Genomic DNA, 55926 nt, shown 5'->3' with positions numbered 1-55926 from the left:
CGAACCTCGTGAAGATCGACATCGACGGCAACGTGATCGGGCATTCCGACTGGCCGATCAACCCGGCCGGCTTCACGTTCCACAGCGCGATCCATGCGGCGCTGCCCGATGCGCACTGCGTGATGCACGTGCACACGACGCCCACGATGGCCGTGTGCTGTTCGCGCGACGGGCTGTCGTTTTCCAATTTCTATTCGGCGCAGTTGTACGGGAAGATCGCGTATCACGATTTCGAGGGCATCACCGTTCACCTGGAGGAGGGGCGGCGCATCGTCGGGAGCGCGGGTGGGCGGCCCGTGCTGCTGCTGCGCAACCACGGGCCGGTGACGATCGGCGCGACGCTCGCGCAGACGTTCTCGCTGATGTGGCTCCTCAACCGTGCCTGCGAGGTGCAGGTCGCGACCCATGCGATCGGCGACGCGCTGTCGATCGCGCCGCCGGTGCTCGAAGGGTGCGTGCGCGATTCGCTGAATTTCGATCCGAAGCATGGCGCGGGGCAGGACGCGTTCGACGCGCTGCAGCGCCTCGTCGATCGCATCGATCCCGGCTATCGCGCGTGACTTGGCGTGACCCGGCTGCCGGCGGCGCATTCAAAAAAAACGCGGCCGGGTGGCCGCGTGAATACTCGCAGACTCCTTCGGACGAAGGAAACAAGCAACTGTGAAACGAAGTGTAGCGAAAGGCCGCGCGCGGATTCAGCCGTCGGGTTGCAAAGGTCCGTTCCAGGTTGACGCAGACTGACACGGGGCGCTGTGCGTCGCGCTGCGGCGATTCGCTGCATGGCCGTTCGACGGACTCCCGCAACGGCGGCGATCGACTACCATCCTATCTGGCGCCCCCGTTCGGGCGGCGCACAACGTCGTGCAAGGAGAGTCCATGCTCAAGCTGCGTTTGCTCCAGGTCGCGTTACTCGCAGGCGTGCTGGCCGCCGGCAGCGCCGCCGCCGAAACGGTGCGTCTGTCCGCCAATCTGCAGCCGTCGAGCGAAGTGCCGCCGACGGCAACCAAGGGCTCGGGCGCCGTCGACGCCACCTACGACACGGTCACCCACACGCTGCAGTGGACCGCAACCTACGAACACCTCACGGGGCCGGCCACCGCCGCGCATTTCCACGGGCCCGCGCCGGTCGGCCAGAACGCCGGCGTGCAGGTGCCGATCCCGAAGGACGAGCTGGCGAGCCCGATCAAGGGTTCGAAGGAGCTCACCGACGCGCAGGTCACCGACCTGATGGGCGGCAAGTGGTACTTCAACGTCCATACGAAGGAACACCCGGCCGGCGAAATCCGCGGCCAGGTGATGCCGGCGAACTGAGCGCCGGCGTTTGATATAGAGGCACCTGTCGAGCGGCGCGGGAACGTTCGCACGTACCATCGTCACACTGCGATTACGGAGTGCGTCCGATGAGTTGGCAAAGCAAGTTCGCCTGCTGGCTGCTGCGCTGGCAGTTTCGTCCGGAGACCACGCGCGAGGTGCTCGACCCCGCGCGTGCGCGGCGCTTTACCGACTTGCGGATGGTCGTGCCGCGCCGCGCGCCGTCGGGTTACCGGCTGCGCCAATGCTACGGCGCGGGCGACGCACCGCTGCGCGGCGAGTGGCTCGAGCGCATCGATGCGAGCGCAGAGCGTGGTCCTGGCCGCACGCTGCTGTATTTCCACGGCGGCGGTTATTACTTCTGTTCGACGAAGACCCATCGGCCGCTCGTGTTCGGCCTGACGAAGCGCGCGGGCGTGCGCTCGTTCTCGCTCGACTACCGGCTCGCGCCCGAAAACCGTTTCCCGGCCGCGCTCGACGATGCGCTCGCCGCCTACCGGCAACTGCTGGCGCTCGGCACGCCGCCCGAGACGATCGTGCTCGGCGGCGATTCGGCGGGCGGCGGCCTCGCGCTCGCCACGCTCGTCGCGCTGCGCGATCGCGGCGAGCCGTTGCCGGCCGGTGCGATCCTGTTCTCGCCGTGGACCGACCTCGCGGCCACCGGTGCGACGCTGCGCACCAACGACGGTCGCGATCCGATGTTCGCCGGCGCGGCGCTGCCGAAGGCCGCGAAGCTGTATCTCGGCGACGAACCGGCGACGAATCCGTACGCATCGCCGCTCTACGCGGATTTCACGGGCCTGCCACCGCTGTATATCCAGGTCGGCAGCACCGAGGTCTTGCTCGACGATTCGCGCCGCGTCGCGGAGAAGGCGAAGGCGGCCGGCGTGCAGGTGGAAATCGAGGTGTGGCCGGACATGCCGCACGTGTGGCAACTGTACGCACCGATGGTGCCGGAAGCGCGCGACGCGCTCGACCGCGCGGCCGCATTCCTGCGCCGCGTCGCGGTCGAGCGCGCGGTTCAGCGCGTCGGCGAGGCGTCGATCGCCTGATAGGCGGCCTTGACGGCCACCGAGCCGTACTTGCGCTCGAGCCGGCGCACGGTGAAGTGGCCGTGCGCCATTTGCTGAAAGTGGTCGATGAACAGCGTGTTGACGGTCGCGCCGAGCACGGCGCCGATCGCCGGGATCGACTTCGCGGCCATCTGCTCGGTCACCTGCACCGAGAAGCGCGACGCCACCGTCTGCACGAGCTTGAACACGGCCGCCGAGCTGTGCGCGGCGATGCCTTTCGTCGTGATGTCCGACGACGCCTTCGAGATTGCCTGGGCAAGCGCGCCGCGCAGCACGAAATAGCCGAGATCGGCGTCCTCAAGCGCGCCGCGCAGCACGAAATAGCCGAGATCGGCGTCCTCTTCCTGCTTGTCCGGGTTGCCGCCCATGCCGAGCACGGCCAGGCATTGCAACTGCGTATCGACCGACGCCAGGTCCTCGCCCTCGCTGCGCGCGATGTCGCACACCGAGCGGAAGATCAGCGTGGTCGTTACCGGCAGTTCGACCGGCAGCGCGAGAAAGCCGAACGCGCCGCCTGCCGCGCCGGTCGTCGCGACCGCGAGCTTGTGCAGCAGGTTGCTCGGCTTGTCGGGTTCGGCGTCCGGCGCGGGCGGCTTGCCGAGCGTGCGCAGCGCGATGTTCAGGCACTTGCGCAGCGCGAGCTGCGTCGCATCGTTGATCTTGCCGGTCGCGAAATCCGGCAGCCGCGCGATCATTTTCTCGACCGGCGCGCCGAGCATGCCGGTCAGCTTCATCGTCAGCGATGGGCTTTCCAGCACCTGCTTCGCGCGCCACAGCGCGTCCCGATCCTCCTGCGAGAGCGTCGTCGCGGGGGTGATTGAAATCGGTTCCATCTTTCTCCTTGGCTTGAACGGGCCCTAAACCGTCGCCAGCCTAGATTACTCCGCCATGCTAGAATTTTGAAATTGTTTGACTCGTCAAAAGTTGCATCAACAAAAAATGGCCGTCCACACTGCCGCCCACCATTCGAGCGGGCAAGTTTTGCCGTTCCGCGAATCGCTGTTGGCGATGATCGGGATCTCGTTCGTCACCATGCTGGTCGCGCTCGACCAGACCGTCGTCGGCACGGCGTTGCCGACCATCGTCGCCGAGCTTCGCGGTTTCGACCTGTACGCGTGGGTCGCGACCTCGTACCTGCTCAGTTCCGTGATCACGGTGCCGATCTTCGGCCGCCTCGGCGACTATTACGGCCGCAAGCCGTTCGTCATCGTGTCGATCGTCGTGTTCACCGCCGCGTCCGTGCTGTGCGGGATGGCCAACGACATGCTGTTCCTCGTGCTCGCGCGCGGGCTGCAGGGGATCGGCGGCGGGATGCTGGTCGGCACCGCGTTCGCGTGCATTCCCGACCTGTTTCCCGATTCCGTCGTGCGGCTGCGCTGGCAGGTGCTGATGAGCTCCGCGTTCGGCATTGCGAACGCGGTCGGCCCGTCGCTCGGCGGCATACTGACCCAGTCGTTCGGCTGGCGCTCGGTGTTCTACGTGAACCTGCCGGTGGGCCTGCTGTCGCTGTTCTTCGTATGGCGCTACCTGCCGCACCTGCGCCATGTCGCGCACGATCGCAAGATGCGGCTCGACTGGCCGGGCGCGTTGCTGATCGCGTTGTCGCTCGGCGCGCTGCAGCTGTTCGTCGAATGGCTGCCGAAGTACGGCGTCGCGAGCTGGGCGTCGCTGCTGCTCGTCGTCGCGGTCGCGGCCGGCATTGGCCTGTGGCATTGGGAGAAGCGCTGCGAGCAGCCGATTCTGCCGTTCGACATGTTCGGCAACCGCGCGCTGTCGGCGCTGTTCGTGCTCGCGATCCTCGCCGGCTTCTCGATGTTCTCGCTGCTGTTCTACGCGCCGCTGCTGTTCCAGGGCGGCTTCGGGATGTCGCCGAAGGAAGCCGGACTCGTGATCACGCCGCTCGTCGTGTTCATCACGATCGGCAGCATCATGAACGGCCGCGTCGTCACGCGCATCCGCAATCCGAACGCGATGCTGCACGTCGGCTTCGTGCTGTTCGCGATCACGTGTGCGGGCATCGTCGTGTCGACCCACACGACGCCCGCGTGGATGCTGATGGCGCTGATGGTCGCGGGCGGCATCGGGCTCGGCTTCGTGCTGCCGAACCTTACCGTGTTCGCGCAGCAGACGGCCGGCCGCGAGCACCTCGGCATCGCGACGGCGCTGCTGCAGTCGCTGCGGATGGTCGGCGGGATGCTCGGCACGGCGCTGACGGGCACGCTCGTCAACCAGATGTACTCGGGCGGCGTGCGCAATGCGCTGACGGCCGATCACGCGATGCAGTGGCATGCGCAGCTCGCCGATCCGCAGATCCTGATCGACCGCGCGGCGCAGGGGGGGCTCGTCGCGGAGCTGACGCGTGCCGGGCATAATGGCGCGCTGCTGCTGGAAGCGGCCCGCGAATCGCTCGTCGGCGCGATTCACCTGGGCGTCGCGATGGCGGCCGTCATCGCCGTGGTGTCGGTATGGCAGTGCCGCCGCGTGCCGCCGATCGCGCTGCGGCGCAAGATCGAACCGCACGTCGCGGCCGATTGACGGATCAAGCGATTCAACGACTCAACGATTTACCGGAAACGAAATCAGCGCATGGAAGAACAGGACCGCGTCGCGATCTTGCAGCAATTCGGACGCACGTATCGCGCGTTCATGACCGCGTTCGAAGCGCACGTCGGGCAGCCGATGCCGCGCTGGCGCATCATGGTCGCGCTGCACACGATGGGCGGGCATTCGTCGCAGAAGAAGCTCGTCGAAGTGCTGCGCATCGATCCGGGCGCGCTCACGCGCCAGTTGAAGTCGCTCGACGCGCTCGGCTGGATCCAGCGCGAATCCGATGCACGCGACAACCGCGTGACCAACGTCACGCTGACCGACGAAGGCCGCGCGGCGTTCGACGCGTGCCTGCCGCGCCGCAAGGCGTTTCTCGAACAGACGATGGCGCAACTGCCGGACGACGTGCTGAATGCGCTGTCGGGTGCGCTCGCGATGCTGGAAACGCGAATCGCGGACGCCGGTTCGGCACCGGTCGCGCGCTGATGCGCGGGCAGGGCGGCGCGTTCGCGCCGCCGGCTGCCGCTTCATCTCATCCCGATTCGGTGCTGGCTTACAGCTCGATGCGCGTGCCCAGCAGCACGAGGAACTGCGCGAGCCAGGCCGGATGCGCGGGCCACGCGGGCGCGGTGACGAACGGCGCGTCGGTCACGGCCGCGTCGACCGGAATGTCGGCATATTCGCCGCCCGCGAGCTTCACTTCGGGCGCGCACGCCGGGTAGGCCGAAATGCGCTTGCCGCGGATCACGTCGGCGGCCGCGAGCAGCTGCGCCGCATGGCAGATCGCGGCGATCGGCTTGCCGGCTTCGGCGAACTCGCGCACGAGCGAGATCACCTTCGGATCGAGTCGCAGGTATTCGGGGGCACGGCCGCCCGCGATCGCGAGCGCGTCGTAGCGCGACGCATCGACATCGTCGAATGCCGCGTTCAGCGTGAACTGGTGGCCGGGCTTCTCGGTGTAGGTCTGGTCGCCTTCGAAATCGTGGATCGCGGTCTTGATCTTGTCGCCCGCGCGCTTGCCCGGGCAGACTGCATCGACGTGGTGGCCGACGGCCTGCAGCGCCTGGAACGGCACCATCGTTTCGTAGTCTTCGGCGAAATCGCCGGTCAGGAACAGGATCTTCTTCGCGGCCATGGCTTTCTCCAGGGGTGCAGCGTTGAAGGCCCGTTCGCGCCGTGCGCAACGGCCGCGAGGGGCCCCGAGGACGAAAGCGCAGTGTACTCCGGCAGATTGAAGCGCGCGTGACGGCCGCCCCGCGCGAGCGGCGGGGCGGTGCGCGCGGGGGGGCGTCAGAAGAACGTTTCGACGACTTCCGTCACGCGGAACTGCGGATCGAGCACGAGGACCTGGCGCCACTTGTCGAACGTCAGGCACGGGTGCGAGATGTCGAACGCGACCATGTCGCCGACCTTCACGTCCGCGCCCGGCGGGATCTGCAGGTACGCGTGCTGGTCCATCATCCCGGTCACGGCCCAGCCTTCGGTCGCGGCGACGTCGCGCGGCGCGGTGTCGCGGCCCGGGCGGAAGTGGCGCGCCGGCTCCGGCAGGCCCGCGTCGAACGCCGCGTCGCGCTTGCCGAGTGCGACGATCGCGCGGTCGGCTTCCGGCACCGACTGCACGTATGCCCACAGCTGCAGCGCCGGCAGCAGCCCTTCGCCCATCGAGCGGGCGATCGGGTTGCGCGCGAACACGTCGGTCTGCGCCTTCTTGTAGATACCGACGTCGTGCGTCAGGTAGCAGCCCGGGCGCAGCACGACTTCCGCGAAGCCCGCGTCGGACGCCTTCCTGAATTCCTCCGCGACCACGTCGTACCACGCCGAACCGGCGCCGGACAGGATCGCCGGCGTGCGCGCGAAGCGGCCCGCTTCGGCGAGTTCGCGCGTGAGCGTGACGGCTTCCTGCAGGAACGTGCGGATCTCGCCTTCCTCTTTCAGCACGCCTTCATAGAGTTCGATGCCGGCCAGCTTCAGCGTGTCCGGATAGCGCGCGAGCGCGGCCAGCACGGCTTCGCGCTGCGCGGCGTCGCGCACGCCCGCGCGGCCGCCCGGCACGCCGAGCTCGATCAGCACGTTCAGCGATTTCTTCGCGTCGCCGAAGAAGCGGCCGAGCTGGTCGACGCTCTCGGCGGAATCGACGAGACAGAAGAATTCGAAATCGGGATCGGACAGCAGCCCGGCGATGATCGTCATGTTCTGGCGGCCGATCAGCTGGTTCGCGAGCAGCACGCGGCGCACGCCGCCGTGGTACGCGGCCTGCGTCTGGTGCGCGGTCGCGAGCGTGATGCCCCACGCGCCGGCGTCGAGCTGGCGGCGGAACAGTTGCGGCGCCATCGTCGTCTTGCCGTGCGGCGCGAACTGGACGCCGTATTTCTGGACAAACGCTTGCATCCAGTTCAGGTTGTGTTCGACGCGGTCTTCGTAGAGCACGGCGGCCGGCAGGCTGACGTCTTCCGCGAGCAGGTTCCATTCGAGCCGGCCTGCGTCGCCGAGCGGCACGCTCGCGCTCGGCAGATTGCCCAGACCCTTGCCGAACGGGTCGATCGTCGCTTCCTGATAGTTTGTAACTTTCATGTCATCCCGCTCCATCATCACTATGCATTGCACCGAAGTTGACACGCAGATGGTACAGAAAGTAGCATCGGCGCGGTGATGTTATTTAGTAACATCAAGCCTCGCACCCTTATCAGCAGATGAATACGCCCGCTTCCCCGTCCGCTCCGCTCGCGGCCGAGCCTCATCCGGCGCCGGCCGCCCCGCCGCTCCTCGACATCGTCGCGCGGATCGCCGAATGCGCGCCCGAGCTGCGCGAAGCCGAGCGCAAGGTTGCCGCGTTCATCCTCGCCGATCTGGCGCGCGCCGCGCATGCGAGCATCGGCGCGCTCGCGCGCGACGCGGAAGTCAGCGTCGCGACGGTCACGCGTTTCGCGAAGGCCGTGGGCTGCCGCGACGTACGCGAACTGAAGGTGCTCGTCGCGCAGGCGGCGGCCGTCGGCCAGCGCTTCCTGGTGCCGTCCGACGACGCGCCGGCCGCCGACGCGAGCCCCGCGTCGATGGTTTATGACGAGATCCGCGTGGCGCTCGCGCACAACCACCAGCTGCTGCGCAACACGTCGTTCGAGGCCGCGGCCGACCTGCTCGCCGCCGCGAAGATGACCTACGTGTACGGGCAGGGCGGCGGGTCGACCGCGCTCGCCGACGAGCTGCGCTTCCGGCTCGTGCGCTTCGGCCGCCCGGTCGCGAGCTACCAGGACAGCGTGCTGCAGCGGATGGTGGCTGCCACGCTGTCGCGCGACACCGTCGTCGTCGCGCTGTCGGTGAGCGGGCGCGTGCCCGAGTTGCTCGAGAGCTGCCGGCTCGCGAAGCGCTACGGCGCGAAGCTGATCGCGATCACGGCGCCGGCGTCGCCGCTCGCGAAGCTCGCCGACCACCTGATCCCGGTCGTCGCATTCGAAACCGATTTCATTTACAAGCCTTCGACATCGCGTTACGCGATGATGATGGCGATCGACGTGCTCGTCACCGGAGTCGCCATGCGGCTCGGCGATGCGGGCCGAGAATCGCTGCGCCGCATCAAGCACGCGCTCGATGCGCACCGCGGCGGCGGAGACCGTCAACCGGTAGGAGACTGACCATGCATTCGCATCCCGAAGCCGCCGATACGCTGATCGTCGGCGCGCAGCTGTACGACGGCACCGGCGCACCGCCCGTCACGCGCGACGTCGCGATCCGCAACGGCGTGATCGCTGCGATCGGCAACCTGTCGAACTGGCTGGCCGAGCACGTCGTCGATGCGAACGGCCGCGCGCTCGCGCCGGGCTTCGTCGACGTGCACACGCACGACGACACGCACGTGATCCGCGCGCCGGAGATGATCCCGAAGATCTCGCAGGGCGTGACGACCGTGATCGTCGGCAATTGCGGGATCAGCGCGTCGCCGGTGACGCTCGCGGGCGATCCGCCCGACCCGATGAACCTGTTGGGCGAGCGCGGCGCGTTCCGGTACCCGACCTTCGCCGACTACGTCGCGGCCGTCAACGCCGCGCGCCCGGCCGTCAACGTCGCGGCGCTGGTCGGCCATACGGCGCTGCGCAACAACCAGATGGACCGCCTCGACCGCGCGGCGACCGACGGCGAAATCGCCGGGATGCGCGCGCAACTCGAGGAGGCGCTCGCGAACGGCGCGCTCGGCCTGTCGTCGGGCCTCGCGTACGGCTCCGCGTTCGCGGCGCCGGCCGAGGAAGTGATGGCGCTCGCCGAGCCGCTCGCGAAAGCCGGCGCGCTGTACACGACGCACATGCGCACCGAATTCGACGCGATCCTGGATGCGATGGACGAGGCGTATCGCGTCGGCCGCCATGCGCAAGTGCCGGTCGTGATTTCGCACCTGAAATGCGCGGGCCCGTCGAACTGGGGGCGCAGCACCGAAGTGCTCGCGTCGCTCGAAGGCGCGCGCCGCTACCAGCCGGTCGGCTGCGACTGCTATCCGTACAGCCGCAGCTCGTCGACGCTCGACCTGAAGCAGGTAACGGGCGACATCGACATCACGATCACGTGGTCGGAGCCGCATCCGGAAGTCGCGGGCAAGCTGCTCAAGGCGATCGCGGCCGACTGGGGCGTGACCGAGCAGGAAGCCGCGCAACGCATCCGTCCGGCCGGCGCGGTGTACCACAACATGTCCGAGGACGACGTGCGCCGGATCCTGTCGCACCCCGCGACGATGGTCGGCTCCGACGGGCTGCCGAACGATCCGCTGCCGCATCCGCGGCTGTGGGGCGCGTTCCCGCGCGTGCTCGGCCATTACGTGCGCGACACGAACCTGCTGCCGCTCGAGGAAGCGATCCGCAAGATGACGTCGCTGTCCGCGCGCCGCTACGGGATCGCGAAGCGCGGCGAGGTGCATGTCGGCTACCACGCCGATCTCGTGCTGTTCGATCCGGCGAGCGTGATCGACGCCGCGACGTTCGAGAAGCCGCAGCAGCCCGCGCACGGGATCGACGCGGTGTGGGTGAACGGCGTGCTGACCTACGAAAACGGCCAGCCGACCGGCGAGCGCGCCGGTGGCTTCGTCGCGCGCGGCGAGCGCGTGGCGGCGAGTGCCGACGCCGCGTTCTGAGCGCGGCAGGTGTTCCGATCTCCCGCGCGTGCCGCTGCCGGCGCGCGCATCCGTAACTGAAATATGAGGAGTGAAACGATGAAACGATATGGCGTGGGCGAAGCGAAGGGGACCGGCGGCCAGGTGATGCCGTTCGCACGTGCGGTCGAGGCTGACGGCTGGCTGTACGTGTCGGGCCAGACGCCGATGGTGAACGGCGAGGTCGTCGAAGGCGGGATCGTCACGCAGTCGAAGCAGACGATCGAGAACGTGATCGCGATCCTGAAGGAAGCCGGCTACGGCCTCGAGCACGTCGTGCGCTGCGGCGTGTGGCTCGATGACGCGCGCGATTTCGCGTCGTTCAACAAGGTGTTCGTGTCGTACTTCGGCGAGCATCCGCCGGCGCGCGCGTGCGTGCAATCGAGCATGGTCATCGACTGCAAGGTTGAGGTCGACTGCATCGCGTACAAGGCGCCGGCGAAGTAACACGCCGACGGCGAACCGAGATGTGACGGGCCCTGCGCATTCGTGTGCGCAGGGCCCGTTTTTTCATGTGCGGCACCTGGCTTGAAGGACCGGGTTCCGCTGCGTGACCGCAACCGCCGCAACGCATTCCACCCGTTCGTGTAACGTGCCGTACGACTTTACCGGGAGGAAGAATATGGAATGGGCTGCGCTGGTGCCGGAGCTGATCTGCTCGAACCTTGCAGGAAGCGTGCGCTTCTATCGTGACGTGCTGGGATTCCGGATTCGCTTCGAGCGTCCGGAAGACGGCTTCGCGTACCTCGAGATCGGGGGCGCTCAACTGATGCTCGAACAGCAGAGCCCCGAGAGTTGGTTGACGGGGCCGCTGACGCCGCCGTTCGGGCGGGGGATCAATCTGCAGATCGAGGTGGATTCGCTCGACCCCATCCTCGGCCGGATTCGCGCCGCTGGCGTGGCGCTGTTCGTCGAGCCGCGCACGTCCTGGTATCGGGAGGGCGACATCGAGCACGGCCAGGTCGAGGTGCTGGTGCAGGACCCTGATGGCTACCTGTTGCGGCTGGTGGAGATCCTCCCTGTGCGGCCGCTGCAGGGCTGATTTCGGGCCATCTGGCTCCCGCGATGACTGCAACCTGACGTCTCGGCGTCGGCTGGTTCCAGTTGATGCGGAACGGGTTAATGGCGAGCCCGCCGAGACGTGTAGCCGCGCATGCGCAGCGATCCTGGAGGAAGCCGGTTAAGGCTCGAGCACGTCGTGCGCCGCGACGTGTGGGTCGGCGACGCGCACGATTTCGCGTAGTTCAACACGGTGTTCGTGTCGCCCGTCGGCACACGCGTGCGTGCGGTCGAGCATGATCATCGACCACATCGCGGACAAGGCATCGGCGAAGCAACTCGGCAAGGGTAGGAGCTGTGCAACAAGGCCGGTGCATTTGCGTGCACCGGCCTTGTTTCGTCATGACGGAGGCAATGCATGGATGAGGGCGCTCGGCGAGCAGATGGGCTGGGAACGTTCAAATGCAATGCGGTTGAAGCGGGGTATGAGCGGCAACGAGAGTTTGCATTGTGTGACGAACTTTTTTCAACGGGCCTCAACGTGACACATCTATCCGGCGGGATGCGGCGGCTATCGGCGCGGGTGCGTGGCCCGATCACCGAGTACAACTGTCTTGTTGAACCAGAGTGCAAGGTGTTTTGATGGAAAACGTGCAGTGGGACGAGATCGAGGCCTTCGTCAGATCCGAAGCAGGGCTTGGCAAATCGATGCCGCTGTCCGTGGCCACGAGGCTTTGGGAGGATCTTGGCCAGACCGTCGATGAAGCCGACGATTTCATGGGCCACTTTTTTGAGCGATTTTGCATCGATACCGGCGACTTCGATTTTCACCGGTATTTCCTGATGGAAGGCGAGGGAAGTTATTCGTTGTTCCGGCGATGGGTGCTTCGTCAACCGCACGACCTCAAACGGGAGTCGATCACGCTGGCGATGCTGTATCGCGCAGCGGTTGAACGGAAATGGGACACCGGACGAATGGCCGAGCTATCGCGAAAGCCGAGTTAGCCGGTGTGCATGACGGGTGAAGGCATGAACGTAAGCGATCGGCGGAAAGATTGCGGCGATATGATGCGGGTATTGAATGCTCTCGATTGATTTCAATGGAATGGTTGTTAGAGAGTGTTTCAAAAAGAGCGTTAGCCCTCTGTTAACTCGAACACAAAGCTGTTAACCTCGACCGTTGTGACATGCGGAGCGAGGAGATGACCAGGCCGATCATCGACGACGAATTGTGGGCATTGATCGAACCACTTTTGCCACCAGCAAAGCCGAGACGCTTCCGGTACCCGGGGCGCAAACCCGTAGCCGATCGGGCTGCGCTGACCGGAATACTTTTCGTACTCAAGAGCGGCATTCGCTGGAACGAACTACCTGCCGAGATGGGTTGCGGATTGGGCATCAGTTGCTGGCGCCGCCTGCGCGACTGGCAACAGGTCGGCGTCTGGGATCGGCTCCACGAGATCCTGCTCGCGAAGCTGCGTGCCGCCGATCGGATCGACTTTTCTCGTGTCGTCATCGATTCCACTTCTGTTCGAGCAGTTGGGGCGGGCGAAAAACTGGACCGAACCCCACCGATCGTGCGCGACCCGGTTCCAAACATCACGTCGCCACCGACGCCAACGGCACGCCGCTCGCGATCATCCTGACGGGCGCGAACCGCAACGACATCACGCAACTGCTGCCACTGGTCGACGCCATCCCACCGGTTCGCGGTTTGCGTGGTCGCCCCTTGCGCAAGTCTGGCCGGATCTATGCCGATCGGGCTTACGACCACGACAAATATCGCCGGCCGTTGCACGCTGCCGGGATTCCCACATCGATTGCCCGACGCGGTGAACCTCACGGCAGCGGTCTTGGCAAAGTACGTTGGGTCGTCGAACGTACCAATGCCTGGCTGCACGGATTCCGCCGTCTTCGTACACGATTTGAGCGTCGTGCCGACATCCATGAAGGGCTCCTCAAACTCGCCTGTTGCCTGATCTGCTGGCGAACGCTTCAGCGCCCGGACGACTCTTTTTGAAACACTCTCTTAGTCCACGCGTAGTGCGGGCCAGAAAAGCTCAGATCGAGCGTGGTGAGATGCCGAGGATTAGCGGAGTAGTCGTCCATCAAACTGGCGGTTCAACGGCGGCTTCTGCTCTCAGTAGCTATCAGAATGCGTCTGCCAGCGGGGCGCATTTTCTGATTGAGAAAGATGGAACGATTTATCAGACGGCATCTTTGAAGAAGCAGACTTGGCATGTTGGTCGTCTCAAGGCGCGCTGTGTTGCCGAAATGCGTTGCACGCCGGTCGAACTGGAGCAACTTCGCCGTTTTGACCCGCGTGGCGAAAACCGGCGTGAGATGCGCAAGGCGGTCCCGGACCGTTACCCTTCTAATACAGACAGCATTGGCGTGGAATTGGTCGGTGAAGCACTCCCGCTCAATGAACCGAACCCTGACCGACGAACCTACGTCGCGGCGCCGGAAGCTCAGAATGACTCGCTTCGATGGCTCATCCATGAACTTTCGGTAACACTCAATGTGCCGTTGGCAGAGGTTTTTCGCCATCCGGCAGTATCGCGGAAGAACCGCACAGAGGCGGCGAAGGGGCAATGGTGATTCGACTCGCGGTTTTGATGTTGGCGCTCGTGCTCGACCACAGCGCGGTTGCGGGTACATTGCCCGATGGTACGTCGCCTGGAGGGGCTTTACCCACGGTTGTGCCAGAGTCAGTCGAAATCGTCACGAACGGCGCGTGGTCGGCTGACATCAGCGGGGACGAAACGGCAGATACGTGTCGTACGTTCGTTCTTCGGCAGGCGGATGTCCGCGCGTTTTTCAAGCGTGCGAGCCGCGTAACAGAACGGGCATACAGCCATGATCTGGACGCCGCGAATTGCTATGCCGAAGGCAAGGCACGTGTCGCGGGTGGTGGTTCGGCGAAATGGAGAATAGACCAGGCAAGGCGCGGCTTCATTTCGATGCCCGATGGTCGAACGATCTACCTGTATTGCCCGAAGTGCCAAGCCGATGTGTTCGCACCGAACTAGAAAGACATTCTTTTCGCAAGCAGGCGGTGCTGGCGGGCTTCCACATGCCCGCCAGTCCCCTTGCATTTACTGCCGCGCAGTCCGCGCGTTGTCAGGCATCGGCTGGTTGTAGTTCGTGCGGAACGGGTTGATGTCGAGCCCGCCACGGCGCGTATAGCGCGCATACACCGCCAGCTTCACCGGTTTGCACGCGTGCATGATGTCGAGGAAGATCCGCTCGACACATTGCTCGTGAAAGCCCGTGTGATTGCGGAACGAGATGATGTAGCGCAGCAGGCCCGCGTGGTCGATCTGCGGCCCGACGTAGTGGATCTGCACGCTGCCCCAGTCGGGCTGGCCCGTGACCGGGCAGTTCGAGCGCAGCAGGTCGGACACGAGCGTTTCCTCGACCGGCGCTTCGTCAACGGCTGCCGACAGCAGCGACGGATCGGGTTCGTAGATGTCGGTATCGAGATCGAGGCGGTCGAGCGACAGCCCGTCGAGTTCTTCCATCTCGAGCTTGCCGAAATCGTGCGCCGACACGAGCTGCACCGACACGGTCGCGCCGCACGCGGCCGACACGTCGCGCTTCAGCACGTCGCGCACCGCATCGATCGAGTCGAACTTCGACTGCGCGAACGAGCCGAGATACAGCTTGAACGACTTCGATTCGACGATGGCCGGCGATTCGGCCGGCACGTAGAACGTCGCGACCGCGACCTGCGGCTTGCCGCGCGCATTGAGCCACGACAGCTCGTACGCGTTCCAGATGTCGGTGCCGAAGAACGGCAGCGCCGACGTGATGCCGAGCTGCTCGCGCGCGCCGGCGCGCGGGATCGGGAACAGCAGCGACGCGTCGTACTGCGCCGCGTAGACGGTGGCCTTGCCGAGCGGGGAATGTTCGGGATTCATCGTGGGACGCCTTTACGACAGGAAGAGGCGGTAAGCCGGGTTGGCGCTCTCTTCGACATACGGGTAGCCGAGTGCCGCGAGGAAGCGTTCGAATTCGGCGCGATCGGCCTGCGGCACCTGCAGCCCGACGAGGATCGAGCTGTAGTCCGCGCCCTGGTTGCGGTAGTGGAACAGGCTGATGTTCCAGTCCGGCGCCATCGACGACAGGAACTTCATCAGCGCACCCGGCCGCTCAGGGAATTCGAAGCGGAACAGGCGTTCGTCGAGCGCGAGCGGCGAGCGGCCGCCGACCATGTAGCGGATGTGTTCCTTCGACAGCTCGTCGTGCGTCAGGTCGACGCTCTTGAACCCGTGCGACTCGAAGTTCGCGGCGATCTCCGCCGATTCGCCGCGGCGCTTGATCTGCACGCCGACGAAGATGTGCGCGGACTGCGCATCGGCGATCCGGTAGTTGAACTCGGTGACGTTGCGGTCGCCGACGAGCGAGCAGAAGCGCTTGAAGCTGCCGCGTTCCTCGGGGATCGTGACCGCGAACACGGCTTCGCGCGCCTCGCCGACTTCGGCGCGCTCGGCCACGAAGCGCATCCGGTCGAAGTTCATGTTCGCGCCGGACGTGACCGCGACGAGCGTCTGGTTCTCGATGCCCTCGCGTTCCGCGTACAGCTTCGCACCCGCGACCGCGAGCGCGCCCGACGGCTCGAGCACGCTGCGCGTGTCCTGGAATACGTCCTTGATCGCCGCGCACAGCGCGTCGGTGTTGACCGTCACGACGCCGTCGAGGAATTCGCGGCACAGCCGGAAAGTTTCCTCGCCGACGAGCTTCACCGCCGTGCCGTCCGCGAACAGGCCGACTTCGCTCAGCTCGATGCGCTCGCCGGCATCCAGCGACTGCGCCATCGCGCACGAATCCTCGGCCTGCACGCCAATGACCTTGATCTCCGGGCGTACGGCCTTCACGTATGCCGCGACGCCGGACGCGAGCCCGCCGCCGCCGATCGGCACGAAGATCGCGTGGATCGGGCCCTGGTGCTGGCGCAGGATCTCCATCGCGATCGTGCCCTGGCCGGCGATCACGTACGGATCGTCGAACGGGTGGACGAACGTGAGGTCGCGCTCCTGCTGCACCTTGACCGCGTGCGCATACGCATCGCTGTACGATTCGCCCGCCTGGATCACCTCGACGCTCGGGCCGCCGTGCGCGCGCACCGCATCGACCTTCACCTGCGGCGTCGTGACCGGCACGACGATCACGGCCTTCACGCCCATCCGGGCCGCCGAGAACGCGACGCCCTGCGCGTGGTTGCCGGCCGATGCCGTAATCACGCCGCGCGCGAGCGCGTCCGCCGGAATGTGCGCCATCTTGTTGTACGCGCCGCGCAGCTTGAACGAGAACACCGGCTGGTTGTCCTCGCGCTTCAGGTATACGGCATTGCGCAGCCGGACCGACAGGTTGCGGGCGGGTTCGAGTTCCGTCTCGATCGCGACGTCGTAGACGCGCGCGGTGAGGATTTTTTTCAGGTAATCGTGGGATGCCATGGGCGCTCGCGTGCAGTGCGGAAGCAGACGGTAAAGGGTCAATGATAGCGCCAAGGGTCCGCCCGCATGCAAGCGGCATGCCGGGCGAGCGGTCGCGGCGCCGCGCGGACGGGGCGTTCGCGACACGGAACGTCCCTTTTTTACCGGCTTAACCGAATGGTTACCGACCGGACGGGCGGCGAATGATCGCACGAAACCGCGCCGAACCCCGCCCGGCGCGGCTGGCGGCGATAGCCCCACGACCTGTCCGGCGTGTCACGGATGGTGCGATCATGGGTTAGAATTCCGTTTTGAATCAAGGATTCGGAAGATGCAGAGGCACCCTCGGATCGCACCGTTGAAGCCGACGCCGCGCGCAGCCAGCCCCGCGGCCGAACGGCATGCGCGCCGCGCGCGATCGTGCTGATCGTTCCGAGTGCCGCCAGGCCCTGTCGCCGGCCAGGAGGGGCAAGTCGCCCGCTCCGGCCCCATGAAGGACAGCCGCGCGTCTGGTAACAGAACAGATTTCCCCAAGATTGCGCCTACGCGCTTGCCGACGCCCGTGCACGGTGTATCGGCCCTCCGAGTCGTCCGAACATGAACGCACCACAAGTTTTCGATCCGCATGGCGCGGCCGCCGCCGTCGCCGCCGACCCCGCGCCCCGCTTGCGCGAGATTCCCTATAACTACACGTCCTTCTCGGATCGCGAGATCGTGATCCGCCTGCTCGGCGAAGAGGCGTGGTCGGTGCTCGACGAACTGCGCGCCGAGCGCCGCACGGGTCGCTCGGCACGGATGCTGTATGAAGTGCTCGGCGACATCTGGGTTGTGCGCCGCAACCCGTACCTGCAGGACGACCTGCTCGACAACCCGAAGCGCCGCGCGTTGCTGATCGAGGCGCTGAACCACCGCCTGACCGAGATCGGCAAGCGCCGCAACGCGGATCTCACCGCGCACCGCGACGACGCGGGCCGCGAGCGCGCATTGCGTGTCGAGATGCTCGAAACCGCCGCGCAGCGCGCGGTCAACGACTTCGCCGACGAATTCGAGAAGATGGCCGACCTGCGCCGTCGCGCGACCAAGGCGCTCGGCCGCTGCACGGAAAAGGACAACATCCGCTTCGACGGGCTGTCGCGCGTGTCGCACGTGACCGACGCGACCGACTGGCGCGTCGAATACCCGTTCGTCGTGCTGACGCCCGACACCGAAGCCGAGATCGCGGCGCTGATCAAGGCCTGCTTCGAGCTCGGCCTGACCGTGATCCCGCGCGGCGGCGGCACCGGCTACACGGGCGGCGCGGTGCCGCTCACGCCGTTCTCCGCGGTGATCAACACGGAAAAGCTCGAGCAGCTCGGCGCGGTCGAGCTGACCGAACTGCCGGGCGTCGCGCACAAGGTGCCGACGATCTTCTCCGGCGCGGGCGTCGTCACGCGCCGCGTGACGGAAGCGGCCGAGGCGGCCGGTTACGTGTTCGCGGTCGATCCGACGTCGCTCGACGCATCGTGCATCGGCGGCAACGTCGCGATGAACGCGGGCGGCAAGAAGGCCGTGCTGTGGGGCACCGCGCTCGACAACCTGGCCTGGTGGCGGATGGTCGACCCGGACGGCAACTGGCTCGAAGTCACGCGCCACGAGCACAACCAGGGCAAGATCCACGACATCGCGGTCGCGCGTTTCGAGCTGAAGTGGTTCGACGGTGCGTATGCGCCGGGCGAGAAGCTGCTGAAGAGCGAGATGCTCGAGATCGAAGGCCGCCGGTTCCGCAAGGAAGGGCTCGGCAAGGACGTGACCGACAAGTTCCTCGCCGGCCTGCCGGGCGTGCAGAAGGAAGGCTGCGACGGGCTCATCACGTCCGCCCGCTGGGTGCTGCACAAGATGCCCGCGCACACGCGCACCGTCTGCCTCGAGTTCTTCGGCCAGGCGCGCGAGGCGATCCCGAGCATCGTCGAGATCAAGGACTACCTGTTCGAGACGTCGAAGCAGGGCGGCGCGATCCTCGCGGGTCTCGAGCACCTCGACGAGCGCTACCTGCGCGCGGTCGGCTACGCGACGAAGAGCAAGCGCAACGCGTTCCCGAAGATGGTGCTGATCGGCGACATCGTCGGCGATGACGCCGACGCAGTGGCGCACGCGACGTCCGAAGTGATCCGGATGGCGAACGGCAAGAGCGGCGAAGGCTTCGTCGCGATCAGCGCGGAGGCGCGCAAGCGCTTCTGGCTCGACCGCAGCCGCACGGCCGCGATCGCGAAGCACACGAACGCGTTCAAGATCAACGAAGACGTCGTGATCCCGCTGAACCGGATGGGCGAGTACACCGACGGCATCGAGCGGATCAACATCGAGCTGTCGCTGAAGAACAAGCTGCAACTCGTCGACGCGCTGGAAGCGTTCTTCCGCGGCGGCAACCTGCCGCTCGGCAAGACCGACGATGCGAACGAAATCCCGAGCGCCGAACTGCTGGAAGACCGCGTGCAGCAGGCGCTGGAACTGCTCAAGCGCGTGCGCGCACGCTGGGAATTCGTGCGCGACCGGCTCGACCAGCCGTTGCGCGAGGCGCAGCACTACCTCGTGCAGCTCGGCTACGAGGCGCTCGCCGAGAGGTTCGCGGATCGCGCGGACGAACAGCCGGGCGCGACCGTGTTCCACATCTCGCAGGACCGCACGGTCCGCATCTCGTGGAAGCAGGAGATCCGCGCGGAGCTGCGCGCGATCTTCAACGGCGGCGCGTTCAAGCAGATCCTCGACGAAGCGCAGGCGATCCACAAGCGCGTGCTGCGCGGCCGCGTGTTCGTCGCGCTGCACATGCACGCGGGCGACGGCAACGTTCACACGAACATCCCGGTCAACTCCGACAACTACGAGATGCTGCAGGACGCGCACGCGTCGGTCGCACGCATCATGAAGCTCGCGCGCTCGCTCGACGGCGTGATTTCCGGCGAACACGGGATCGGCATCACGAAGCTCGAGTTCCTGACCGACGACGAGATCGCCGAGTTCCGCGCGTACAAGCAGCGCGTCGACCCGAACGGACGCTTCAACAAGGGCAAGCTGCTCGACGGCGCCGATCTGCGCAACGCCTATACGCCCAGCTTCGGGCTGATGGGCTACGAGTCGCTGATCATGCAGCAGTCCGACATCGGCGCGATCGCCGATTCGGTGAAGGACTGCCTGCGCTGCGGCAAGTGCAAGCCGGTGTGCGCGACGCACGTGCCGCGCGCGAACCTGCTGTACAGCCCGCGCAACAAGATCCTCGCGACCTCGCTGCTGGTCGAGGCGTTCCTGTACGAAGAGCAGACGCGCCGCGGCGTGTCGATCAAGCATTGGGACGAGTTCAACGACGTGGCCGACCACTGCACGGTGTGCCACAAGTGCGCGACGCCGTGCCCGGTGAAGATCGACTTCGGCGACGTCACGATGAACATGCGCAACCTGTTGCGCAAGATGGGCAAGAAGAAGTTCAACGCCGGCAATGCGGCCGGCATGTTCTTCCTGAACGCGACCAATCCGCAGACGATCAACGCCGCGCGCACGGTGATGATGGGCGTCGGCTACAAGGTGCAGCGCTTCGCGAACGACATGCTGAAGAAGGTCGTGACGAAGCAGACGCAGCACCCGCCCGCGACGACCGGCAAGCCGCCCGTCGTCGAGCAGGTGATCCACTTCGTCAACAAGAAGATGCCGGGCAACCTGCCGAAGAAGACGGCGCGCGCGCTGCTCGACATCGAGGACAACAAGATCGTGCCGATCATCCGCAACCCGAAGTCGACGACCGTCGATTCGGAAGCGGTGTTCTACTTCCCGGGCTGCGGCTCCGAGCGCCTGTTCTCGCAGGTCGGCCTCGCGACGCAGGCGATGCTGTGGGAAGCCGGCGTGCAGACGGTGCTGCCGCCGGGCTACCTGTGCTGCGGCTATCCGCAGCGCGGCTCGGGCCAGTACGACAAGGCCGAGAAGATCGTCACGGATAACCGCGTGCTGTTCCACCGTGTCGCGAACACGCTGAACTACCTCGATATCAAGACGGTGGTCGTGTCGTGCGGCACCTGCTACGACCAGCTCGCCGGCTACGAATTCGACAAGATCTTCCCGGGCTGCCGGATCATCGACATCCACGAGTTCCTGCTCGAGAAGGGGATGAAGCTCGACGGCGTGTCGGGCACGCGCTACATGTATCACGACCCGTGCCACACGCCGATCAAGACGATGGATCCGGTGAAGCTCGTCAACGAGCTGATGGGTTCGGAAAAGGACGGCTACAAGATCGAGAAGAACGAGCGCTGCTGCGGCGAATCGGGCACGCTCGCGGTCACGCGCCCGGACATTTCGACGCAGGTCCGCTTCCGCAAGGAAGAGGAGATCCGCAAGGGCGCCGCGAAGCTGCGCGCGATCCCGGTCGTGGCCGGCGATGCGGCGGCGCCGGCCGCCGCGGCCGCGAACGGCCCGGACGTGAAGATCCTGACGAGCTGCCCGTCGTGCCTGCAGGGCCTGTCGCGCTACAGCGAGGACGCGAACCTCGAAGCCGACTACATCGTGGTCGAAATTGCGCGTCAGGTGCTCGGCGAGAACTGGATGGCCGATTATGTCGCACGCGCGAACAATGGCGGGATCGAGCGCGTGCTGGTCTAATGCGGGCATGACGACCGCCCGACCGGGCCAGGAATGAGCGGGCGCCGGCGCAGCAATGCCGGCGCCCGTCCACATGGGAGCGACGATGGAATGCGTGTTTTGCCGTGAAGACGGCGGCGAGCTGCTCTGGCGCGACGATGCGGTGCGCGTCGTCCTCGCGACGGGCGAGCACGAGTATCCGGGCTTCTGCCGGGTAATCTGGGGCGCGCACGTGGCCGAATTCTCCGATCTCGGCGAACCCGAGCGGGCACACCTGATGCGCGTGGTCTACGCGGTCGAGCGGGCCGTGCGCCGTGTGATGCAGCCGAACAAGGTGAATCTCGCGAGCCTCGGCAACATGGTGCCGCACGTGCACTGGCACGTGATCCCGCGCTTTTCCAACGACGCCCACTTCCCGCAGCCCGTCTGGGCGCCGCGCCAGCGCAGCGTGTCCGAGGCGCTGCTGCGCTCGCGCGCTGCGCAGGCCTCGCTGCTGCACAATGCGGTGCGCGAGGAAATTCAACGCATGACCGATTCGAGGCAGCCATGAGCGGTTTGACTTCCACGACGCCGATTCCGTCCGGCGTCGTCGTGCACGCGGTGTCGCGCGTGCTCGAATTGCAGTACCCGAACGGCGACAGCTACCGGATTCCGTTCGAGCTGATGCGCGTCTATTCGCCGTCGGCCGAGGTGCGCGGCCACGGGCCCGGACAGGAGACGCTGCAGACCGGCAAGCGCGAAGTGACGATCACGGCGCTCGAGGGCGTCGGCAACTACGCGCTGCAGCCGACCTTCTCCGACGGCCATTCGACCGGCATCTACTCGTGGGATCTGCTGTACGAGCTGGCGACGCAGCAGGACGCGCTGTGGCGCGACTATTTCGACAAACTGAAGGCGGCGGGCGTCGAGCGCGACGCACCGATGCAGGCGGCCTCCGCGCCGCACGGCCACTGCCACTGAAATCGACGGCGCCCGCTCGGCGCCGTCTTGCCATTTACTGAGGATCAACGCGATGAGCAAAACCCACTTCGGCTTCGAAAGCGTCGAGGAAAACGAAAAAGCGAAGAAAGTGGCGGGAGTGTTCCATTCGGTCGCGAGCAACTACGATCTGATGAACGACCTGATGTCGGCGGGCATGCACCGCGCGTGGAAGGCGTTCACGATCGCGCAGGCGAACGTGCGCCCCGGTTTCAAGGTGCTCGATATCGCGGCCGGCACCGGCGACCTGACGAAATCGTTCAAGAAGGCGGCCGGGCCGACGGGCGAGGTGTGGCACACGGACATCAACGAATCGATGCTGCGCGTCGGCCGCGACCGGTTGCTCGACAAGGGGTTCGTGACGCCGTCGCTGCTGTGCGACGCCGAGAAAATTCCCTTTCCGGACAACTACTTCGATGTGGTCACGGTCGCGTTCGGGCTGCGCAACATGACCCACAAGGACGCCGCGCTGGCCGAGATGCGCCGCGTGACGAAGCCCGGCGGCCGCGTGATGGTGCTGGAATTCTCGAAAGTCTGGGATCCGCTGAAAAAAGCGTACGATCTGTATTCTTTCAAAGTATTACCGTGGCTTGGCGGCAAGTTCGCGAAAGATGCTGAAAGTTACCGGTATCTTGCTGAATCTATCCGGATGCACCCCGATCAGGACACGCTGAAGACGATGATGGAACAAGCGGGCCTCGATGCCGTCAAATATTACAATTTGTCAGGTGGCGTGGTAGCTTTACACATGGGAACCAAGTACTAAGGGGTTCTTTCCATACATTCGCCTTACATTTGGAGAAGCTGATGTCCGAAACGCGTTCGTTGTTCAACCGTAGCAAGCCGTCGAAGCCGTGGGCTCGACGAGTCGGCACACTGCTGATGGTCGGCCTGCTCACGGCCGGCACGTTCGCATCGCTCGACGCTGAAGCCAAGCGCATGGGCGGCGGGCGCAGCATCGGCCGGCAGAATTCCACCGTCACGCAGCGCCAGGCCACGCCGCCCGCACAGCAGCCGATGCAGCAGGCCGCGCCGTCGCAGGCGCAGCGTGCGAACCCGGCCACGCCCACGCCGGCCGCGCAGCCCAACCGCTCGCGCTGGCTCGGGCCGATCGCCGGTCTCGCGGCCGGTCTCGGCATCGCGGCGCTGCTGTCGCACTTCGGCCTCGGCGGCGCATTCGCGAGCATGATGGCGAACGTCATCGTGATCGCGCTGCTCGCGATGGTCGGTATCTGGCTGATCCGCAAGTTCATGAACCGCCGTCGCCCGCAGGAGCCGGCGTACTCGGTCGGCGGCTCGGCGTCGTCGTCGGGTGGCTACTCGCAAAGCCCGTCGTTCCAGCAAAGCAATACCGGCAGCAATTACGCGGGCAGCGGCAGCAGCTATGCGAACGAAGCGCAGGGCGTGTTCGGCGGCGGTGCAGCGGCCGCCGGCACGGCAGCGGCTGCGGCAGCACCGCTCCAGGTGCCGGCCGGCTTCGACACCGAAGCGTTCCTGCGCAGCGCGAAGGTCTACTTCGTGCGCCTGCAGGCGGCGTGGGACCAGGGCAACCTGGCCGACATTCGCGAGTTCACGACGCCCGAAATGTTCGCCGAGATCAAGATCGACCTCGATTCGCGCGGCAACGAGGCGAACCAGACCGACGTCGTGCAGCTCGACGCGGAGCTGGTTGCCATCGAGGATCGCGGCATCGAGCAGTCGGCGAGCGTGCGTTTCCACGGCCTGATCCGCGAATCGGCGAGCGCGTCGGCCGCACCGTTCGACGAGGTGTGGAACCTGGCGAAGTCGGGCAGCCAGGGCTGGCTGCTCGCGGGTATCCAGCAGATCAACACGCACTGAGCGTGTTCGGCGGCCCGCGCCGCCGGGCACCCGGGCGACGGCCGCCGCACTGCGACCGCTTGCCGCCCGGGTGTACGGTCAGGCACGGTCTGCCGACGATCCGACGTTACAATAGAAACCCGCGTGGGCGCCCGGCCTGCGCGGGTTTTTTCTTTCCCAGCCCGATGACCTTTGCCGCCAAGCCTTTTGCTGCTGCCGTCAATCACCTGCTCGCGCGCGAATCGTGGGCGCGCGACCGCCTGATTCCCTATGCGGGCAAGACTGCCCGGATCGACGTGCCCCCCGTCACGCTCACGCTGCTGGTGCAGCCCGACGGCTATCTGACCGCCGTCGACGCGCACGATGCGCAACGGGTCGACGTGTCGATCGCACTCGCGGGCGATACCGTCGCCGCGTTTCTGCAGGGCGGCCAGGCGGCCGTGATGAAGCACGTGAAGATCGAGGGCGACGCGGAATTCGCGACGCAGATCGCGAAGCTGGCCGAGCACCTGCGCTGGGAACCTGAAGAAGATCTCGCGAAGCTGGTCGGCGACGCGGCGGCATTCCGGATCGCGACGGTCGTGCGCGATGCCGGTGCACGCGCACGACGCACCGGCCGCAACGTGCTCGATTCCGTCGCCGAATACTGGCTCGACGAGAACCCGCAAGTCGTCCGGCGCACGTCGCTCGGCGGCTTCGACGCCGAACTGGCGCGCGCACGCGATGCGCTCGCGCGGGTCGAAAAGCGGGTCGAGCGACTCGAACAAAAAATCGGCGCGCGCACGGGCCCAGGCCCGCGCGGCGCGCACTGAGGGCCGCAGGGCATGCGCATTTTCCGTTTCATCAAGATTGTCTACACCGTCATCCGTTTTGGTCTCGACGAAGTGATGCTGTCCCGGATCGACGACCGGCGCGTGAAGCTGCTGCTGCGGATCACGACGATCGGCCGCCGCTATTCCGATCCGCCCGCCGTGCGGCTGCGTCACGCGCTCGAAAGCCTCGGCCCGATCTTCGTGAAGTTCGGCCAGGTGCTGTCGACGCGCCGCGACCTGCTGTCGGTCGATTTCGCGAACGAACTCGCGAAGCTGCAGGATCAGGTGCCGCCGTTCGATTCCGCTGTCGCGATCGCGATCATCGAGAAGTCGCTCGGGGCGCCGGTCGACGAGCTGTTCGACGAATTCGAGCGCGAGCCGATCGCGAGCGCATCGATCGCGCAGGTGCATTTCGCGAAGCTGAAGCAGGGCGTACACGCGGGCAAGGCCGTTGCGGTGAAGGTGCTGCGCCCGAACATGCTGTCCGTGATCGACTCGGATCTCGCGCTGATGCGCGACATCGCGATCTGGACCGAGCGCATGTGGGCCGACGGCCGCCGCCTGAAGCCGCGCGAAGTCGTCGCCGAATTCGACAAGTACCTGCACGACGAGCTCGACCTGATGCGCGAGGCCGCGAACGGCAGCCAGCTGCGCCGCAACTTCGCGGGCCTCGACCTGCTGCTCGTGCCCGAGATGTTCTGGGATTTCTCGACGTCGCAGGTGCTCGTGATGGAGCGCATGACGGGCGTGCCGATCAGCCAGGTCGAGACGCTGCGCTCGGCCGGCGTCGACATCAAGAAGCTCGCGCGCGAAGGCGTCGAGATCTTCTTCACGCAGGTGTTCCGCGACGGTTTCTTCCATGCGGACATGCACCCCGGCAACATCCAGGTGAGCCTCGACCCGAGCACGTTCGGGCGCTACATCGCGCTCGATTTCGGGATCGTCGGCGCGCTGTCCGATTTCGACAAGAACTACCTCGCGCAGAACTTCCTCGCGTTCTTCAAGCGTGACTATCACCGCGTCGCAACGCTGCACCTGGAATCGGGCTGGGTGCCGCCCGAGACGCGTGTCGAGGAACTCGAAAGCGCAATCCGCGCCGTATGCGAGCCGTACTTCGACCGCGCGCTGAAGGACATCTCGCTCGGCCAGGTGCTGATGCGCCTGTTCTCGACGTCGCGCCGCTTCAACGTCGAGATCCAGCCGCAGCTCGTGCTGCTGCAAAAGACGATGCTCAACGTCGAAGGGCTCGGCCGCTCGCTCGATCCCGAACTCGATCTGTGGAAGACCGCGAAGCCGTACCTCGAACGCTGGATGACCGAGCAGATCGGCCTGCGCGGCTGGTACGAGCGCTTCAAGGTCGAGGCGCCGCAGTGGAGCAAGACGCTGCCGCAACTGCCGCGCCTGATCCATCACGCGATGGCCGCGCGCCACGATGCGCCGCGCGCCGCGAGCGAGGAGCTGATGCGCCAGGTCCTCGTCGAGCAGAAACGGACGAACCGGTTGTTGCAGGCGCTGCTGATCTTCGGCCTGGCGGTCGGTGTCGGGGCGCTGGTCGCGCGCGTATTGCTCGCGCTCGCCTACGGCGCCTGACCGAAAGGAGTACGACGATGCCCGATCCTAAGCAACCGGCCGCACCGACGGCCGCCGATTTCGCGACGCGCGACCCGGCCAAGGCATCGTTCTGGGACGAGCGTTTCGCGCGCGGCGTGACGCCGTGGGAATTCGGCGGCGTGCCCGACGGCTTTCGCGTGTTCGCGCACCGGCTCGAGCCGTGCACGGTACTGATTCCCGGTTGCGGCAGTGCGCAGGAGGCCGGGTGGCTCGCGCAGGCCGGTTGGCCGGTGCGTGCGATCGATTTCGCCGCGCAGGCGGTAGCTGCCGCGAAGGCGCAGCTCGGCGCGCATGCGGACGTCGTCGAGCAGGCCGATTTCTTCACGTACCGGCCGCCGTTCGACGTGCAGTGGGTGTACGAGCGCGCGTTCCTGTGTGCGCTGCCGCCGGCCATGCGGGCCGGCTATGCGGCTCGGATGGCCGAGCTGTTGCCGGCGCACGGATTGCTGGCCGGCTATTTCTTCGTGATGGCGAAACCGAAGGGGCCGCCGTTCGGAATCGGGCGTGCGGAACTCGACGCGTTGCTCGCGCCGCACTTCGAGCTGATCGAGGATTTGCCCGTGACCGATTCGCTGGCCGTGTTCGAAGGGCACGAGCGCTGGCTCACGTGGCGCCGCCGCTGATGGGCGGGTGTCACGGCCATTGCCGGAGCGCGCCAGGGTTTCAGCTATAATTCAAGGTTTTGCAAGCCGTTTCCAGTTTCTGCGGGAAAAATATCATGCCGATCTACGCCTATCGATGCGAAGCGTGCGGTTTCGCGAAGGACGTGCTCCAGAAGATGAGCGACGCGCCGCTGTCGCAATGCCCTGAATGCGGGAAGGATGCTTTTCGCAAGCAGGTGACTGCCGCCGGTTTCCAGCTGAAGGGCTCGGGGTGGTATGTCACCGATTTCCGCGGCGGTTCGGGCGGCACCAGCGCACCGGCGACGGCGTCGGGTGACGCGGCGCCGGCCGCTTCGGCGGAAGCCGCGCCCGCAGCAGCCGCGCCGGCTGCCGCAAGCTCTTCCGACAGCACGACGACGAGCGCCGCGCCTGCACCGGCCGCAGCGCCCGCCGCCAGCAGTTGACCGTCGCGGCCCGGCCGGGTCGCGACCAACCCGCGCCGCCGGCGCGGTTCATTGACGGCAGATGATGAAAAAGACGACCCTGAAATCGGTGTTTCTGACCGGCCTGCTGGTTCTCGTCCCGCTCGCGATCACGCTGTGGGTGCTCGGCCTCATCATCGGCACGATGGACCAGACGCTGCTCCTGCTGCCCGAATCGTGGCAGCCCGAGCGGATGCTCGGCTTCCATCTGCCGGGGATCGGCGCGGTGCTGACGCTCGCGTTCATCTTCGTCGTCGGGCTGGCCACGCGCAACTTCATCGGCCAGAAGCTCGTCACGTGGTGGAACGCGGTCGTGCGTCACATCCCGGTCGTCGGGCCGATCTACACGAGCGTCAAGCAGGTGTCGGACACGCTGCTGTCGAGCAGCGGCAACGCGTTCCGCAAGGCGCTGCTGATCGAATACCCGCGCCGCGGCTCGTATACGATCGCGTTTCTGACCGGCGCGCCCGGCGGCGACGTGGTCAACCATCTGACGGAAGAGTACGTGAGCGTGTACGTGCCCACGACGCCGAACCCGACGTCGGGCTTCTTCCTGATGCTGCCGAAGAGCGAAGTCATCGAACTCGACATGTCGGTCGATGCCGCGCTCAAGTACATCGTCTCGATGGGCGTCGTGGCGCCTCCGGCGCCGGCTCCGGCGCCCGCCCGCCGCCCCGTCGAGCCGCCGCTGTAAGTAAAGAATCATCGCCCGGGCCGCGCGTTGCGGCGCCCGTTGATCAAACCGAACGAAAGCAAACATCATGTCGATGCGTACTGAATACTGCGGTCTCGTGACCGAACACCTGCTGGGCCAAACCGTGTCGCTGTGCGGCTGGGTGCAGCGCCGCCGCGATCACGGCGGTGTGATCTTCATCGACCTGCGCGATCGTGAAGGCCTCGTGCAGGTGGTGTGCGACCCGGATCGCGCCGAGATGTTCGCGACCGCCGAAGGCGTGCGCAACGAGTTCTGCGTGCAGATCAAGGGCCTCGTGCGCAACCGTCCGGAAGGCACGGTCAACGCCGGCCTGAAGAGCGGCAAGATCGAAGTGCTGTGCCACGAACTGATCGTGCTGAACGCGTCGGTCACGCCGCCGTTCCAGCTCGACGACGACAACCTGTCGGAAACGACGCGCCTCACGCACCGCGTGCTCGACCTGCGTCGCCCGCAGATGCAGCACAACCTGCGCCTGCGCTACCGCGTCGCGATCGAGGCACGCAAGTACCTCGACGAGCAGGGCTTCATCGACATCGAAACGCCGATGCTGACGAAGAGCACGCCGGAAGGCGCGCGCGACTACCTCGTGCCGTCGCGCGTGAACGCGGGCCAGTTCTTCGCGCTGCCGCAGTCGCCGCAGCTGTTCAAGCAGCTGCTGATGGTCGCGAACTTCGACCGTTACTACCAGATCACCAAGTGCTTCCGCGACGAAGACCTCCGCGCCGACCGTCAGCCGGAATTCACGCAGATCGACTGCGAAACGTCGTTCCTGGGCGAGCAGGAAATCCGTGACCTGTTCGAAGACATGATCCGTCACATCTTCAAGACGACGATCGACGTCGAGCTCGACGCGAAATTCCCGGTGATGCCGTACTCGGAAGCGATGGCGCGTTTCGGTTCGGACAAGCCGGACCTGCGCGTGCAGCTCGAATTCACCGAGCTGACCGACGCGATGAAGGACGTCGACTTCAAGGTGTTCAGCACGCCGGCCAACGCGAAGGACGGCCGTGTTGCGGCGCTGCGCGTACCGAAGGGCAGCGAACTGTCGCGCGGCGACATCGACGGCTACACGGAATTCGTGCGTATCTACGGCGCGAAGGGCCTCGCCTGGATCAAGGTCAACGAGAAGGCGAAGGGCCGCGACGGCCTGCAGAGCCCGATCGTCAAGAACCTGCACGACGCATCGATCGCGGCGATCCTCGAGCGCACCGGCGCGGAAGACGGCGACATCATCTTCTTCGCGGCCGACCGCGCGAAGGTCGTCAACGACAGCCTCGGCGCACTGCGCCTGAAGATCGGTCATTCGGAATTCGGCAAGGCGAACGGCCTCGTCCAGGCCGGCTGGAAGCCGCTGTGGGTCGTCGACTTCCCGATGTTCGAATACGACGACGAAGATGCGCGCTACGTGGCTGCGCACCACCCGTTCACGAGCCCGAAGGACGAGCACCTCGAGTACCTCGAGACCGACCCGGGCCGCTGCCTCGCGAAGGCGTACGACATGGTGCTGAACGGCTGGGAAATCGGCGGCGGTTCGGTGCGTATCCACCGCGAGGAAGTGCAGAGCAAGGTGTTCCGCGCGCTGAAGATCGGTGCGGAAGAGGCGCAACTGAAGTTCGGCTTCCTGCTGGACGCGCTGCAGTACGGCGCGCCGCCGCACGGCGGTATCGCATTCGGTCTCGACCGCATCGTCACGATGATGGCCGGCGCCGATTCGATCCGCGACGTGATCGCGTTCCCGAAGACGCAGCGTGCGCAGGATCTGCTCACGCAAGCGCCGAGCCCGGTCGACGAGCGCCAGCTGCGCGAACTGCACATCCGTCTGCGCCAGCCGGAACAGCCGAAGGCGTAACGCGTTTTCGCACCCGGTCGTGTGTGCGGTCACGCGCACACGACACCCATGAAAAAGGCGCCGCGATGCGCCTTTTTCATTTTTTGCGGTACAGTCGCAGCACTTGCCGTACGTTCGGAGCACATGGCCGGCGCATGGCCCTGTGCCGCATGAAACAAAGATGACGAAGCCGCCGAAAATCCCCGAATCCGTTCTCGTCGTGATCTACACGCCCGACCTCGATGTGCTCGTGATCAAGCGTGCCGACCAGCCCGATTTCTGGCAATCGGTCACCGGCTCGAAGGACGCGCTCGACGAGCCGCTCGCGGTGACCGCCGCGCGCGAAGTGGTCGAGGAAACCGGCATTGCCGTCGGCACGCCGGACGTGCCGGCCACCGCGCTCGTCGACTGGCGCCACCGGATCGAATACACGATCTATCCGCAGTACCTGCACCGCTATGCGCCGGGCGTCACGCGCAACGTCGAGCACTGGTTCGGCCTGTGCGTGCCGCGGCGCGTCGACGTGACGCTGTCGCCGCGCGAGCATGTCGACCATGCGTGGCTGCCGTTTCGCGAGGCGGCCGCGCGCTGCTTCTCGCCGTCGAATGCCGAGGCGATCCTGCAACTGCCCGCGCGTGTGGCCCTGTCGCGCGCGCCGCACGGCTCGTCCGCATGAATGCGGAGACCCGCAAGCGCTTCGCGCAATTGCGGCAGATGTTCCTGCAGGAACGCGGTTCTGCATCGCGGCTCGCGTTCACGTCGGGCAACACCGTGCGGCTGTGCGAGGGCGGCGGCGCATTCTTCAAGGCCCTGATCGAACGGATCGATGCGGCCCGCGAGCAGGTGATGCTCGAAACCTACATTTTCTGCGACGACGCGGCAGGGCGCCCGGTGTCGGACGCGCTGATCCGCGCGGCGCAGCGCGGTGTGCGCGTGCGCGTGATCACCGACGGCATCGGCACCGCGCGCCTGCCGCTGTTCGACACGTGGGCCGAGGCCGGCGTCGAGCGCTGCATCTACAACCGCTTCCTGTTCGGCCGCTTCGGCTTCTCGCGCACGCACCGCAAGCTCGCGGTGATCGATCACGCGGTCGCGTTCTGCGGCGGCATCAACATCGTCGACGACTACGCGCAGAACGGCGCGACGCTGCCGTTTCCGCGCTGGGATTTCGCGGTCGAGATGGCGGGGCCTGCCGTGTCCGACGTGCGCGCCGCATTCGAGTTGCAGTGGCACCGGATCCAGTTCGGCCACAAGCCGTATGCGCAGTACGCGGCCGGGCTGCACGGCGGTGAAGCGTTCCCCGACATGTTCCGGCGCTGGATGCGCAGCCACCGGTGGATCAAGGCCGGTGCGCTCAGGGTCGTGACCGAGCCGAGCGTCGCGTTCGTCGCGCGCGACAACGTCGTGAACCGCCGCGCGATCGAGAAGGCGTATCTCGCGGCGATCGGCCAGGCGCGCCAGCGGATCCTGCTCGCGAATCCGTACTTCATGCCGGGCCGCAAGCTGCGGCGTGCGCTGACGGGCGCCGCACGGCGCGGCGTCGACGTGCGGATCCTGATCGGCCGCAAGGAGTTCGCGGCGCTCGATACGGCCGTGCCGTTCCTCTATCACGCGCTGCTGCGCGCAGGGGTGCGTGTCGCCGAATACGACAAGACGATGCTGCACGGCAAGGTCGCCGTGATCGACGACAACTGGGCGACGGTCGGCTCGTCGAACCTGGACGCGCTGAGCCTGATGCTGAACAATGAAGCGAATGTCGTGCTGGTGCGCTACGATGCAGTCACGAACGAACTGCGCGACGCAATCGCGTCTGCGTTCGCCGATGGCCGGGAGATCGACCCCGCGCGTTTCGCCGCGCGCCCGCGCATCGAGCGGTTGCTGAACTGGCTCGCGTACACCGCGTACCGTCTCGTGATGAAGGCGCTGACGGTCGGCGGTTACGACTGACGCAGACTAAGCATTCGCTTCAAAATATCTGTCCGCACGTTCGTGCGGAAAAGCCGCTCCGGTCCCGCCGGAATCGCGCAAAATAGCGGCTCGGTTAGACACCGGTTTCTAATAATTTCCTTGTTTCGCGAGCGGCCGCACTCAATAATAGTACGGCCGTTCGATTTTATTCGAACCCCCGAACGGTTACAGAAATAGCTATGCGAAAAGGCGAACAGACGCGTGCCGCGATACTTGAAGCTGCTTTGGACCTCGCCAGCCGTGACGGGCTGGAGGGGCTGACGATCGGCCTGCTGGCCGAGCGCATGCAGATGAGCAAGAGCGGTGTGTTCGCGCACTTCGGATCGCGTGAAGACCTGCAGGTCGAGGTCGTCCGCGAGTATCACCATCGTTTCGAAAACGAGGTGTTCTTTCCGAGCCTGCGCGAGCCGCGGGGCTTGCCGCGCCTTCGGGCGATGCTGGCCCGCTGGACGGAGAAGCGCATCCAGGAGGTGACGACGGGATGCATCTACATCAGCGGTGCCGTCGAGTACGACGACCGGCCTGACAGCCCCGTGCGCGAGCAGTTGATCGCGAGCGTGACGGCCTGGCGTGCCGCGATGCTGCGTGCCATTTCGCAGGCGAAGGAAGAAGGCCATCTGCGTGCGGATACGGATCCGGACCTGATGCTCTTCGAGTTGTACAGCTTCACGCTCGGCCTGCATCACGACGCACGTTTCCTGCATTCGCCGGACGCCGTGCGCCTCACGTGGGCCGCGCTGGAAAAGACGATTGTTTCGTATCAGAGCGAGAGCCGTTAGCGGCGCGTGACCCGCCCGCCAGGAGCTCGAGCCGTTTTGCCCACCTTTGGAGAGAGTCATGGGACAGTACGCCGCGCCGCTGCGCGACATGCAATTCGTGTTGCACGAGCTTCTGAACGTCGAAGCCGAAGTCAAGCAAATGCCCAAGCATGCGGACCTCGACGCCGACACGATCAACCAGGTCCTCGAGGAAGCGGGCAAGTTCTGCTCCGAGGTACTGTTCCCGCTGAACCAGGTCGGCGACCGCGAAGGCTGCACGTATGAAGGCGACGGCGTCGTGAAGACCCCGACCGGCTTCAAGGAGGCCTACCAGCAATACGTCGAGGCCGGCTGGCCGGCGCTCGGCTGCGATCCGGACTACGGCGGCCAGGGCCTGCCCGCGTTCGTGAACAACGCGCTCTATGAAATGATGAATTCGGCGAACCAGGCCTGGACGATGTATCCGGGCCTGTCGCACGGCGCGTACGAATGCCTGCACGCGCACGGTGCACCGGAACTGCAGAAGGCCTATCTGCCGAAGCTCGTGACCGGCGAATGGACCGGCACGATGTGTCTGACGGAGCCGCATTGCGGCACCGACCTCGGCATCCTGCGCACCAAGGCCGAACCGAACGGCGACGGCTCGTACTCGATCAGCGGCACGAAGATCTTCATCTCGAGCGGCGAACACGACATGGCCGCGAACATCATCCACCTCGTGCTCGCGCGCCTGCCGGACGCACCGCAGGGTACGAAGGGGATCTCGCTGTTCATCGTGCCGAAGTTCATTCCCGATGCAGCGGGCGAGCCGGGCGAGCGCAACGGCATCAAGTGCGGCTCGATCGAACACAAGATGGGCATCCACGGCAACTCGACGTGCGTGATGAACCTCGACAACGCGAAGGGCTGGATGGTCGGCGAGCCGAACAAGGGCTTGAACGCGATGTTCGTGATGATGAACGCGGCCCGGCTCGGCGTGGGCGCGCAAGGTCTCGGCCTCACGGAAGTCGCGTACCAGAACTCGCTCGCGTATGCGAAGGATCGCCTGCAGATGCGCTCGCTGACGGGCCCGAAGGCACCGGACAAGCCGGCCGACCCGATCATCGTGCACCCGGACGTGCGCCGCATGCTGCTCACGCAAAAGGCCTACGCGGAAGGCGCGCGCGCGTTCACGTACTGGTCGGCGCTGCAGATCGACAAGGAACTGTCGCACGCCGACGAAGCCGTGCGCAAGGAAGCCGCCGACCTCGTCGCGCTGCTCACGCCGATCATCAAGGCGTTCCTGACCGACAACGCGTTCGAGTGCACGAACCACGCGATGCAGATCTACGGCGGCCACGGCTTCATCTCCGAGTGGGGCATGGAGCAATACGTGCGCGACGCGCGGATCAACATGATCTACGAAGGCACGAACTCGATCCAGTCGCTCGACCTGCTGGGCCGCAAGGTGCTCGGCGACATGGGCGCGAAGCTGAAGAAGTTCGGCAAGCTCGTGACGGAATTCGCGGAAGCCGAAGGCGTGAAGCCGGAAATGGCCGAGTTCATCAACCCGCTCGCCGACATCGGCGACAAGGTGCAGAAGCTGACGATGGAAATCGGCATGAAGGCGATGCAGAACCCCGACGAAGTCGGCGCTGCCGCCGTGCCGTACCTGCGTACCGTCGGCCACCTGGTGTTCTCGTACTTCTGGGCGCGCATGGCACGCCTCGCCCTCGACAACGAAGCGTCGGGCGACCCGTTCTACAAGTCGAAGCTCGCGACGGCGCGCTTCTACTTCGCGCGCCTGCTGCCCGAAACGGCATCGACGATCCGCGCCGCGCGCGCCGGTTCGAAGACGATGATGGAAGTCGACGAATCGCTGTTCTGATGCGAGTCCGGGCGGTGCGCGCCGCGCGCCGCCCGAACGCAACGGTTCCTGGTACTCACTTCTCCGTGCAGCCCCACATCCCGCGCTGCACGACACTATCCGGAGACATCCCGTGAGCAATTTCCTGATTCGCAAGGTCGCCGTGCTGGGCGCCGGCGTGATGGGCGCGCAGATCGCCGCGCACCTCATCAACGCACGCGTGCCGGTGCTGCTGTTCGACCTGCCGGCCAAGGAAGGCCCGAAAAACGCGATCGCGCTGAAGGCGATCGAGAACCTGAAGAAGCTGTCGCCCGCGCCGTTCGGCGTGAAGGACGATGCGAAGTACCTCGAGGCAGCGAACTACGAAGACGACATCGCGAAGCTGGCCGAATGCGACGTCGTGATCGAGGCGATCGCCGAGCGGATGGACTGGAAGCACGACCTGTACAAGAAGGTCGCGCCGCACATCGCGCCGAACGCGATCTTCGCGACCAACACGTCGGGCCTGTCGATCACGAAGCTGTCCGAAGGGTTCTCGGACGAGCTGAAGGCGCGCTTCTGCGGCGTGCACTTCTTCAACCCGCCGCGCTACATGCACCTCGTCGAACTGATCCCGACCGCGCATACGCGCCCGGAGATCCTCGACCAGCTCGAGACGTTCCTGACGAGCATCGTCGGCAAGGGCGTCGTGCGCGCGAAGGACACGCCGAACTTCATCGCGAACCGCGTCGGCATCTTCTCGATCCTCGCGGTGATCACCGAGGCCGCGAAGTTCGGCCTGCGCTTCGACGAAGTCGACGACCTGACCGGCAGCCGCCTCGGCCGCGCGAAATCGGCGACGTTCCGCACGGCGGACGTGGTCGGCCTCGACACGATGGCGCACGTGATCAAGACGATGCAGGACAACCTCGCCGACGATCCGTTCTTCCCGGTCTACCAGACGCCTGCCGTGCTCGCCGAGCTGGTGAAGCAGGGCGCGCTCGGCCAGAAGACGGGCGGCGGTTTCTACAAGAAGGAAGGCAAGGCGATCAAGGTGCTCGACGCGAAGACGGGCACCTACGTCGACTCGGGCGCGAAGGCTGACGAAACGGTCGCCCGCATCCTGAAGCGCCCGCCGGCGGAACGCCTGAAGCTGCTGCGCGAGACCGACCATCCGCATGCGCAGTTCCTGTGGTCGATCTTCCGTGACGTGTTCCACTACATCGGCGTGCATCTCGAGTCGATCGCCGACAACGCGCGCGACGTCGATCTCGCGATCCGCTGGGGCTTCGGCTGGAACGAAGGCCCGTTCGAAGGCTGGCAGGCTGCCGGCTGGAAGCAGGTCGCCGAGTGGGTGCAGGAAGACATCGCAGCCGGCAAGGCGCTGGCGAACGTGCCGCTGCCGTCGTGGGTGCTCGAAGGCCCGGTCGCCGAGAAGGGCGGCGTGCACACGGCCGAAGGCTCGTGGGCGCCGGCAGCGCAGCGCTTCGTGCCGCGTTCGGACCTCGCGGTCTACGACAAGCAGGTGTTCCGTGCGCCGCTGCTCGGCGAAGCCGGCGCCGATCCGAAGACGTACGGCAAGACGCTGTTCGAAACCGACGCCGTGCGTGCGTGGGTCGACGACCGTGCCGGTGAAGACGACGTCGTGATCGTGTCGTTCAAGTCGAAGATGAACACGATTGGACCGAGCGTGATCGACGGCCTCGTGCAGGCGATCGAGCTCGCGGAGAAGGACTACAAGGGCGTGGTGATCTGGCAGCCGACGTCGCTGAAGCTCGGCACGCCGGGCGGCCCGTTCTCGGCCGGCGCGAACCTCGAAGAGGCGATGCCCGCGTTCATGATGGGCGGCGCGAAGGGCATCGAGCCGTTCGTGAAGAAGTTCCAGGAAGGCATGCTGCGCGTGAAGTACGCGAACGTGCCGGTCGTCGCAGCCGTGTCGGGCATCGCGCTCGGCGGCGGGTGCGAGCTGATGCTGCACAGCGCGAAGCGTGTCGTGCACGTCGAGAGCTACGTCGGTCTGGTCGAAGTGGGCGTCGGCCTCGTGCCGGCGGGCGGCGGCCTGAAGGAGGCGGCGCTGCGCGCAGCGGATGCCGCGACGGCCGCGAACGCGACCACCGACATCCTGAAGTTCGTCACGAAGTCGTTCGAGAACGCCGCGATGGCGAAGGTCTCGGCGTCCGCGCACGATGCGCGTGCGATGGGCTACGTGAAGCCGTCCGACACGATCATCTTCAACGTGTTCGAACTGCTCGACACCGCGAAGAAGGAAGCGCGTGCACTGGCCGCCACCGGCTACCGCGCACCGCTGCGTGCGAAGGACGTGCCGGTTGCAGGCCGCTCGGCCATCGCGACGATCAAGGCATCGCTCGTCAACATGCGTGACGGCCGCTTCATCAGCGACCACGACTACCTGATCGCAAGCCGTATCGCCGAAGCCGTGTGCGGCGGCGACGTCGAAGCCGGCAGCCTCGTCGACGAGCAGTGGCTGCTCGCGCTGGAGCGCCGCGCGTTCGTCGAGCTGCTCGGCACGCAGAAGACGCAGGAACGGATCATGGGCATGTTGCAAACCGGCAAGCCGGTGCGTAACTGAGCGAGCGGATAAGGCAAGGAGTCTCAAATGAGCAAACAATTGCAAGACGCATACATCGTCGCCGCCAGCCGCACGCCGATCGGCAAGGCCCCGCGCGGTGTCTTCAAGAACACGCGCCCGGACGAGCTGCTGGTCCACGCGATCAAGTCGGCGGTTGCGCAGGTGCCGGGCTTCGACACGAAGCTGATCGAAGACGCGATCATCGGTTGCGCGATCCCGGAAGCCGAGCAGGGCCTGAACGTCGCGCGGATGGGCGCGCTGCTGGCGGGCCTGCCGCAGACGGTCGGCGGCGTGACGGTCAACCGCTTCTGCGCGTCGGGCATCACCGCGCTGGCGATGGCGGCCGACCGCATCCGCGTCGGCGAATCGGACGCGATCTTCGCGGGTGGCTGCGAATCGATGAGCATGGTGCCGATGATGGGCAACAAGCCGTCGATGTCGCCGCACATCTTCGATCGCAATGAAGACTTCGGCATCGCGTACGGGATGGGCCTGACGGCCGAGCGCGTCGCCGAGCAGTGGAAGGTGAGCCGCGAAGACCAGGACGCGTTCTCGGTCGAGTCGCACCGCAAGGCACTGGCCGCGCAGCAGGCCGGCGAGTTCAACGACGAGATCGCCGCGTACACGATCACCGAGCGTTTCCCGAACCTCGCGACGGGTGAAGTCGACGTGAAGACGCGCGAGATCGCGCTCGACGAAGGTCCGCGTGCGGATACGTCGATCGAAGGCCTGGCGAAACTGCGCACGGTGTTCGCGAACAAGGGCTCGGTCACGGCCGGCAACAGCTCGCAGACGTCGGACGGCGCGGGCGCGCTGCTCGTCGTGTCGGAAAAGGTGCTGAAGGAGTTCAACCTGACGCCGCTCGCGCGCTTCGTGAGCTTCGCGGTGCGCGGCGTGCCGCCGGAAATCATGGGCATCGGCCCGAAGGAAGCGATTCCGGCCGCGCTGAAGGCGGCCGGCCTGAAGCAGGACGATCTCGACTGGATCGAGCTGAACGAAGCGTTCGCCGCGCAATCGCTGGCGGTGATGCGCGACCTCGGCCTCGACCCGTCGAAGGTCAACCCGATGGGCGGCGCGATCGCACTCGGCCACCCGCTCGGCGCGACCGGCGCGATCCGCGCGGCGACCGTCGTGCACGGCCTGCGCCGCCGTAACCTGAAGTACGGGATGGTCACGATGTGCGTCGGCACCGGCATGGGCGCCGCGGGCATCATCGAACGCCTGTAAGCGGAGCGGGACAAGAGCGACGACGGTGCGCGGGCCACGAGCTCGCGCACCGTTTTTTCATTCCGGTAGAGGAAAGTCAAAGGAGACGGTTGTGTCCGAAATTCAAGTGGAACGCGCCGAAGGCGTGATGACGATCACGATCGCGCGCCCGGCGAAGAAGAACGCGCTGACGGCGGCGATGTACCAGACGATGGCCGATGCGCTCGCCGACGCGCAGGAAGACAAGGCGATCCGCGTGATCCTGCTGCGCGGCAGCGACGGCAATTTCACCGCGGGGAACGATCTCGAGGATTTCCTGAAAGCGCCGCCGAAGGACGACACCGCTCCGGTGTTCCAGTTCCTTGCGCGGATCAGCAGCGCGAGCAAGCCGATCGTGGCCGCAGTGCCGGGCCTCGCGATCGGCGTCGGCGTGACGATGCTGCTGCACTGCGATCTGGTCTACGCGGCCGACACCGCGACGTTCTCGCTGCCGTTCGCGCAGCTCGGGCTGTGCCCGGAAGCCGCGTCGAGCGTGCTGCTGCCGCGTCTGGCCGGCCATCAGGTCGCGGCCGAGAAGCTGCTGCTCGGCGAGGCATTCGATGCGCTGGAAGCGCACCGGATCGGCATCGTCAACCGCGTGCTGCCGGCTGCCGAGCTCGACGCGTTCGCGGCGAAGCAGGCGGCGAAGCTCGCGGCGCTGCCCGCGGCATCGCTGCGTGTGACGAAGGCGCTGCTGAAGGATACGGGCGGCGTGGCGACGTCCGCGCGGATGGCCGAGGAAGCGGGCCACTTCGCGGCGATGCTGCGCGCGCCGGAAGCGCGCGAGGCGATGACGGCGTTCTTCGAGAAGCGCAAGCCGGATTTCCGTCAGTTCGACTGACGGAGCAGGGCGCGCCGGCGCGCGCCTTGGTTCGCGATCAGGCCGTGCCGTAGTCGACGTGGCCGGTTTCGCGGCAGAAGCTGACAAGCCGCAAGCCGGCCGCCTTCGCGATTTCGATCGCGAGCGACGACGGCGCGGAGATCGTCGCGACCAGCGGAATGCCGACCCGTGCGGCCTTGCGTACGAGCTCGTAGCTCGCACGGCTCGACAGGAACACGAAGCCGTCGGTCGCGTCGGCACGCGACAGCACGAGCGAGCCGATCAGCTTGTCGAGCGCGTTGTGGCGGCCGACATCCTCGAATGCCATCCGGATCGCGCCTGTTGCGTCGCACCACGCGGCCGCGTGCAGGCCACCGGTCAGTTTCGTGAGCGCCTGGTGCGCGGGCAGCCCGTGCGCCGCACGCGCCAGCGCGTCGGGCGCGAGGCGCGCGAGAAAGCCCGTGTCGGGCACGCGCTCGGGGGCGAGGTCGAGCAGGTCGATGCTTTCGATCCCGCACACGCCGCAGCCCGTGCGCCCCGCGAGCGCACGGCGCCGGTCCTTCAGTGCGGCGAACGCCTGCTGGACGACCTCCAGGTGCACTTCCGCATGCGGCAGCGGCGCGTCGGCGTGCAGGATCACCTCGATGTCCTTGATGTCGCTGCCGCGCGCGACGATCCCTTCCGAGATCGCGAAGCCGACCGCGAACGCTTCGAGGTCGCGCGGCGTACACATCATCACCGCGTGCGAAATGCCATTGAAGACGAGCGCGACCGGCCATTCCTGGCCCACGTGGTCGTGCGCGGTTTCGACAGCGCCGCCGCGCGTGCGGCGCACGGACAGCTCGATCGCGCCGCGCGGTTCGTCGCGCAGTTCGTCGCGCAGTTCGTCGGATTGGGTCGGATTCACGAGCACTCCCGTTGATTCGAAGCACGGCCGGCGACAATCGTGCCGCCGCCCGCGCGCAGAGGTTCTAAAATACCTCAGGCAGGCCGGCCGCGCCGGCATCCGCCACATCAGGTAACGACCATGGGACTCAGCGACGCTCCGTTGCTCTTCAACTTCGAACACGATTCGTCGGAAAACTTCACGTACATCCCGATGATCGTGCGTTTCAATCTCGACCGTTTCGGTCTGCGGATTTCGCTCGAACAGTGGCAACTGCTGCCGCTCGAGGACCGCAAGCTGCTCGCGCGCTTTCCGGCCGACGACGACACCGCGATCGAGCCCAACTTCGATCATGCGCTGTTCGAAATGCTGCGCACGCACGCGGATCTGGAACCGTCATGGTTCCAGCCGGACGAGCAGCCGACCTGGCGTGCCGTCGACACGGTGCCGGAGACGCTCGTGCAGCAGAGCGCGCTGGCCGGGCTGACGGCGCCCGCGCTCGCGCAATGGCAGCGGCTCGCGCCGTTCCAGCGCTATGTGCTGGTCAAGCTGTCGCGCAAGCCGAAGCTGAATCACGATTTCCTGCCCGCGATGCGGGAGTTCGGGCTGACGGCCACGCATTGACGCGGCCGCGTGCCGTGCGCCGCGCGGTCGCGGCGCTCGCCGATCAGAGCGGCGGCAGTTGCCGCGGCTTGCGATCGGGGCCGGTCGCGACGTACGTGAGCGTCGCTTCGGTAACCTTCACGATTTCGCCCATCAGGCGCATGCGCTGCGCGTACACCTCGACGTCGACCGTGATCGACGTGTTGCCGGTGCGCGTGATGGTCGCGTAGAAGCTCAGCAGGTCGCCGACGAATACCGGCTGCTTGAACACGAACGAGTTGACCGCGACCGTCGCGACGCGGCCGTTCGCGCGCTGGCTCGCGGGGATCGAGCCGGCGATGTCGACCTGCGACATGATCCAGCCGCCGAACACGTCGCCGTGGACGTTCGCGTCGTGCGGTTGCGGGACGACGCGCAACGCGGGCTGCTTCTGCGGGAGTTCGAGGGTCGAATCGGTCATGGCGGGGGCTTTCATCCTGTAATAAATAGGCCGCCGCGCGCAGGCTGGCCGGCGAGGCCGCCGGCAGCGGCGCGAAGCGGCTTCTGCGACAATACAACGTTCGCAAATTGTACGAGAAAGCGCGCGAGCCGGCCGTCGATACACGCGTCGTGCACCGCCACAGAGACTACTCCCCATGCGCCGATTTCCCGCTTCCGGCGAGCCCGCGCCGGCTTCGACCGGGCCTCGCAACGACTGGCAGACGATCCGGTCGCTGCTGCCGTACCTGACCACCTACAAATGGCGCGTCGCGCTCGCGCTCGCCTGCCTGATCGGCGCGAAGGTCGCGAACCTCGGCGTGCCGGTCGTGATGAAGCGCATCGTCGACCACCTGTCCTACGTGCAGCAGATCACCGCGATCGGCCGCGCCGAACAGTCGGCCGGCATCGTGCTCGCGGGCGGCGTCGGGCTGCTGGTCGTCGCGTATGCGCTCGTGCGGCTGTCGACGTCGCTGTTCACCGAGCTGCGCGAGATCCTGTTCTCGAAGGTCACCGAGAGCGCGGTGCGCCAGCTCGCGCTGCAGGTGTTCAGGCACCTGCACGGGCTGTCGCTGCGATTCCATCTCGAACGCCAGACGGGCGGCATGTCGCGCGACATCGAGCGCGGCACGCGCGGCATCCAGCAACTGATCTCGTATTCGCTGTACAGCATCCTGCCGACGCTCGTCGAGGTCGGGCTCGTGCTCGGCTTTTTCGTGGTCAAGTACGAGGCTTATTACGCGTACGTCACGTTCGCGGCGCTGGTCACGTACATCGTGTTCACCGTGAAGGTCACCAACTGGCGCACGCATTTCCGCCGCACGATGAACGAACTCGACTCGCGCGCGAACTCGCGGGCGATCGATTCGCTGATCAACTACGAGACGGTGAAGTACTTCGGCAACGAGGAGTGGGAGGCGCAGCGCTACGACGAGAACCTGAAGCGCTACCGGAAGGCCGCGATCCGCTCGCAGAACTCGCTGTCGGTGCTGAACTTCGGCCAGCAGGCGATCATCGGCACGGGGCTCGTGTTCATCCTGTGGCGCGCGACGCAGGGCGTGCTCGCGGGCAAGCTGACGCTCGGCGATCTCGTGCTGATCAACACGTTCATGCTGCAGCTCTACATTCCGCTGAACTTCCTCGGCGTCGTGTACCGCGAGCTGAAGCAGAGCCTGACCGACATGGACCGCATGTTCGGGCTGCTGTCGGCCGCGAAGGAAGTGGCCGACCGGCCCGATGCGCAGCCGCTCGCGGTGGCCGGCGCGCAGGTGCGCTTCGAGCACGTGAACTTCGCGTACGAGCCGGCCCGGCAGATCCTGCATGACGTGACGTTCACGATCGATGCGGGCACGACGACCGCGGTGGTCGGCCACAGCGGTTCGGGGAAATCGACGCTGTCGCGCCTGCTGTTCCGTTTCTACGACCTCGACCGGCAGGCGGGCGGCGCGATCCGGATCGACGGCCAGGACATCCGCGACGTCACGCAGGATTCGCTGCGCGCGTCGATCGGGATCGTGCCGCAGGACACCGTGCTGTTCAACGACTCGATCTACTACAACATCGCATACGGCCGGCCGACCGCGACGCGCGACGAAGTGGTCGCGGCCGCGCGCGCCGCGCACATCCACGATTTCATCGAAAGCTTGCCGAAGGGCTATGACACGCCGGTCGGCGAACGCGGGCTGAAGCTGTCGGGCGGCGAAAAACAGCGCGTCGCGATCGCGCGCACGCTGCTGAAGGACCCGCCGGTGCTGCTGTTCGACGAAGCGACGTCGGCGCTCGACTCACGCTCGGAGCGTGCGATCCAGCACGAACTCGACCAGATCGCGCGGCATCGGACGACCCTCGTGATCGCGCACCGGCTGTCGACGGTCGTGCATGCGCAGCAGATCCTCGTGATGGATCACGGCAGGATCGTCGAACGCGGCACGCACGACGAACTCGTGCGCGCCGACGGGTTGTATGCGCAGATGTGGGCGCTGCAGCAGCAGCGCGCGGCGGCCGGCGGGGAAGAGGCCGAGACCGCTTAACGGGCCCGCGTAGCGGGCGGGGGCGGCGCAGCGCGCCGGGCAACACGACGGGGTGTCGTGCGCGGCGCCCGCCGTCCGGTCAGCCCGCGGCGCGCAGCCGCGCGTCGAGCTCGCCGAGCTGCGCGGGCGTGCCGACGTTCTCCCAGATACCTTCGTACAATTCGCCGCTCGCACGGCCGGCTTCGATCGCCGCGCGGTAGTACGGCGTCAGCGCGCGCCGCGTGCCGGGCGCGAGATCGCGGAACATCCGCGTGTCGTACAGGCCGATGTTGCCGAACGTGACGCGCGCGGCGCCGTCGAGCGCGAGGCGGCCAGCGTCGTCGAGCGCAAAATCGCCGGCCGGGTGGAACGGCGGGTTCGGCACCATCACGAGGTGCATCGCGGGCGTGTCGAGCGCGGCCATCCGTGCGGCGCGCGGCGCGAGCGTCCGGTAGTCGAACGCGCAGTACACGTCGCCGCTGACGGCCGCGAACACGGCCAGCTGCCCGTCGCGCTCGAGCAGCGGCAGCGCCTGCGCGATGCCGCCGGCGGTTTCCAGCGCCTCGCCCTCGGCCGAATACAGGAGCCGCACGCCCCAGCGCGAACCGTCGCCGAGCGCGGCCCCGATCTGCTCGCCGAGCCACGCGTGGTTGATCACGATCGTCTCGATGCCCGCGCGCGCGAGCGCCTCGATCTGCCACACGATCAGCGGCTTGCCGCCGGCTTCGAGCAGCGGTTTCGGGCGGGTGTCGGTCAGCGGGCGCATCCGTTCGCCGCGTCCGGCGGCGAAGATCATCGCCGTGGTCAGGGTGTTGCTCATGGTCGGCCGGGTATCAGGACTCTGGAGGACGATCAGAACGTATAGCCGACGTCGGCCGGTGCGTTGCCCTCGAGCTCGTCGAGCAGCTTCGCGAACGGCACGAGCGGGCGGTAGCGCAGTGCGACCTTGCGGGCATACGCGATGAAGCGCGGCAGGTCGTTCAGGTAATGCGGCTTGCCATCGCGGTAATTGATGCGCGCGAACAGGCCGAGGACCTTGATATGACGCTGCAGCCCCATCCATTCGAGCTGGCGGTAGAACTCGCCGAAATCGGGATCGACCGGCAGGCCGGCCTTTTTCGCCTTTTCCCAGTAGTACGCGAAGCAGTCGAGCTCGAACTCTTCGTCCCAGCTGACGAACGCGTCGCGCAGCAGCGACACGACGTCGTACGTCAGCGGCCCGTAGACGGCGTCCTGGAAGTCGAGCACGCCCGGGTTCGGCTCGCAGACCATCAGGTTGCGCGGCATGAAATCGCGCAGCATGAAACCCTGCGGCTGCGCATGGGCGCTCGCGACCAGCAGCGCGAACGTGCGGTCGAGCGTGCCGCGCATCGCGTCGGTGACGGGCTTGCCGAGGTGGCGGCCGACGAACCATTCCGGCAGCAGCTCCATTTCACGGCGCAGGAACGCTTCGTCGAACGGCGGCAGCACGTCGGGCTTCGACGTGAGCTGGAAGCGGATCAGCGCGTCGAGCGCATCGCGCATCAGCGGCCGTGCGGCGGCCGGGGCGGCCGGATCGAGCACCGAGATGTACGACGTGCGGCCGAGGTCCGTCACGAGCATGAAGCCCGCGTCGAAATCATGGGCCAGCACGTCCGGCACGTGGTCGCCGGCCGCGGCGAGCAGCTGCGCGACCTGGACGAACTCGCGGCACTTTTCGGGCGGCGGCGCGTCGACGGCGATCAGCGTGCCGCCGGGGCTCGTGGCCGACGCGACACGGAAATAGCGGCGGAAACTGGCGTCCGACGACGCGGGCGCGAGGGTCGACAGGTCGAGGGCGTAGCGCCCGGCGAGCGGGTGCAGCCACGCGGTGAGCGCTTCGAGGCGGGCGTCGGGCTGGGATGCGGCGGATGGGGGCGTCATGAAACTCGGAGGAGGGGGGAACGTCTTGCCATATAATACCCCACGACTTTTTTGACGCGCCCCGCGTCAGCTTCCGCCGTGCAGGCCCGCCGCCTGTCGCGCCGTCCGCCCGATCGCCTCCCCGGTTTGCGCTCAGCCGCAGTCGCGGTGCGACGGCGCGGCCCGCCGTGCGCGAATGTGCCGTGCAGGCGCGGTTGACAAGGGGCGATTCGCCAAACGATAGATGCCGCCCAAACCGCTATTCCCGAATGTTTTCCCCGGTGACGGGGTGCCGCGCAAACGGCGGCTCGCGCTCGCGCTCCTGGCCGTGCCCGGCCTCGTGCCGGCCGTGTCGTACGCGCAGCTGTCGGGCGCGGCCGCGCAGCCGCAACCGCTCGACTCGCCGTGGGATCTGCGTCTCGCACCCCAGCTCGAGGATCATCCGCTGAAGGACGGCGCGAAGCCGGCCGCCTTCGTGATCGCCGACCACACGAGCGGCACGGCCGAGCAGGACCTCGCCGCCAAGGGCGCCGCCGAGCTGCGGCGCGGCGACGTCGTCGTGAAGGCCGACGCGCTCCACTACGATCAGGATACCGACATGGCCGATGCGTACGGCCAGGTCAAGGTGGTCAATTCCGGCACGTCGTTCGCAGGCCCCGAGGCGCACCTGAAGATCGAGGCGAACCAGGGCTTCATGACGGCGCCGAAGTACCACTTCAACGTGACGGGCGGGTCAGGCAGCGCGGAGCGCGTCGACATGGTCGACAACGAGCGCTCGGTGTTCGTCAACGGCACCTATACCGCGTGCCAGTGCTCGACGAATCCCGCGTGGTACATCAAGGGCAGCCGCTTCGACTTCGATACGGGCGCCGACGAAGGCACCGCGCGCAACGGCGTGCTGTTCTTCCAGGGCGTGCCGATCTTCGCGAGCCCGTGGATGACGTTCCCGCTGTCGGGCGAGCGGCGCAGCGGCCTGCTGCCGCCGACGTTCTCGATGAATTCGAGCAACGGCTTCGAGCTGACGCTGCCGTACTACTTCAACATCGCGCCGAACCGCGACCTGACGCTCACGCCGCGCATCATCTCGCGGCGCGGCGTGTTGACCGAGGCGACGTTCCGCTACCTGTCGCCGTCGTATTCGGGCACGTTTACGGCCAATTACCTGCCGAACGACCGGCTCGAGCACCGCAACCGCTACGCGATCTTCTGGCAGCACCAGCAGAACTTCGGCGGCGGTTTCGGTGGCTACGTCTACTACAACAAGGTCTCCGACAATCTGTATCCCGAACAACTGGGCTCGATGAACCAGTTCATCAACGGGACGCAGACGTTGTACCAGCAGGAGGCCGGAGTCACGTACAACAATGGCCCGTGGTCGGTGCTCGCGCGCTACCAGCACTGGCAGACGCTGCCGCCGTCAATCGCGCCGTACAGCCGCGAGCCGCAGTTGAACGTGAAGTACACGAAGTACAACGTCGGCGGCTTCGACTTCGGCGCGGAAGCCGACTATTCGCGGTTCCGCATCACGACGGCCGACATGACCGAAGGCGACCGGGTCGTCTTCAACCCGTACATCTCGTACGGCGTGTACGGTCCCGGCTACTTCGTCGTGCCGAAGGTCCAGTACCACTTCGCGTCGTACGACCTGAACTACCTGTCGTCGAGCACGCCGAACAGCCCGAAGCGCTTCACCGAGTCGATCCCGACCGTGAGCTTCGATACCGGCCTGATCTTCGACCGCTCCGTGCGCCTGTTCGGCCAGGATTTCATCCAGACCCTCGAGCCTCGCCTGTACTACGTGTACACGCCGTATCGCGACCAGTCGAACGCGCCGCTGTTCGATACCGCGGAATCGGACTTCGGCCTCGCGGAGATCTACCAGCCGAACACGTTCGTCGGCAACGACCGGATCGCCGATGCGAACCGGATCACGGCCGGCCTGACGTCGCGCTTCATCGATCCGCGCACCGGCGACGAACGCGCGCGCTTCGTGATCGCGCAGCAGTACTACTTCGCCGATCAGCGCGTCACGCTGAATTCCGGCCAGAGCGCCGTGCTGGCGCGCCACTCGGACCTGATCGTTGGCGCCGCGCTGAAGCTCGGCTCGGGCTTCATGTCGGAGACGGCGTTCCAGTACAACCAGAACAACAACCAGCTCGTGAAGTCGAGCGTCGGTTTCGGTTACAGTCCGGGCGAGCGTCGCGTGATCAACGTCGGCTACCGCTACACACGATCGAACACCACGCTCGACAACCAGCCGATCAACCAGTTCCTGGTATCCGCGCAATGGCCGCTTACGCGCCGCCTGTACGCGATCGGCCGTTTCAACTACGACCTCGCCGGAGATCGCGTGGTCGACGGTCTGGTCGGCTTACAATACGACGCGGATTGCTGGGCGCTCGGGGTCGGGGTGCAGCGGGCTGCGAACGGCATCAATTCGTCGGGACAGCAGAACTCGTCGACGCGATTCATGATGCAGTTGACGCTCAAGGGCTTGTCGACCGTCGACAACGGCCTCGTGTCCGCATTCCGCGCAGGGGTGCCGGGCTACACGCCGCTGCCGCCGCCGCCGCCGCCGATGTCCCGCTTCAGCAACTACGAGTAACGCCGGCTTGTCTGCACCGGTCAGCACGATTTCAATGGAGTTTCAGTGGCAATGAAGAAAAACCTTCGTTTCGCGGCAGTCGTGTCCAGCCTCGCCGCGTCCGCCGTGCTGCTCGCCGCCGCGCCGGCCGCGGCGCAGGCGCTCGGTTCGCAAGGTGCGCAGCTCGCCGACGAAGTCGTCGCGGTCGTCAACAACGACGTGATCACGGGCCGCGAACTCGACCAGCGCGCCGGCCTGATCGCACGCCGGCTGCAGCAGCAGAACGCGCCCGTGCCGCCAACCGACCAGCTGCGCGCGCAGGTGCTGAACCAGATGGTGCTCGAGCGTATCCAGGTGCAGAAGGCCAAGGACGACGGGATCCGCATCGACGACGCGACCGTGCAGTCCACGCTGCAGCGCCTCGCGCAGGCGAACGGGATGACGCTCGACCAGTACCGCGGGCGTCTCGAGGCGCAAGGCGTGCCCTGGAGCATCTTCACGAGCGATGCACGGACCGAGCTGATGCTGTCGAAGCTGCGCGAGCGCGAGGTCGACGGCAAGATCACCGTGTCCGACGCCGAGGTCGCGAACTACATCGCGAGCCAGCGCGGGCCGAACGCGTCGCAGCAGCAGGACCTGCGCTTCCAGCACATCTTCATCAAGGCGCCGACCAACGCACCGCAGGCCGACATCGAAGCCGCGCAGAAGAAGGCCGACGCGCTGCTGCAGCAGGCGAAGTCGGGCGCCGATTTCGAGCGCCTCGCGAAGAACAACTCGGAAGCGAACGACGCGAAGAAGGGCGGCGACCTCGGCTTCAAGGCGCCGAGCGCGCTGCCGGCCGAAGTCGTCGACGCCGCCTCGAAGCTGCGCCCGGGCCAGGTCAACCCGACGCTGATCCGCGTGCCGGACGGCTTCGAGATCGTGCGTCTCGTCGACCGCCGCCAGAGCCAGGGTGCAACGGCCGCCGCACCGAAGATCGTCCAGACGCACGTGCGTCACATCCTGCTGCGCGTCGGTGAAGGCAAGTCGGAAGGCCAGGCGCGCCAGCAACTGGTCGACATCCGCAACCAGGTCGAGGCCGGCGGCGATTTCGCGAAGTTCGCGCGCACCTACTCGCAGGACGGATCGGCGTCGCAGGGCGGCGATCTCGGCTGGATCAGCCCGGGCGAGACCGTGCCGGAATTCGAGCGTGCAATGAACAACCTGCAGGACGGCCAGATCAGCCAGCCGATCCGTACCGAGTACGGTTATCACCTGATCCAGGTGCTGAACCGCCGCGAAGCGGAAGGGTCGGTGCAGCAGCAGATGGACATCGCCCGCCAGGCGATTGGCCAGCGCAAGGCCGAGCAGGCGTATGCCGACTGGCTGCGCGAGCTGCGCGATTCGTCGTACGTGCAGTACAAGATCGGCGGCGCCGGCCCGGCGAACTGAGCGAGCGTCAGATGACCACGCCTGCGCTGCAGATCGCGATCACGACCGGCGAACCCGCGGGGGTCGGCCCGGAGCTGACCGTGCAGGCGCTGCGTGACGCGGCGCAGCGCTGGCCCGACGCCCATTTCACCGTGCTCGGCGATGCGGCGCTGCTCGACGCGCGGGCGGCAGCCGTGGGCGCCGGCCCGGCCACGCTGGCCGGCGGCACGCAAGTGTCGGTCGCGCACCATGCGCTCGCCGTACCCGTACAGGCGGGCCGGCTCGACGCGGCGAACGGCCGTTACGTGCTCGGGCTGCTCGATGCGGCGATCGACGGCGCGCTGGATGGCCGGTACGACGCGATCGTGACCGCGCCGCTGCAGAAAAGCACGATCAACGATGCGGGCGTGCCGTTCACCGGCCACACCGAATACCTCGCGGAGCGCACGCACACGCCGCGCGTCGTGATGATGCTGGCGGGCACCGGCGACAGGCCGCTGCGCGTTGCGCTCGCGACGACGCACCTGCCGCTGAAGGACGTATCGGCCGCGCTGACGATCGACGGGCTCGTCGAGACGCTCGCGATCATCGATCGCGACCTGCGGCGCGATTTCGGCCTCGCCGCACCGCGCATCCTCGTGACGGGCCTGAATCCGCATGCGGGCGAGAACGGTTATCTCGGCCGCGAGGAGATCGACGTGATCTCGCCCGCGCTCGCCCGCGCCAATGCGCAGGGCATCGACGCGCGCGGTCCGTATCCGGCCGACACGCTGTTCCAGCCGCGCCATCTGGCCGATGCCGATTGCGTGCTCGCGATGTTCCATGACCAGGGCCTGCCCGTGCTGAAGTTTGCGACGTTCGGCGAGGGCATCAACGTGACGCTCGGGCTGCCGATCATCCGCACGTCGGTCGATCACGGCACGGCGCTCGATCTGGCCGGCACGGGCCGGGCGGATCCGGGCAGCATGATTGCCGCGCTCGACACGGCCGTCACGATGGCGCGCCACCGCCGCGCGGCCTGACGCGGCCCGGTTTCACCTCATTCGTCGTATTTTTCGTTTTACTCAGTCGATGTCGAACAGCAGACAGCACCAAGGCCACTTCGCGCGCAAGCGCTTCGGGCAGAACTTCCTCGTCGATCATGGCGTGATCGATTCGATCGTGTCGACGATCGGCCCCGCGCGCGGCCAGCGCATGGTCGAGATCGGTCCCGGCCTCGGCGCGCTGACCGGGCCGCTGATCGAGCGCCTCGCGACGCCCGAGTCGCCGCTGCACGCGGTCGAGCTCGACCGCGACCTGATTGGCCGCCTGCAGCAGCGCTTCGGCGCGCTGCTCGAACTGCACGCGGGCGACGCGCTCGCGTTCGACTTCCGTTCGCTCGCGGCGCCCGGCGACAAGCCGTCGCTGCGGATCGTCGGCAACCTGCCGTACAACATTTCCAGCCCGCTGCTGTTTCACCTGATGACATTCGCCGATGCGGTCATCGACCAGCATTTCATGCTGCAGAACGAAGTCGTCGAGCGGATGGTCGCGGAGCCCGGCACGAAGGCGTTCTCGCGGCTGTCGGTGATGCTGCAGTACCGCTACGTGATGGAAAAGATGCTCGACGTGCCGCCGGAGTCGTTCCAGCCGCCGCCGAAGGTCGATTCGGCGATTGTCCGGATGATCCCGTACGAGCCGCACGAACTGCCGGACGTCGATTCCGTGCTGCTCGGCGAAATCGTCACCGCCGCGTTTTCGCAGCGCCGCAAGATGCTGCGCAACACGCTCGGCGACTATCGCGAGACGATCGATTTCGATGCGCTCGGGTTCGATCTCGCGCGTCGTGCCGAGGACGTGAGCGTGGCTGAATACGTTGGCGTCGCGCAGGCGCTCGCGGCGGTGCGCAAGGCCGGCTGACGCGCGCGGCGCGAGCCGGACCGGATGTGTCGAAGAGGCTGCCCGACAGGGCGGCCTTTTTTATTGCGCGCGCGTTTCGCGCCGGGCGCTTACACCCGCCGGCGCGGCGGCGCGTTGACGAGCGCGATGCCGGTCAGTACCAGCGCGGCCGCGGACATGAAGCGCCAGCCGACCGATTCGCCGAGCAGCAGCACGCCGAACGCGACGCCGAACAGCGGCGACAGGAACGTGAAGACCGACAGCCGCGACGCACTGTAGCGCGTCAGCAGCCAGAACCACGACAGGTAGCTGACGAACGCGACGATCACCGACTGGTACGCGAGGCTTGCCACTGCGACCGGCGTCACGTGCGCGAATGACACCTGGCCGAACAGCGCGGCGAGCGCGACCAGCACGACCGCCGATACCGCGAGCTGGTAGAACAGCGTCTTGCTCGCACTGGCCCGCGCGAGCGCCGTCGAGCGCACGACAACCGTTGTCGCGGCCCACATCGCGCCGCCGAGAATGCCGAGCGCATCGCCGGCCAGCCCGGCCAGTACCGATGCGCCGGGCGCGCGCGGCTTCAGGAAGCCGTCCGCGAACGCGAGCGCGATGCCGGCGAATGCGAGACCGACGCCGGCCCACTGCGTGCGCTGCAGCCGTTCGCCCGGTGCGAACAGGTGCAGGCCGAGCGCGGTGAAGCACGGCGCCGTGTACAGGAAGATCGCCATGTGCGACGCGCTCGTCAGCGTCAGCCCGAAGAACACGCAGATGAATTCGCCGGCGAACAGCGCACCGGCCGCGAGGCCCGCGCCGAACGTGCCGTCGGCCTGGAACAGTGGCGTGCCGCGCGTGCGGGCCCAGCCCCACAGCAGACCCGCGGCGATCACCGAGCGCAGCCCGGCCTGGAACATCGGCGCGATCGCGGCGTTCGTGCTCTTGATCGCGACCTGCTGGAAGCCCCAGATCGCGCACAGCAGCAGCATCAGGCCGACGGCGCGCATGTCGAGCGCGCGGCGCACGGGGGCGGCGGCGAGTGTGGTCATCGACGTGCGTCGCCGGGTTGGCGACGCGCAAGCGAGGTCGGGCGGGCGGCGCGTCCGGTGCGCTCGAATCGGCGGTTTCGCACGGCAGTGTGGCGATCGGGAAGGGTGGGTGGTCGCGTTCGGGCGGTGACGCGCATGCCCGTATTTGGTGCGAGATGGAAAGATGTTACCCGATCGGCGGCGTGGCCGGGCGCGCCGGTTCGTGCCGTTTTCCGTCAACGGGATCGGCGCGCCGGTCGACCCGATGGGCCGCGTCAGCCGCCCGCGCGGGGTGTCCGCGGCCGGCCCGTCGGCCAGGGCGCCCCCGGCTAGGCGCCCCCGGCGGGTTTCACCCGACTCTGGTAGAGTTCCCGGTTCTGGAAAGTCCCCACAGGAGTACACAACATGCGTTTGCTGCATACGATGCTGCGAGTCGGCGATCTCGACCGCTCGATCAAGTTCTACACCGAATTGCTCGGCATGAAGCTGCTGCGTCGCGAGGATTATCCGGAAGGCAAGTTCACGCTCGCGTTCGTCGGCTACGAAGAAGAGAGCACGGGTACCGTGATCGAGCTGACCCACAACTGGGATACGCCGTCCTACGATCTCGGCAACGGTTTCGGCCATCTGGCCGTGGCGGTCGAGGATGCGTACGCCGCGTGCGAGAAGATCAAGGCGCAAGGCGGCAAGGTCACGCGCGAGGCGGGCCCGATGAAGCACGGCACGACCGTGATCGCCTTCGTCGAGGATCCGGACGGCTACAAGATCGAGTTCATCCAGAAGAAGTAAGCGCCGGATGAGCGGGCCGTGGCGTGCGAGATGCGCCGCGGCTGCAAAAAAGGGCGATGCGGGGTGACCCGCATCGCCCTTTTTCCCGGGCGGCGCACGCTGCGTGCGTCGTGTCAAAGCGACGGCAGCAATTCGGGCGGGTGATGCTTGAGTGTGTGCCGCGCTTCGCGGAACTCCGGGAAGATCGATTCGACGGTCTGCCAGAAGGCCGGGCTGTGGTTCATCTCGCGCAGGTGCGACAGTTCGTGCGCGACGACGTAATCGATGATCGACATCGGGAAATGGATCAGCCGCCAGTTCAGGCGGATTTTGCCGTCGCTCGAGCAGCTGCCCCAGCGCGTCGCGGCCGACGACAGCGCATACATCGAATACGTGACGCCGAGTTTTTCCGCATAGACCGGCAGGCGTTCGCCGAAGATGCGTTTCGCTTCGCCCTGCAGCCAGCCCTGCACGCGATCCTTGATCTGCTGCATGTCGGCCTGCACGGGCAGCGGCAGCGACAGCCGCAGCGCGTCGGCATCGAATGCAACGGCGCCAGCGCCGAGCGCGATCGTCACCGTCTTGCCGAGATACGGAAGCTGCGCGCCGTCGCGCCAGTCGATCTGCGGCAGCGCGCGTTGCTCGGTGCGCGTTTTCCACTCCGCGAGCTTCGCGAAGATCCAGCGTTGCTTCTCGGAGATCGCTGCTTCGATGTCGGCGAGCGTGACCCAGCGCGGCGCGGTGATCGACAGCCCGCTGCCGTCGATCGTGAAGCCGATCGTACGGCGTGCCGAACGTTTCAGCCGGTATTCGAGCATGCGGCTGTCGAGCGCGAACGTGCGCACGCGCGAGCGGTCGGGTGCCGGGCCCGGTTTGGGCGGCGAGGCAGGTGAGGTTTCAGGCGGCGCTGTCGGCGCGGCGGGCGCCGACGGGGCAGCGGCCGGCCCGTCGAAGAGCGGCAGATCCATCTGGCGATGATCGAGAGCCACGACGGCAGGCCGTGGCCGCGGACGCTGTTTCATCAGTTCGCTTCTTTTTGTCGTACGCAACGGCTGCAATCCGGGCCTTCAGGCGCGCGCGGCATCGCGCGTGCCGGCATTGCCCGCCTGGCGATAGGAATCGGGATCGATGCGGCGCATTTCCGCTTCGATCCATGCTTCGACCTGCGAGTTCAATACATCGGGCGTCAGCCCGTCGCTGGGGATCGGCTTGCCGATCGACACGGTGACGACGCCCGGGAATTTCGTGAACGAGTTGCGCGGCCACACCCGACCTGCATTGTGCGCGATCGGCACGACCGGCGTGCCGGTTTCGATCGCGAAGCGTGCGCCGCCCGTCTTGTACTTGCCCTGCTTGCCGACCGGCGTGCGCGTGCCTTCGGGGAACATGATCATCCATGCGCCTTCGGACAGGCGCTTCCTGCCCTGGCGGATCACCGAGGTGAACGCGTTCTTGCCTTCCTTGCGGTTGATGTTGACCATGTGCAGCAACCCGAGCGCCCAGCCGAAGAACGGCACGTACAGCAGCTCGCGCTTGAATACATAGCAGAGCGGCTTCGGCATCAGCGCCGGAAACGCGAGTGTTTCCCATGCGGACTGGTGCTTCGACAGCAGCACGGCCGGACCGTCGGGCAGGTTCTCCATCCCTTCGATCCGGTAGCGGATGCCGTTCAGCCAGCGCACGACGAACAGCGTCGACTTGCACCAGCCGGCCGCCATCCAGTAGCGCGCGTCGGGGCGCATGAACGGGAACGCAATGAAGCACGCGGTGGCGTACGGCACCGTGTACAGGATGAAGTAGATCAGCAGCAGCAGGGAGCGGACGAAGCGCATCGGCGTGAGTCTGGCGTTAGGGAGCATGCGCGCGGCAGCCGCATCACTCGTGTTCGTGAGAAAGGAAATCGAGCGCGAACGCGCGCAGGTCGTCGTGCACCTTCGTGCCGGGCGGCAGATTGCCCGCAGCGAGCGTCTTCTTGCCCTTGCCGGTCAGCACGAGGTGCGGCTGGAAGCCGACCGCGACGCCGGCCTGCAGGTCGCGCAGCGAATCGCCGACGACCGGCGTGTGATCGGGATCGATCTCGAAGCGCTCGGTGATCATCTGCATCATGCCGGGTTTCGGCTTGCGGCAGTCGCAATGATCCTCGGCCGTGTGCGGGCAGAAGAACACCGCGTCGATGCGCGCGCCGACCGCGGCCGCCGCGCGATGCATCTTCAGGTGCATCTCGTTGAGGGTGGCCATGTCGAACAGCCCGCGACCGATGCCGGACTGGTTGGTCGCGACGACCACGCGATAGCCCGCGTGGTTGAGCCGGGCGATCGCCTCGAGGCTGCCGGGCAGCGCGATCCATTCGTCGGGCGTCTTGATGAACGCATCCGAATCGACGTTGATCACGCCGTCCCGGTCGAGGACGACGAGCTTTCGGTTGGGGCTGGTCGGCATCGTGCGGCCCTTATGCGGCGAGCTTCGAGATGTCGGCGACGCAGTTCATCTGCTGGTGCAGCGCGAACAGCAGCGCGAGACGGTTCGCGCGCAGTGCCGGATCTTCCGCGTTGACCATCACGTCGTTGAAGAACGTGTCGACCGGTGCGCGCAGCGCGGCGAGCGCCGACAGCGCGCCCGTGTACGCCCGCGCCTCGAGCTGCGACTGAACGTGCGGCGTGACGGCCGCGAGCTGTTCGTGCAGCGCCTTCTCGGCGGCCTCGACGAGCAGCGCCGGCTGCACCGAACCGCTCGCGCCGCCTTCCGACTTCTTCAGGATGTTCGAGATCCGCTTGTTCGCGGCCGCGAGCGCTTCGGCTTCCGCGAGGCGCGTGAATTCGCGCACCGCGTCGAGGCGCGCGACGAGATCGTCGATGCGCGTCGGGTTCAGGCTCAGCACGGCATCGATTTCGCCGGCCGAATAGCCGCGCTCGCGCAGCAGGCCGCGCAGGCGATCCATGAAGAACGCGAAGATGGCATCGGTCGACTCGGCGACGCCCGGCACGCCTTCGAAGCGCGCGTGGGCCGTGCGCAACAGCGACACGAGATCGAGCGGTAGCTGCTTCTCGAGCAGCAGGCGCAGCACGCCGAGCGCGTGGCGGCGCAGTGCGAACGGATCCTTCTCGCCGGTCGGCGCAAGGCCGATGCCCCAGATGCCGACGATCGTCTCGAGCTTGTCGGCAAGCGCGACGGCGGTCGACACGGGCGTGGTCGGCAGCGCGTCGCCGGAGAAGCGCGGCTGATAGTGCTCGGCGCAGGCGAGCGCGACGTCGT

53 protein-coding genes (2 of these 53 only partly in view) are annotated in these 55926 nt (G+C 66.6%); 39 read left to right on the top strand and 14 right to left on the bottom strand.

What is annotated here, in order from left to right; translation table 11 throughout:
• The 3 genes from BLA15945_RS19780 to BLA15945_RS19770 all read left to right on the top strand — a co-directional run.
• Positions 1–560, top strand: partial view of a class II aldolase/adducin family protein gene (locus BLA15945_RS19780; RefSeq protein WP_174993192.1) — the 3' portion only. Its footprint begins 214 nt before the window's first position; 560 of the gene's 774 nt are visible here — the last part of the coding sequence; the start codon falls outside the window, past its left edge; its stop codon occupies positions 558–560.
• 316 nt (positions 561–876) lie between these two features.
• Positions 877–1311, top strand: coding sequence for a CHRD domain-containing protein (locus BLA15945_RS19775; RefSeq protein WP_059233209.1), 435 nt, complete (start codon positions 877–879; stop codon positions 1309–1311).
• 89 nt (positions 1312–1400) lie between these two features.
• Positions 1401–2363 carry an alpha/beta hydrolase gene (locus BLA15945_RS19770; RefSeq protein WP_174993191.1) on the top strand — a complete coding sequence of 321 codons (963 nt, stop codon included), beginning with the start codon at positions 1401–1403 and terminating at the stop codon, positions 2361–2363.
• Here the strand turns inward: BLA15945_RS19770 and BLA15945_RS19765 are convergent.
• Positions 2333–3217 (bottom strand): EcsC family protein, encoded by an 885-nt coding sequence (locus BLA15945_RS19765; protein WP_174993190.1) that lies wholly within the window; start codon positions 3215–3217, stop codon positions 2333–2335. The genes BLA15945_RS19770 and BLA15945_RS19765 overlap by 31 nt on opposite strands.
• 106 nt (positions 3218–3323) lie before the next feature.
• Here BLA15945_RS19765 and BLA15945_RS19760 point away from each other — a divergent pair, with 106 nt between their 5' ends.
• Complete coding sequence (locus tag BLA15945_RS19760; RefSeq protein WP_174993189.1) at positions 3324–4919, top strand: MDR family MFS transporter; 1596 nt, start codon at positions 3324–3326, stop codon at positions 4917–4919.
• Positions 4920–4970: 51 nt separating this feature from the next.
• Positions 4971–5417: a MarR family winged helix-turn-helix transcriptional regulator gene (locus tag BLA15945_RS19755; protein WP_059233213.1), complete on the top strand. Its 447-nt coding sequence runs from the start codon at positions 4971–4973 to the stop codon at positions 5415–5417.
• Positions 5418–5484: 67 nt separating this feature from the next.
• Here the strand turns inward: BLA15945_RS19755 and BLA15945_RS19750 are convergent, their stop codons facing one another.
• Both BLA15945_RS19750 and BLA15945_RS19745 read right to left on the bottom strand, forming a co-directional pair.
• Positions 5485–6066, bottom strand: coding sequence for a DJ-1/PfpI family protein (locus BLA15945_RS19750; RefSeq protein ID WP_039360134.1), 582 nt, complete (start codon positions 6064–6066; stop codon positions 5485–5487).
• A 155-nt stretch (positions 6067–6221) separates the two neighbouring features.
• On the bottom strand, positions 6222–7502 hold the full coding sequence (locus BLA15945_RS19745; RefSeq protein WP_059233214.1) for an amino acid deaminase: 1281 nt from the start codon (positions 7500–7502) through the stop codon (positions 6222–6224).
• Positions 7503–7621: 119 nt separating this feature from the next.
• On the opposite strand from BLA15945_RS19745, the gene BLA15945_RS19740 reads away from it, so the two are divergent.
• From BLA15945_RS19740 to BLA15945_RS19700, 9 genes are all read left to right on the top strand, one after another.
• Positions 7622–8560 carry a MurR/RpiR family transcriptional regulator gene (locus BLA15945_RS19740; RefSeq protein ID WP_059233215.1) on the top strand — a complete coding sequence of 313 codons (939 nt, stop codon included), beginning with the start codon at positions 7622–7624 and terminating at the stop codon, positions 8558–8560.
• Between the two features lie 2 nt (positions 8561–8562).
• The gene (locus BLA15945_RS19735) at positions 8563–10044 is read left to right on the top strand and encodes an N-acyl-D-amino-acid deacylase family protein (RefSeq protein WP_174993188.1); all 1482 of its coding nucleotides are present in this window, start codon (positions 8563–8565) and stop codon (positions 10042–10044) included.
• A gap of 78 nt (positions 10045–10122) precedes the next feature.
• Positions 10123–10509, top strand: coding sequence for a RidA family protein (locus tag BLA15945_RS19730; RefSeq protein ID WP_006751946.1), 387 nt, complete (start codon positions 10123–10125; stop codon positions 10507–10509).
• 175 nt (positions 10510–10684) lie between these two features.
• Complete coding sequence (locus BLA15945_RS19725) at positions 10685–11104, top strand: bleomycin resistance protein (protein WP_059236620.1); 420 nt, start codon at positions 10685–10687, stop codon at positions 11102–11104.
• 253 nt (positions 11105–11357) lie between these two features.
• The gene (locus BLA15945_RS19720) at positions 11358–11606 is read left to right on the top strand and encodes a hypothetical protein (RefSeq protein WP_155627113.1); all 249 of its coding nucleotides are present in this window, start codon (positions 11358–11360) and stop codon (positions 11604–11606) included.
• 97 nt (positions 11607–11703) lie between these two features.
• Positions 11704–12066 carry a DUF1493 family protein gene (locus BLA15945_RS19715; protein WP_059233217.1) on the top strand — a complete coding sequence of 121 codons (363 nt, stop codon included), beginning with the start codon at positions 11704–11706 and terminating at the stop codon, positions 12064–12066.
• 197 nt (positions 12067–12263) lie between these two features.
• A protein-coding gene (locus BLA15945_RS19710; RefSeq protein WP_233464258.1) for an IS5 family transposase occupies positions 12264–13081 on the top strand; the annotation gives its coding sequence in 2 pieces (ribosomal slippage) (positions 12264–12612 and positions 12612–13081; 819 coding nt in all).
• Positions 13033–13662 carry a peptidoglycan recognition protein family protein gene (locus BLA15945_RS19705; protein ID WP_230950377.1) on the top strand — a complete coding sequence of 210 codons (630 nt, stop codon included), beginning with the start codon at positions 13033–13035 and terminating at the stop codon, positions 13660–13662. Before BLA15945_RS19710 ends, BLA15945_RS19705 begins: the two co-directional genes overlap by 49 nt.
• Complete coding sequence (locus BLA15945_RS19700; protein ID WP_155627114.1) at positions 13656–14093, top strand: hypothetical protein; 438 nt, start codon at positions 13656–13658, stop codon at positions 14091–14093. Before BLA15945_RS19705 ends, BLA15945_RS19700 begins: the two co-directional genes overlap by 7 nt.
• 66 nt (positions 14094–14159) lie before the next feature.
• Here BLA15945_RS19700 and queF read toward each other — a convergent pair whose 3' ends face one another.
• The gene (gene queF / locus BLA15945_RS19695) at positions 14160–14984 is read right to left on the bottom strand and encodes an NADPH-dependent 7-cyano-7-deazaguanine reductase QueF (RefSeq protein ID WP_059233218.1); all 825 of its coding nucleotides are present in this window, start codon (positions 14982–14984) and stop codon (positions 14160–14162) included.
• A gap of 12 nt (positions 14985–14996) precedes the next feature.
• Positions 14997–16520 (bottom strand): threonine ammonia-lyase, biosynthetic, encoded by a 1524-nt coding sequence (gene ilvA / locus BLA15945_RS19690; RefSeq protein ID WP_059233219.1) that lies wholly within the window; start codon positions 16518–16520, stop codon positions 14997–14999.
• Positions 16521–17096: 576 nt separating this feature from the next.
• Here ilvA and BLA15945_RS19685 point away from each other — a divergent pair.
• The 18 genes from BLA15945_RS19685 to BLA15945_RS19600 all read left to right on the top strand — a co-directional run bounded on the left by BLA15945_RS19685 (position 17097) and on the right by BLA15945_RS19600 (position 39174).
• Complete coding sequence (locus BLA15945_RS19685) at positions 17097–21122, top strand: DUF3683 domain-containing protein (RefSeq protein WP_174993187.1); 4026 nt, start codon at positions 17097–17099, stop codon at positions 21120–21122.
• 85 nt (positions 21123–21207) lie between these two features.
• Complete coding sequence (locus BLA15945_RS19680) at positions 21208–21651, top strand: HIT family protein (protein WP_059233221.1); 444 nt, start codon at positions 21208–21210, stop codon at positions 21649–21651.
• Positions 21648–22061 carry a gamma-butyrobetaine hydroxylase-like domain-containing protein gene (locus BLA15945_RS19675; RefSeq protein WP_069747065.1) on the top strand — a complete coding sequence of 138 codons (414 nt, stop codon included), beginning with the start codon at positions 21648–21650 and terminating at the stop codon, positions 22059–22061. The genes BLA15945_RS19680 and BLA15945_RS19675 overlap by 4 nt, the downstream gene beginning before the upstream one ends.
• Before the next feature lie 52 nt (positions 22062–22113).
• Positions 22114–22845 carry a bifunctional demethylmenaquinone methyltransferase/2-methoxy-6-polyprenyl-1,4-benzoquinol methylase UbiE gene (gene ubiE, locus BLA15945_RS19670; RefSeq protein WP_174993186.1) on the top strand — a complete coding sequence of 244 codons (732 nt, stop codon included), beginning with the start codon at positions 22114–22116 and terminating at the stop codon, positions 22843–22845.
• A gap of 41 nt (positions 22846–22886) precedes the next feature.
• Positions 22887–23918, top strand: a complete 1032-nt coding sequence (locus tag BLA15945_RS19665) for a Tim44 domain-containing protein (RefSeq protein WP_059236622.1) — start codon at positions 22887–22889, stop codon at positions 23916–23918.
• 164 nt (positions 23919–24082) lie between these two features.
• On the top strand, positions 24083–24709 hold the full coding sequence (locus BLA15945_RS19660) for a ubiquinone biosynthesis accessory factor UbiJ (RefSeq protein ID WP_174993185.1): 627 nt from the start codon (positions 24083–24085) through the stop codon (positions 24707–24709).
• A gap of 12 nt (positions 24710–24721) precedes the next feature.
• Positions 24722–26299, top strand: a complete 1578-nt coding sequence (gene ubiB, locus BLA15945_RS19655) for a ubiquinone biosynthesis regulatory protein kinase UbiB (protein WP_059233225.1) — start codon at positions 24722–24724, stop codon at positions 26297–26299.
• A 17-nt stretch (positions 26300–26316) separates the two neighbouring features.
• Complete coding sequence (locus BLA15945_RS19650; RefSeq protein ID WP_059233226.1) at positions 26317–26943, top strand: class I SAM-dependent methyltransferase; 627 nt, start codon at positions 26317–26319, stop codon at positions 26941–26943.
• Between the two features lie 95 nt (positions 26944–27038).
• On the top strand, positions 27039–27386 hold the full coding sequence (locus BLA15945_RS19645; protein WP_059233227.1) for an FmdB family zinc ribbon protein: 348 nt from the start codon (positions 27039–27041) through the stop codon (positions 27384–27386).
• A gap of 61 nt (positions 27387–27447) precedes the next feature.
• Positions 27448–28098 carry a DUF502 domain-containing protein gene (locus BLA15945_RS19640; RefSeq protein WP_014896080.1) on the top strand — a complete coding sequence of 217 codons (651 nt, stop codon included), beginning with the start codon at positions 27448–27450 and terminating at the stop codon, positions 28096–28098.
• A 67-nt stretch (positions 28099–28165) separates the two neighbouring features.
• Entirely contained in the window at positions 28166–29968 is a 1803-nt protein-coding gene (aspS, locus tag BLA15945_RS19635) for an aspartate--tRNA ligase (RefSeq protein ID WP_059233228.1), read from the top strand.
• 160 nt (positions 29969–30128) lie between these two features.
• Complete coding sequence (gene nudB / locus BLA15945_RS19630) at positions 30129–30623, top strand: dihydroneopterin triphosphate diphosphatase (protein ID WP_059233229.1); 495 nt, start codon at positions 30129–30131, stop codon at positions 30621–30623.
• A complete protein-coding gene (gene clsB, locus BLA15945_RS19625; RefSeq protein WP_059233230.1) occupies positions 30620–31894 on the top strand; it encodes a cardiolipin synthase ClsB in 1275 nt (424 codons plus the stop codon). The genes nudB and clsB overlap by 4 nt, the downstream gene beginning before the upstream one ends.
• 200 nt (positions 31895–32094) lie before the next feature.
• Positions 32095–32694 (top strand): TetR/AcrR family transcriptional regulator, encoded by a 600-nt coding sequence (locus BLA15945_RS19620; RefSeq protein ID WP_006751498.1) that lies wholly within the window; start codon positions 32095–32097, stop codon positions 32692–32694.
• A gap of 58 nt (positions 32695–32752) precedes the next feature.
• Positions 32753–34540, top strand: coding sequence for an acyl-CoA dehydrogenase C-terminal domain-containing protein (locus BLA15945_RS19615; protein ID WP_059233231.1), 1788 nt, complete (start codon positions 32753–32755; stop codon positions 34538–34540).
• A 112-nt stretch (positions 34541–34652) separates the two neighbouring features.
• Complete coding sequence (locus BLA15945_RS19610) at positions 34653–37088, top strand: 3-hydroxyacyl-CoA dehydrogenase/enoyl-CoA hydratase family protein (protein ID WP_174993184.1); 2436 nt, start codon at positions 34653–34655, stop codon at positions 37086–37088.
• 27 nt (positions 37089–37115) lie between these two features.
• Positions 37116–38315 (top strand): acetyl-CoA C-acyltransferase, encoded by a 1200-nt coding sequence (locus BLA15945_RS19605; RefSeq protein WP_043190603.1) that lies wholly within the window; start codon positions 37116–37118, stop codon positions 38313–38315.
• Between the two features lie 91 nt (positions 38316–38406).
• A complete protein-coding gene (locus BLA15945_RS19600; RefSeq protein WP_059233233.1) occupies positions 38407–39174 on the top strand; it encodes an enoyl-CoA hydratase in 768 nt (255 codons plus the stop codon).
• A gap of 37 nt (positions 39175–39211) precedes the next feature.
• On the opposite strand, the gene fdhD is transcribed toward BLA15945_RS19600, so the two are convergent.
• Positions 39212–40066 (bottom strand): formate dehydrogenase accessory sulfurtransferase FdhD, encoded by an 855-nt coding sequence (gene fdhD / locus BLA15945_RS19595; protein WP_155627115.1) that lies wholly within the window; start codon positions 40064–40066, stop codon positions 39212–39214.
• Positions 40067–40180: 114 nt separating this feature from the next.
• On the opposite strand from fdhD, the gene BLA15945_RS19590 reads away from it, so the two are divergent.
• Positions 40181–40663, top strand: a complete 483-nt coding sequence (locus BLA15945_RS19590) for a nitrate reductase associated protein (protein WP_059233234.1) — start codon at positions 40181–40183, stop codon at positions 40661–40663.
• Between the two features lie 43 nt (positions 40664–40706).
• Here BLA15945_RS19590 and BLA15945_RS19585 read toward each other — a convergent pair whose 3' ends face one another.
• The gene (locus BLA15945_RS19585; protein WP_034208354.1) at positions 40707–41102 is read right to left on the bottom strand and encodes an acyl-CoA thioesterase; all 396 of its coding nucleotides are present in this window, start codon (positions 41100–41102) and stop codon (positions 40707–40709) included.
• 175 nt (positions 41103–41277) lie between these two features.
• Between BLA15945_RS19585 and BLA15945_RS19580 the strand changes: the two genes are divergently transcribed.
• Positions 41278–43149 (top strand): ABCB family ABC transporter ATP-binding protein/permease, encoded by a 1872-nt coding sequence (locus tag BLA15945_RS19580; RefSeq protein ID WP_059233235.1) that lies wholly within the window; start codon positions 41278–41280, stop codon positions 43147–43149.
• Between the two features lie 79 nt (positions 43150–43228).
• On the opposite strand, the gene murU is transcribed toward BLA15945_RS19580, so the two are convergent.
• The gene (gene murU, locus BLA15945_RS19575) at positions 43229–43948 is read right to left on the bottom strand and encodes an N-acetylmuramate alpha-1-phosphate uridylyltransferase MurU (RefSeq protein ID WP_174993183.1); all 720 of its coding nucleotides are present in this window, start codon (positions 43946–43948) and stop codon (positions 43229–43231) included.
• Between the two features lie 32 nt (positions 43949–43980).
• Positions 43981–45030: an aminoglycoside phosphotransferase family protein gene (locus BLA15945_RS19570; protein WP_174993182.1), complete on the bottom strand. Its 1050-nt coding sequence runs from the start codon at positions 45028–45030 to the stop codon at positions 43981–43983.
• A gap of 223 nt (positions 45031–45253) precedes the next feature.
• On the opposite strand from BLA15945_RS19570, the gene BLA15945_RS19565 reads away from it, so the two are divergent.
• The 4 genes from BLA15945_RS19565 to rsmA are packed head-to-tail and all read left to right on the top strand — an operon-like array spanning position 45254 to position 50902.
• Entirely contained in the window at positions 45254–47614 is a 2361-nt protein-coding gene (locus BLA15945_RS19565; RefSeq protein WP_059233238.1) for an LPS-assembly protein LptD, read from the top strand.
• Positions 47615–47665: 51 nt separating this feature from the next.
• Entirely contained in the window at positions 47666–49024 is a 1359-nt protein-coding gene (locus BLA15945_RS19560; protein WP_059233239.1) for a peptidylprolyl isomerase, read from the top strand.
• 11 nt (positions 49025–49035) lie between these two features.
• On the top strand, positions 49036–50025 hold the full coding sequence (gene pdxA, locus BLA15945_RS19555) for a 4-hydroxythreonine-4-phosphate dehydrogenase PdxA (protein WP_059233240.1): 990 nt from the start codon (positions 49036–49038) through the stop codon (positions 50023–50025).
• Positions 50026–50074: 49 nt separating this feature from the next.
• The gene (gene rsmA / locus BLA15945_RS19550) at positions 50075–50902 is read left to right on the top strand and encodes a 16S rRNA (adenine(1518)-N(6)/adenine(1519)-N(6))-dimethyltransferase RsmA (protein WP_174993181.1); all 828 of its coding nucleotides are present in this window, start codon (positions 50075–50077) and stop codon (positions 50900–50902) included.
• 89 nt (positions 50903–50991) lie between these two features.
• Here rsmA and BLA15945_RS19545 read toward each other — a convergent pair whose 3' ends face one another.
• Positions 50992–51927 carry a DMT family transporter gene (locus BLA15945_RS19545; RefSeq protein WP_059233242.1) on the bottom strand — a complete coding sequence of 312 codons (936 nt, stop codon included), beginning with the start codon at positions 51925–51927 and terminating at the stop codon, positions 50992–50994.
• Between the two features lie 384 nt (positions 51928–52311).
• Here BLA15945_RS19545 and gloA point away from each other — a divergent pair, with 384 nt between their 5' ends.
• Positions 52312–52695, top strand: coding sequence for a lactoylglutathione lyase (gene gloA / locus BLA15945_RS19540; protein ID WP_059233243.1), 384 nt, complete (start codon positions 52312–52314; stop codon positions 52693–52695).
• A gap of 113 nt (positions 52696–52808) precedes the next feature.
• On the opposite strand, the gene BLA15945_RS19535 is transcribed toward gloA, so the two are convergent.
• The 4 genes in view from BLA15945_RS19535 to glyS are tightly spaced (at most 45 nt apart) and all read right to left on the bottom strand, a layout consistent with a single transcriptional unit that may run on beyond the window.
• On the bottom strand, positions 52809–53696 hold the full coding sequence (locus BLA15945_RS19535) for a M48 family metallopeptidase (RefSeq protein WP_059233244.1): 888 nt from the start codon (positions 53694–53696) through the stop codon (positions 52809–52811).
• A gap of 45 nt (positions 53697–53741) precedes the next feature.
• On the bottom strand, positions 53742–54506 hold the full coding sequence (locus BLA15945_RS19530) for a lysophospholipid acyltransferase family protein (RefSeq protein WP_174993202.1): 765 nt from the start codon (positions 54504–54506) through the stop codon (positions 53742–53744).
• A gap of 43 nt (positions 54507–54549) precedes the next feature.
• Positions 54550–55113 (bottom strand): D-glycero-beta-D-manno-heptose 1,7-bisphosphate 7-phosphatase, encoded by a 564-nt coding sequence (gene gmhB / locus BLA15945_RS19525; protein WP_059233246.1) that lies wholly within the window; start codon positions 55111–55113, stop codon positions 54550–54552.
• A 10-nt stretch (positions 55114–55123) separates the two neighbouring features.
• On the bottom strand, positions 55124–55926 hold the final stretch of the coding sequence (glyS, locus tag BLA15945_RS19520) for a glycine--tRNA ligase subunit beta (protein ID WP_174993180.1). It continues 1297 nt past the right edge of the window; only the last 803 of its 2100 coding nucleotides appear in the window; the start codon falls outside the window, past its right edge; it ends in the stop codon at positions 55124–55126.

This window comes from Burkholderia arboris (genome assembly GCF_902499125.1).
Classification (GTDB): domain Bacteria; phylum Pseudomonadota; class Gammaproteobacteria; order Burkholderiales; family Burkholderiaceae; genus Burkholderia; species Burkholderia arboris.
Note: the sequence above shows the minus strand (reverse complement) of the source record. Positions and strands in the feature narration are given on the sequence as shown.

Excerpts from the sequence above, each read along its gene's own strand:
- BLA15945_RS19775 (WP_059233209.1), top strand. The coding sequence starts at position 877 with ATGCTCAAGCTGCGTTTGCTCCAGGTCGCGTTACTCGCAGGCGTGCTG.
- BLA15945_RS19770 (WP_174993191.1), top strand. The coding sequence starts at position 1,401 with ATGAGTTGGCAAAGCAAGTTCGCCTGCTGGCTGCTGCGCTGGCAGTTT.
- BLA15945_RS19765 (WP_174993190.1), bottom strand. The coding sequence starts at position 3,217 with ATGGAACCGATTTCAATCACCCCCGCGACGACGCTCTCGCAGGAGGAT.
- BLA15945_RS19760 (WP_174993189.1), top strand. The coding sequence starts at position 3,324 with ATGGCCGTCCACACTGCCGCCCACCATTCGAGCGGGCAAGTTTTGCCG.
- BLA15945_RS19755 (WP_059233213.1), top strand. The coding sequence starts at position 4,971 with ATGGAAGAACAGGACCGCGTCGCGATCTTGCAGCAATTCGGACGCACG.
- BLA15945_RS19750 (WP_039360134.1), bottom strand. The coding sequence starts at position 6,066 with ATGGCCGCGAAGAAGATCCTGTTCCTGACCGGCGATTTCGCCGAAGAC.
- BLA15945_RS19745 (WP_059233214.1), bottom strand. The coding sequence starts at position 7,502 with ATGAAAGTTACAAACTATCAGGAAGCGACGATCGACCCGTTCGGCAAG.
- BLA15945_RS19740 (WP_059233215.1), top strand. The coding sequence starts at position 7,622 with ATGAATACGCCCGCTTCCCCGTCCGCTCCGCTCGCGGCCGAGCCTCAT.
- BLA15945_RS19735 (WP_174993188.1), top strand. The coding sequence starts at position 8,563 with ATGCATTCGCATCCCGAAGCCGCCGATACGCTGATCGTCGGCGCGCAG.
- BLA15945_RS19730 (WP_006751946.1), top strand. The coding sequence starts at position 10,123 with ATGAAACGATATGGCGTGGGCGAAGCGAAGGGGACCGGCGGCCAGGTG.
- BLA15945_RS19725 (WP_059236620.1), top strand. The coding sequence starts at position 10,685 with ATGGAATGGGCTGCGCTGGTGCCGGAGCTGATCTGCTCGAACCTTGCA.
- BLA15945_RS19720 (WP_155627113.1), top strand. The coding sequence starts at position 11,358 with ATGATCATCGACCACATCGCGGACAAGGCATCGGCGAAGCAACTCGGC.
- BLA15945_RS19715 (WP_059233217.1), top strand. The coding sequence starts at position 11,704 with ATGGAAAACGTGCAGTGGGACGAGATCGAGGCCTTCGTCAGATCCGAA.
- BLA15945_RS19700 (WP_155627114.1), top strand. The coding sequence starts at position 13,656 with ATGGTGATTCGACTCGCGGTTTTGATGTTGGCGCTCGTGCTCGACCAC.
- queF (WP_059233218.1), bottom strand. The coding sequence starts at position 14,984 with ATGAATCCCGAACATTCCCCGCTCGGCAAGGCCACCGTCTACGCGGCG.
- ilvA (WP_059233219.1), bottom strand. The coding sequence starts at position 16,520 with ATGGCATCCCACGATTACCTGAAAAAAATCCTCACCGCGCGCGTCTAC.
- BLA15945_RS19685 (WP_174993187.1), top strand. The coding sequence starts at position 17,097 with ATGAACGCACCACAAGTTTTCGATCCGCATGGCGCGGCCGCCGCCGTC.
- BLA15945_RS19680 (WP_059233221.1), top strand. The coding sequence starts at position 21,208 with ATGGAATGCGTGTTTTGCCGTGAAGACGGCGGCGAGCTGCTCTGGCGC.
- BLA15945_RS19675 (WP_069747065.1), top strand. The coding sequence starts at position 21,648 with ATGAGCGGTTTGACTTCCACGACGCCGATTCCGTCCGGCGTCGTCGTG.
- ubiE (WP_174993186.1), top strand. The coding sequence starts at position 22,114 with ATGAGCAAAACCCACTTCGGCTTCGAAAGCGTCGAGGAAAACGAAAAA.
- BLA15945_RS19665 (WP_059236622.1), top strand. The coding sequence starts at position 22,887 with ATGTCCGAAACGCGTTCGTTGTTCAACCGTAGCAAGCCGTCGAAGCCG.
- BLA15945_RS19660 (WP_174993185.1), top strand. The coding sequence starts at position 24,083 with ATGACCTTTGCCGCCAAGCCTTTTGCTGCTGCCGTCAATCACCTGCTC.
- ubiB (WP_059233225.1), top strand. The coding sequence starts at position 24,722 with ATGCGCATTTTCCGTTTCATCAAGATTGTCTACACCGTCATCCGTTTT.
- BLA15945_RS19650 (WP_059233226.1), top strand. The coding sequence starts at position 26,317 with ATGCCCGATCCTAAGCAACCGGCCGCACCGACGGCCGCCGATTTCGCG.
- BLA15945_RS19645 (WP_059233227.1), top strand. The coding sequence starts at position 27,039 with ATGCCGATCTACGCCTATCGATGCGAAGCGTGCGGTTTCGCGAAGGAC.
- BLA15945_RS19640 (WP_014896080.1), top strand. The coding sequence starts at position 27,448 with ATGATGAAAAAGACGACCCTGAAATCGGTGTTTCTGACCGGCCTGCTG.
- aspS (WP_059233228.1), top strand. The coding sequence starts at position 28,166 with ATGTCGATGCGTACTGAATACTGCGGTCTCGTGACCGAACACCTGCTG.
- nudB (WP_059233229.1), top strand. The coding sequence starts at position 30,129 with ATGACGAAGCCGCCGAAAATCCCCGAATCCGTTCTCGTCGTGATCTAC.
- clsB (WP_059233230.1), top strand. The coding sequence starts at position 30,620 with ATGAATGCGGAGACCCGCAAGCGCTTCGCGCAATTGCGGCAGATGTTC.
- BLA15945_RS19620 (WP_006751498.1), top strand. The coding sequence starts at position 32,095 with ATGCGAAAAGGCGAACAGACGCGTGCCGCGATACTTGAAGCTGCTTTG.
- BLA15945_RS19615 (WP_059233231.1), top strand. The coding sequence starts at position 32,753 with ATGGGACAGTACGCCGCGCCGCTGCGCGACATGCAATTCGTGTTGCAC.
- BLA15945_RS19605 (WP_043190603.1), top strand. The coding sequence starts at position 37,116 with ATGAGCAAACAATTGCAAGACGCATACATCGTCGCCGCCAGCCGCACG.
- BLA15945_RS19590 (WP_059233234.1), top strand. The coding sequence starts at position 40,181 with ATGGGACTCAGCGACGCTCCGTTGCTCTTCAACTTCGAACACGATTCG.
- BLA15945_RS19585 (WP_034208354.1), bottom strand. The coding sequence starts at position 41,102 with ATGACCGATTCGACCCTCGAACTCCCGCAGAAGCAGCCCGCGTTGCGC.
- BLA15945_RS19580 (WP_059233235.1), top strand. The coding sequence starts at position 41,278 with ATGCGCCGATTTCCCGCTTCCGGCGAGCCCGCGCCGGCTTCGACCGGG.
- murU (WP_174993183.1), bottom strand. The coding sequence starts at position 43,948 with ATGAGCAACACCCTGACCACGGCGATGATCTTCGCCGCCGGACGCGGC.
- BLA15945_RS19570 (WP_174993182.1), bottom strand. The coding sequence starts at position 45,030 with ATGACGCCCCCATCCGCCGCATCCCAGCCCGACGCCCGCCTCGAAGCG.
- BLA15945_RS19565 (WP_059233238.1), top strand. The coding sequence starts at position 45,254 with ATGCCGCCCAAACCGCTATTCCCGAATGTTTTCCCCGGTGACGGGGTG.
- BLA15945_RS19560 (WP_059233239.1), top strand. The coding sequence starts at position 47,666 with ATGAAGAAAAACCTTCGTTTCGCGGCAGTCGTGTCCAGCCTCGCCGCG.
- pdxA (WP_059233240.1), top strand. The coding sequence starts at position 49,036 with ATGACCACGCCTGCGCTGCAGATCGCGATCACGACCGGCGAACCCGCG.
- rsmA (WP_174993181.1), top strand. The coding sequence starts at position 50,075 with ATGTCGAACAGCAGACAGCACCAAGGCCACTTCGCGCGCAAGCGCTTC.
- BLA15945_RS19545 (WP_059233242.1), bottom strand. The coding sequence starts at position 51,927 with ATGACCACACTCGCCGCCGCCCCCGTGCGCCGCGCGCTCGACATGCGC.
- gloA (WP_059233243.1), top strand. The coding sequence starts at position 52,312 with ATGCGTTTGCTGCATACGATGCTGCGAGTCGGCGATCTCGACCGCTCG.
- BLA15945_RS19535 (WP_059233244.1), bottom strand. The coding sequence starts at position 53,696 with ATGAAACAGCGTCCGCGGCCACGGCCTGCCGTCGTGGCTCTCGATCAT.
- BLA15945_RS19530 (WP_174993202.1), bottom strand. The coding sequence starts at position 54,506 with ATGCGCTTCGTCCGCTCCCTGCTGCTGCTGATCTACTTCATCCTGTAC.
- gmhB (WP_059233246.1), bottom strand. The coding sequence starts at position 55,113 with ATGCCGACCAGCCCCAACCGAAAGCTCGTCGTCCTCGACCGGGACGGC.